Genomic DNA, 45,372 nt, shown 5'->3' with positions numbered 1-45,372 from the left:
GAATCCGTCGCCTACGTCCTGGCCGGACTGCTCGGACTCGACACCACCGACTACATCGCCGGATGGGGAAACGGAGACCTCGAGGTCATCACCGACACCGCCCGCACAGTCCTCGCGACCGTCCACACCCTCGCCGACGCACTCGAACCCGACGCCGAGGACACCGCAGCCGCCTAGACGGCAGCACCCGCAAACACAGTGCGACACCGGGCGGTAGGACCCGGGCGGGAGACCGCTCGGTGTCGCACTGGAAAGTCTACGGAATGAAACCCCACTTGTTCGATCACTGTCTATTTGCTAAAAACCTGAATCGGTGCGCTGCCTTCTTGAGTGCGAGCGCAGCACGGACGTGCATCTTGCGAGTGAAGTGCAGGTTTCTTAAAAACTCATGGATATTTCGATGAATTACGTACCAACCGGTTTGCGATATTTCGAACTTACGCTACGGTCAGTAACTGTTCAGTAATCGTCGGGTAAGTACATCGAAGATGGAGATACTCATGGTCAAGTCGAAAGCATGGGCCGCAACGGCCGTCACGGCCCTTTCCCTCGCAGCCCTCGCCGCCGCGCCTACCGCCAACGCAGAACCTGCCCCGGCGGCCGATCCTTTGCTCGCGTACGCCGAACAGAATCCCCACGACTTCATCGGCATCAATGCTCTGGCTGAACAGCAGCTCGGTCAGAGCATCCAGTTCAGTGTCTCCGGCGTCGACGGACCGGTAGATGCCGCAACGGCAGACCTCCTGAGCAACCAGGCACCGCAGGAAGGGGTCGCCGCCCGTGCAGTCCCCACGGATGCATTCAGCGTTGTCGGATACTGGCTTCCCACCCCGGGACGCACCGCAACGTACATGGGTACGTGGAACTTTCGTGACGACTACGTCAACGGATCTGCACCCGATGACTTCGCCTCCATCATGTTCGACTTCTCCAACCGCTGCCTGACAGCAGTGTCCACGACGTACAACTCGTACTACTACGACGGAGAACGCACCACCGACAGCGCGGCGTACCTCAAAGACGGTGGCGTCGGCGGCGCCCCCATCGTCGGCCTTCGCGATGCGGTGTCAGGCTTCAAACTGAACGTCGACCACGGACACATCAGCTCGACCGTTACCCGCAAACTCGGCTGCGACACCCAGTCGTTCGGAGCGCAGTTCGCGTACGAGCACAACCAGGACGGCGGCAGCGCCGGATCGGTGTCCGCGTCCTTCATCGGTGGACTGTCCATCGGCTACAGCGGCAGCCCGGCGACGATGCAAAAGAGCACGAACCCTACCTACATCAACTTCTGAGCGCGTCGCGCTGGTTAGGCTCGCGTCATGAACAAGTTCACGAGTGCAACCCTGTTGCTCTACTTCGTCGCAGTCCTCGCGCAACTGTTGACGTGGGCGGATCTCAGTGGCGCTGAACGAAGCACGCGCGTTGTCGGATTTCTGCTTGTCGGAGCACTGTTGACGGCAATCCTGAGCTTGGGCAGCTCACGCGACAAGAACTCCCCAGACGACAAGAAGTCCTAGCAGAATCCCGGTCGGTGGGTCAGTGGTGCGTTTCCCGCACCGCTGACCCACCGACCGTTGTTATGTCCGCCCTGCGGGCAGTAGGTGTCGGCGACTGGACGCTGCCGGCGGAAAGGTGACCCCTTCCCGGCGGCCGGCCACCTTCGGTGTCCCCCAAAATGAACTCCGCTGCGCTGCGTCCTGATGAAGAACATCTTTTCGTTCCTTACCGTTTTGCTGGGCGGTGCTGGCTGAATCTTTGTAGGTTCGGAGCTGCCTGGGGACGCCGGGTATGGCTCTTTTTGTTTCTGCTGTGCGCATGGCTGAAGGAGAATGGCCGCCCGGTGTTCTCGACGACTCGACCGCTCATTGAGAGACGCGAACGATATCGCTGTGTAAGGACACGTCGGAGAGGTCGTCCGCCAGGTTTTCAGCCGACTCGAAAGCTCGGCCATGCGAAGTTGGAAAGGTGGTTGAGGAAAAGGAAGGCATACAACGCCTCTCGACTGGCCGATACTGCGATCGAGGCAGCAAACGGGCAGTCGGTACGGGTTGCAGGTCAAGACGTCGCAGCATCGACGGTAGGCAGGCTGGCGCACCAGATCCTGAACCTGAATACCGAACTGAGGGAGTTGGATTCCTCAATCGAGGAACGGTTCCGTCGCCACCGGCACGCGAAGGTGATTGAATCAATGCCCGGCTTCGGGCCACTACTCGGCGCCGAATTCCTCGCGGCCACAGGCGGCGATGTGTCCGCGTTCGGAACCGCCGACAGACTGGCCGGCATCTCCGGTCTGGCGCCGGTGCCGCGAGATTCGGGCCGAGTCAGTGGAAACCTTCACCGGCCGCGCAGATACGACCGCAGACTGTTGCGCACCTTTTACCTGTCGGCGCAGCTCAGTATCCGTCACAACGATCAATCGCAGGTCTTCTACAACCGCAAACGAGCAGAGGGGAAACGCCATACACAGGCAGTTCTTGCGTTGGCGAGACGGAGACTGAATGTGTTGTGGGCGATGCTCCGTGACAATGCGGTCTATCAACCGCGTCCGGCTATCGCCGCAGCATGAAGATCTAGATCTTGAGGTCGGCAGCAGATCTATCTCTGGTGTTTGTTGGCCGCGATCGATCGGATCCAGTTGGTGCTGGATCGTCCGGACCAGTTGGCGAGACGTTCGGTGGGGCCTGCTTCGGTCCGAGGCTCTATGACCATCGAGAAGGGCACTCCCGGCACACGGATGGCAGGGGGCAGGATGTGGTGCTGCATCACGGCTGTTGGTTCAACCAACGCCGGGTCCGCTTCGGCTGGCTGCCCTGTCGCGACCGCGAGGTCCCAGCCGTGGACGAGTGCTTCGTTGGTGTAACCCCAGAGCGCGACTCGGCCTGGGGACTCACCCCACGGTGCGACGACGGGCTTGTCGAGCAGCGCGTCATCTGCCCACGCTTGGTGGGCGCGGGCGGCGAGGCGCGCGAAGGTCTCCGCATCGTGCTCGGGTGCGATCGGTGATACAGAATCAGGGCTTCCCAATTCGGCGATGGCAATGATCCGGCCTACGGTACCGATCAGGTGTGACGAGAGGGTTTTGACGTCGTACTCGTCGCACGGTGTGGGCAGGGTGTGCTGGTCGTCGCGGACATTGCGGAGCAGAGCGGTCACCCAGGTAGTGGCGCCGAGGTAGATAGGGCGGGGGTCGATCTGTTCGGGAGCGCTGACGGTGTTGATGGCGAAATTCCTCTCGTCGTTGCCGCCTGGTCGGCGGCATGGAATCGAGTAAACGCGTCAAACATGACATCTTCTGTCATGTTTGACGGGCAAGATTGTTGAATATGCGCGCCGACCGGCTTCTGGCCATCCTCATGCTCCTGCAGCGCCGTGGACGGCTGACTGCATCGGATCTCGCCGCTGAATTGGAAGTGTCCACACGGACTGTGCTTCGCGACATCGATGCCCTGTCCACGTCCGGAGTGCCCGTCTATACCGATCGCGGTCGAGGTGGCGGAATCAGTTTGATTCCCGGATACCGAACGGACCTCACAGGTCTCACCTTGGAGGAAGCGAAAGCCTTGCTGTCTTCTGGTGCAGGCCGGGTCGATTCGCCGCATTTTGCGAGCGCGATGCGCAAGGTCGCTGCCGCTCTTCCGGAGCCGCACCGCGTGGAAGCACACCGGGCGTCGGCGCGGATACTGGTACGTCCCGACGGATTTGCCTGGCCGAGCCCACCCGAGCCGCATCTGGTCGAGCTGCAGCGGGCCGTCATCGACGGGCGTCGAGTGAACGTGATGTACACCAGTCGAACTGCGTCCGCCGCGGAGCGCACGCTCGACCCGATCGGCCTGGTATGTGCGGGTTCTCAGTGGTATTTGTTGGCGCAGCGTGAGGGCATCGAGCGGACGTACCGCGTGTCCCGTATCGAAGACCTCACCGTACTTGACGAGCCCGCCGTCCGAGCCGACCAGGTCGATCTCGAAGCAGCGTTCTTGTTGCACTGGAACTCATTTCGAAATTCACTTCCGAAGGTCGTCGTCTCGTGCCTGGTCCGTGAGGACGGGTGGGACGCACTGTCCGGCAAGTCGCTCCGGGTTCACCATCGCGAAGACGGTCCCGATGGGTGGTGCCGCGCCGAGTTGGAGTTCGCTGAGGACACCCACGCCGTCCGTGCGTTGTGGGCGGCGGGGCCCGCCGCCGTAGCTGTGGGGCCGCAGCGAATCAGGGACGAACTTGTCGCGCGCGCCACGGAGATGGCAGCCCGCTACAACCTTTGAATACCGAGAATATTTCGTGGCTGACTGCACACTCCTGCGGTCATCAATACAGCTCGGACAGGTTAGAGGGAATCGTCTCCTGCGTCGACGACCGAACGGAACGGCCTGCGGCCGTGCTTGACAAAGCCTATTGAGATTCTCCTTCTGGCCTTCCGATTCTCGTCGGCGGTGACCTGCGCGCAACCCCTGGCGGCGCAAGCGCCGACCGATGGCTCCGAGAAATTTTCGTCACTCGCAAGCTCCCGCCGAAATTTTCTCGGCCCAGGGGTGGCACTCCGGCCCCCTCATGCCGACGCGATTCTCCTTTGCCAGCAGGCGAAAAAAATTGGCGGGGCACCCGGCCCGGTCACTTTTATCAGCGAGGGGAACGACATGCAGCGCATCCGTTTGAACACCGCCACCGAGGTACTCGCCTCCATCCCCACCATGCTCGGATTCATCCCGACCGCATCGGTCATCGTGATCATGCTCAAAGACGAAATCGTCGACGGCCGCACCACCAAGCAGATTGCCCTTGTCGCACGGACCGACGCCGCCGCAGGCGAGGGCACCGAATTCGATCCCGCCCCGTACCTCGAAGCTGCCGCACGCGCCGAGGCCACCGCCACGATCTGCGTTGCCGTCGCCGAAGACGCCGCCGCAGTCATCGCGCTCGACCAGATCGCGATCCTGCGCCAGGGATTCCGTGACGCCGGAATCCACGACATGCTCGCCCTGCACGTCACCGCGCTCGAAGCCGGTGCGTTGTGGACCGACCTCGACACGTACGCGACCGGACTCACCGAAGACCCGAACGCCTCAACGCTGAGCATTCACAACGCCGTCGAACAAGGTCGCACCACCGCAGCCTCACGCGAGGACATCGCCGCCCGCTACGCCGTCACCGTCGAAGCGGACACCGCAACCGCACACGCAGCGCTGCACGCACAGAGAACGGACTTCGTTCGCCACGCCGTCACCGAACTCGCGACACTCATCCGCACACGCGGTAACCCGGACGCCGAGCTGGCCGCACGTGTCGGACTGTGCGCCACCATCAGCCCCACCGCACGCGATGCCCTGCTGTTCACCGCCAACGGAAACGAGCACGCCGCCGCCCATGCGTTCGCGACCATCGCCCGCCAGGTACGCGGCAACGCCCGCATCCAGATTCTCACCGTCGCGGCGTACTGCTCCTACATCAGCGGCGACGGACCCAGTACCGGCATCGCACTCGAGGCCGCCCAAGCCGCAGTGATCGACGGCAACGGCGAACACGACACCCCACTGCGCAACCTGCTCGACTTCGCACTCGAGCACGCAGTCTCGCCCGCAGCAGTCACCACGCAACTGCACGCGATCGCCGCCGACGCAGCGCGATCCTTCGGCGTCGGCGTCGACAACCTCGACAGCTGAAAAACGGCAGCGGCCCCGACTTCGCGAAGGAGTCGGGGCCGCTCCCGTATGCGGTGGCAGTTGTTCGGGCATCGAGCCCTAACAACCGCTGCGCCAGCTCCTCAGAGCGCCACCAGTGCAATGCGGCGCACCGACGATCAATCGAACAAGTGATCCGTGGTTCCCGGCGCGGGAAACGCGAAATCGATCTGAGCACGCGCAACGGGTTCGCCAGTCAGTCCTTCGACAACAGCGGCAAGATCCGCATCGGTGATCACGTTCAGATGCTTCGTCGATTGGTACATCGCCGCCTCGACTGCGGAGCGTTCCACAGGGATGTTCTTGTCACTCACGGCTGGGCCTTTCGTTGCGTGCGTGGAGCTAGTGGAGAAGTCACGAGTTCAGCACCCACTGCACTTCGATGATCAGGTTGGCGAATCCGTGGGCAGCGATCGCCGGCCACAGTGAACGGGTGTACAGGGCGAGGACAGTGAACAGTGCGCCGCCGATGAACGCCGACACCACATTGCCAAAACCGAACTTCAGGTGAGCGAAAGCGAAGAGCACGAGCATGACCGAGGCCACCGACAGAATCAGAACACGATTCGACGGTTTCCAACGCTGGACGGCGAGAACGCCGGACCGATGCAGAATCTCCTCCGGTAGGGCCGCGTGGAGGAAAGCCCCGGTCACTGCGGTGAAGATTCCACCCCGGATCAGAAATTCCTTACGAGCCTCGTTCTCGGCGATGGTGTCCGGATCGGTGACCGGAAACCACGTATCCAGATTCACGCCATATGCGAAGAGTAGATAGTTTCCGATCGCGACGAGAACCGGAATCAGGAGAACCCACAACCCGATCCTTCTCCACGCAGACATCTGCGAGTTCGGTCGCGGCATGACAAAGCCCAACCACCGGATCGACCGCACCCAGGTGACGCGCAGCGAACGGGCCACCGATCGGATGCGCGGCCAACGGCCGCCGGCTTTTGCATTTGCGATCGGCGGGACAAGAGCAAACACCAACCAAAACAGCCACGAGAGAAACGCGTCTTTGAGGTTCTCGCGAGTGGGGTCGTCCACGGCATACGCAGCGTTGTGAATCGCGTAACCCAGTAGCACCGTCGACAAGAACCGAATCTGTGTACGCGCCGGAATCAACCGGTACCACGCGTCCCTCATCAGTTCGTAGCGCGAGCGAACAACAGTGATCGGCGTCGACCCCGAGCGAACAGCCGGCGTGGTCACCGGGCGCCGTCCTAAGCGCTCTTCTGCTCACCGGATTCAGTGGCCGGCGAGGCGGCCGGCGAAGTTTCGATCTTCTTCGCCACCGGCTTCTTCGTCGCCGTCCGCTTGGCTGCTGACTTCCGCGCAGCCGGCACACGCCACTGTTTGATCGACGCTTCGGTGAATCCGACACGGAGCGCTTCACTGATCGCGGCATCGAGGTTGCCGACGTTGGCGGCATCCTTGCGGGCGAACTCCTCACGCGTGTCGAGCAGCTCCTTGTGTGCAGTCGCCACCACACGGATGATCTTCATCTTCTCTTCGGCTTCCGCCTTGATAGCTGCGTCGAGTGCGTCGAAATCTGGTGTGTTCGGTGTCGTGTTCATGCGCTACATCGTAGGAGAAATCTCGCCCGTCCGTGCACCACTGAACGTGCGCTAAGCGCAACTCGCGGAGACTCGTCCCGTTGTCCACGGGTGGGTGTCCGGGGCGGCGTTGTGTGCACACCAGACGCGGAGCGGAGGAATCTGGTGTGTGCCCAATGCCGAGAACCCCGGTGCCCGCCTGTGGGCAACATCAACCACCCGAACTGCGTATCGACGCGCTCCGCGCGGCGCATTTTCTTTTCTCTGAGATTCGACCACAGATCGGGACTGCTCCGATCCTCATATGGATGCCCGAGATTTCCCTCTCCGCTCCGCTGCGTCTCAGGCACCCACAATCGGGACCAGCCCCCAAATGGGGACGAACTCAAGACCGGAGGAACTCGCAGGCTCGTCCTGGCGCTTTTGAGATTTCGGGAACGAGACTCAGACGGAAGTGACCCAGAAATCTGAGCCCCAGCATAGCAAGATAGTAACTTAGGTGCCCTAAGTTGGGTCAGGTCTTGCCGCTGCGCTCTGGACCTGAGACACTGGCGTGTAGCCCCACGTGGTGGGGGCGCTGCGCTGGGCCGAAGGGAGGCACGACGGACATGAGTGAAGACGAGGTCAGTCGACCCCGCCGGTTCCGTCGTGAACGCCGGGAGAATGTGCCGGGCGGTCGGGCTGGCCGGCACGTGGTGAAGGTGACTCCCGAGGAGGAGTCCGAGTTGCTGCGCCGTGCGCAGGAAGCTCGCATCACCGTGGCTCGGCTGATGGTCGAGTCCGCTCTGTCCGAATCCGGTGAAACCGCCACCGATCGGCGCGATCTTGCCGCGGAGCTGTTCTCCGCGTTCCGGTTGTTGTCGGCGATTTCGATCAACATCAACCAAATGGCGAAAGCCACCAACGCGACCGGTGAGATCCCCGCCGAACTGAACGGCGCACTGGTCAGCGTGCGGCGTTTAGCCGACCGGATTCACGGCACCCTCGACGAGATGTCCGCGCCGTGATCGTCAAGATTTCCCGCGGCGCCAAAGTCACCGGCTTGATGTCGTACCTCGCCGGTCCGGGCAAGAGCAACGAGCACACCGACCCCCATCTGGTGGCCGGTGACTACGCGATCATGGCGTGGCACGACGACAACGAACTCAGCGGTGTCGACGCCCTCGCGATCGGCAAGCAGATCGACCAACCCCGCAAAGTGTTCGGCACCGAAATCAAGATCCCGAACTACCTACGCGACGACGCCGGCCAAGACGTCCGCGACAGTCACGGCAAGAAGGTCCGCGACCCGATCGACCCTTACCGCGACGGCAATGTCTGGCACTGCTCACTCTCACTCAAAGCCGACGAAGGCGAGCTTACGGACGAACAGTGGAACAAGATCGCCACCGAGTTCATGGACGAAATGGGTTTCACCGACACCTCCGGTCGCAGCCCCGCCAGATGGGTCGCCGTCCGACACGGAGTGTCCGCGAAAGGCAACGACCACATCCACATCGCCGCCTCCGCCGTGCGCGAAGACGGCACCAAAGTCAACCTCTACCGTGACTGGAAACGAGCCAGCGTCGCGGCCGCACGCATCGAACGCGAACACGGCCTCGCTGTCATCGAGTCCCGTCAAAGCAAGACTGGCGAACGCGGATACCACCGCGCCGAGAATGCCCGCGCAGTACGCAACGGACAGACCGAACTCGACCGCGATCTCCTCGCACGGCGCGTGCGCGCCTGCGCGACATCGTCGAAGTCCGAAGCGGAATTCGTACGCCGGCTTCGCGGGCAAGGATTGATCGTCCGCCCCCGCTTCGCCTCCGGCCGCGATGACGTCGTAGTCGGATACAAGGTCGCCGTCAGACCTGACCGCGATGCAACCGGAGCCGATGCCAAACCGATCTTCTACGGCGGCGGGCACCTGGCTAAAGACTTGACCCTTCCCCGTCTCCGTAAGGAATGGGAAGACACCCCCACAGCCTCATCAGAGGCTGTCGACGAATGGCGCAGCGCACGGCGCGAGCGTCCCGCGGCGCGACCCGGGCGTGAAGCGAAGATGCTCGACCCGAAACTGCTCGAGCGAGCTGGCCGAGACATCGCAGCTTGGAACAAATACCTTGCTTCGATTCCTGTCACCGACCGAGCACAATGGGCACGCGCGGCGGGACGCACGGCCGGGGTTTTCGACGCATGGTCAGTCCGCACCGAAGCCACACCAGGACCCCTTGCTCACGCTGCGAAACAACTCGCTCGATCCTCACAGATCCCTGCACATCAGCACGCACCGAAGAAGGCGGGCGTCGTCTCCGCCGGGGGCGCGGCGCTGATCTTGATGCAAACAAGCCCGCAGCTCGGCAAGGCCGTGTCGTACGCGCTGCTGATGCGCCAACTGATCAAGTCAGTTGAAGCGATCGCCGCCGCACATCGTGCAGCGGGCGACCTGAGCCGGGCGCGGGACCTCGAGATGACCGCCCGCGGGGAACTCGAAGCGATCCATCGTCAGATGCCCCAACCTCGCGCCGAGGTCGAGCAGGTCGAATCCGAGGGCAGCGTCGCAGTGCTCGAACGGCCAGTGTCGGAAGAGAAGACAACAGCGGACCCGGCGTTGTCGCCCGAACAAGCAGGCAGCGATGCCGCAACGCTGGCCGCCGGTGACTTCCCGGTCCCCGCACGCGAAGCAGCAAAGCGCGGCCCGTCTCCAATCCCCTCGCGACTCGATCCTCAACGAGAACAGGCCCGAACGGGAAACCGGGACCACGGCCCCGAGCGCTAGTGCGGAGAGTCAACGGAACGGCCTGCTTCTCAGGAGTGCCCTCAATCGCGGGACGGGACTCGGGTCGGTGCTTTGAAATCGTGTCAATGACGCGGTCAGGCGCGATGAGAAGTTCCGCGAGAAGAGGGAACCGCACGGCGCAGGTTGCCTGTTGAACAGCGCTGATGATCAGTGCTCGCGAGTTCTGTTCGTTTCAGCGAGATACGCGTTTGACGATGGGTCGACACTCCTTCAAACAATGCACACAGAATCCGGACATCAGTCCGGAACGGCCAGACATCGTTGTGCCGTGCATTGTGGGTAAGACCTCCTGGCGAGGACCGGCGGACCTGTATCGTGGGCTCTATGGCGGAGACCAAGCATACGAGCGAGGCTACGGAGACGACTCCGTCGCCCAACGTCACCTATGCAGATTCAGCAAAGGTCGCCATGTTTGCCCGCGAGGAAGCGCAGCGCTGGAGCCAGCTCCTCGATCGCCTCGCGAAGTGACCGAGTACCTCAGCTTTGACTCGGTTGTCGCCATCAATGAGGCACACTGCGGAGCCGGATCCGGTACACGCGACCGCGAAGGACTGGAGGGCGCGATCGGACGCCCGTCCTCTGGATCCTTCAATAGCGAGTTTTTTCCTGACCTGTGGACGAAAGCAGCGGCATATCTGCATGGGCTGAGTAGCACCCAGTACTTTCACGATGGCAATAAACGCACCGCATGGCTCGCAGCGACCGTCTTCCTGCGAATCAACGGAGTGCGCGTCCCACATGTACCGGACGTTGAATCAGAAGCCTTCGTTCTCGCCGTCGCTAAGGACCTGTTCACGACCAGCGACGAACCGGACCGCACCATCGAGATGGCAGCCGAATGGTTCCGCACCCGTTGCGAACCGGCACGCCACGACGAACCCGCTTCGTGGGATCTGGAATCCTCCGAATCGTCGATGGTCATCACCGGCGCCTTCTTTGCCGAATATGCAAGAACCTCCGATGGGAAGCTCGACGTGCTCGGCGGAGTCTGGGACAGGTACTACACCGGCTCACTCCCCCAAACGATTCCCCTATGTCTCGTGCTCATCGCCCAAACCGGGCACGATGACATCGGGCGCCTGCGCCACATCACCATCGATTTGGTACGCCCCGGCGGAGAGCCCGAACCTCTGTTCGCAGTGGACAACCAGATCAACGCTGCCGAAAACCGCTTCTACTACGTCAATGGCCGAGTTTCCATCCGCGACCCAGGAAGGCACGTCTTCCGAATCACGGTCGAAGGAAACACACGGACGGCCAGGACTGTGTCACTGGACTTCCAGCAAACAAGAGTTGGTTCATAAATCCGACCCTGGCGGTAGGAATGACGCTGGCCTTCCGGCGGAAGTCGAGTCTCGCGTTCCAGGTGCGCACGTGGTGGCGCTGCGTTCATCGGGCTGAGATTCGCATCTGTGTTTTCGATACCGCAGCGATGACGACCTCGGGGCGGTAGAACCGCTTTCCCGGACGGGTAGGTGTTTGTCCCTGCCGTCTCGAACCGTGCTCTACTCTGCGAAAGACCAACTACACGGAGGATTGGCGATGACCGGCGTATTCCACCACACACAGGCCGGTGAGGTCGCTGAGACGTGGTCGATGTCCAGCTCGGTGCTGTTGCAAACCGAATCGATCAACATCGAAGTCTTCTCGCGATCGACAGAATTGCGCGGCGAAGTTCTCGAATCCCAACAAAGGCTCAGCGAGCTACACCGGGAACTTATGCGCGCCACCGCGAAGGAAGAACGGGAGCGCGAGAATTACCCCATCCCCGAAGCGGAAAGAATCACACGCTTAGCCCTCCAATACTTCGGCGGTCCAGAAGAAGTCGAGATCGACTCCGCGGTCAACGACTTGTTCCGGCGGGTGGTAGCCGAATTCGCAAAACAAGAAGGCGAACACCGCGATGAACTGGAGAGAAGTCGCCGGCAAACCGAGAGAGCGGGCACCCGCTTCCTCACGGAACTGGAACGGCACGTGAAAACATTCACTCCGGTAGACGAAAAGCGGGGCCCTGTCACATATTTTGCGCTCGACCCAGGGTGGTTGCAGGTACGCGGACGGCTCCCCGGCGCGGATCTGGCCGAACCAGATTCCGACGACGCCTACATCTTTGAACCAGCCGAGGTGATCCGCCGCTTCGTCCAGTCAGCTGTCGCATCATTCGATCTGCCTCCAAAAGAGGCCATCACTTTGGCCGACGAGTTGTACTCAGTACTGGAGAAGATGCCGATCCCGGTGTACGGGTCGGTCCCCGAATCGATTAAACCATTCGGCTCGTTACTGAGTTCAGCCGGATTTGTCGGAGCGATCGGCTACTCCAGTGATCAGAACGTGACATTGATCTGCCTCAGCGCGGGGGCAGCATTCCTCTTCTGGTTCGGACGACCACACGCGACAACCTTGCGCGACGCAACGAACGAATGGTGGAAGAAATGGCTCAACAGCAAACTGCGACTAGATGGGGGCCAAGACACGGATTAGCCGCTTTCGGCGTCTGGCCTTGCAACTTCGTGTGAGTAGGCTCGCTGTGCCGTTTGACCGGGATGAACCGCTACCAACCCTGGGCGACGTTGAAAATTGCGCCAGGTTGCGAGCACCCGAATGACATCAAGACCCACACCGGTGTTGGGTATGGGTCCTGATCGAACGATGTCACGTTGACATAAATCCTCGGTCAACGTCATGGGCACGAGACCAGCCCGGCTATCGGCCGGTGTGTTGGCGTTCTTGGCTGCGGCCTTTGCTGGGGCGCCCTTTCCTGGCGACCGGCGGTTTACCGGTCCCGGTCTGCACCGCTCCTCGGGGATGCTTGGCCTGGTCGAGGTCGGCCGTCATCCGGGCGCCGATCGTTTCCTTGTCCACTCCTCCGGCGTTCATGTCGGCGGCGAGGGCATCGCGCCGTTCAGCCGAGTCGTACTCGGCTTCCGCAGCCGCCCGATGAGCGTCTGCGTCTTCGGCGATTTCAGTTTCGGCCGGCGTACCTTCGGCTTCCGTCGCCGTCTTGTCGAGCCGATCGGCCTCAGCCATCAGCTCCGAGGCCTTCACGTTCTCGCGTTCGGCGAGTTCCTGTTCGGCGGCAGCCGCCCGCTTGGCTTCTTCGGCTGTCTGGAGCAGGTTCTCGATTTCTCGCGGGTCGATCCCGGGGGCGGCCGCATCTATTCCGTATCGTGTCTGGACTTCCTTGCGGATGCGATCTGCGGCGTCGGCCGCGGGCTGCGAGTGGTCCTGCCAGCCGCGGGCCTGCTGCCAGCTGTCGGCGATCTGCGCGTGGGAAGCGTCCTCCCACCAGCGGTCCGTCATCACCGGTCGTAGCTGTGCCTCGATCGCGCTGCGCTCGGCGACGAGCCGCTCACGCAGTTCGCGGGCCGCCTGCACGCTTTTGGCTTCGGCGTCGCGGATCTGCTTCTCACGTGCGCGGCCCATCTGCTCTGCGAGACGGGACGCAGACTGCAAACCGACTCGGAACATTCGCGTGAGTTCTTGATTGACCTCACCGATTTCGTCGTGCTCTGACATCAGTTGTTGCCTTCCTTGTGGGGTGACGCCGCTGTGGGCGCGGATTCAGGGGAGAGACGCATGTCGGGGAACATCGACGACGGTGCGGGTTCGATCGGCAAGGGCACGATCGCGAAGTCGCCGCCGGCATGACCGCTGCGGACCGAGCACGCTTTGAACGTGCCCTCTGGATCGAAAAGTTGCGCCATGTGGTGGTCGGCGTGATCGCGCCACCACACACTCATCCCGGTCGAGGGATCCAGGCGCAGCCGCTCCCATGCTCGCCACAGGGCTTCCAACCGGGAGATAGCTTCGGCGTGTTTCCACCACTGCGTGCACCAGTTCCTTGACGTCCCCTCGATCACCTCACGCCGATAGACAGGGGCGATGCGTTCGCGCACGAACTCCTCCACCGATCCGAACACCAGCTCCGGTTCTGCCGGCTGCTCCGGCTCCGGTTCCGGATCGGCGAGCGAGATCTCGAGCTGCGCCAGCAACCGGGCCGCCGCCGCGGCTTCGAGTCGCGCGTACAGCTCCGGAGTGAGGATTTCCGCCCACTTCGCTTCAGCGATCGCGTCGGCTTCCTTCTGGATGCGTTTGAGAACTGCCTTGCCGACCATCGCCTCGAGGTTCTCGCTCAGCGGCACATCGACATTCGGTTCATCTCCCCCGTTGAGGGGCGTGTACGCGGATGGGGGTGGATAGTCCGCATCTTCCGGCGGCAGATAGTCAGCCTCACCCGGATCGAAATCGTCCTCCGGTGGTGGCTCGAACGGCGCGTTCACAGCGACACCGCCTCACGCGCAGCTCCCGCGTGGTCTGGCTTGAGCCATTCGGACAGGCCTTCTTCTGCTTCCGCCAACGTCGCCGGGGCTGCCGGATCGTGGGCTTCGATTGACGCCCTGATCCGGTCGGCGTGCGGGCCGGCCATCCACGGCGCCGTCCGTACGATCACAGGCCGGTTACCGGAAGAACGTACGATCGCTCGGCCACGCGGCAGTGCTTCGAGTTCGGATTCGGTGAACGTACGAACTTTGGTGCGCTGCTTGGAAGTGGATCGGCCTTGCGAGGAGGCTGTGACCGACCCTGTGATCTCCCAATGGTCACCGATCGCGGTGGACATGTCCCGAAGGAACACCCCGTCATCGACGGCGACACCGCCGCCGTAGACCTTGACGTTCGCCGCCGACCACAGTTTCTTCATCCCGCGTTCGCCCCACACCTCCACACCCTGTGACCAGGACTGCAAGATCGCCATGATGATGATTCCGCGTGAACCGTAGTGGCTGTAGAGGCTAGGCAGTTTGGACCAGCGCACGACGTTGGCTACCTCGTCGAGAGGAGCGACGAGAGGAACAGGCAGACGTCCCTTCGGCGAGGTGGTCGCGATTTCTTCGGCTGCGTCGATCACGGCGACGGTCAACGCCGTCACGAGCGGGCCGGCCGAACCGTTGCCCTCGCGGGAAAGGCTGTAGAGCGTGCCTCCGGAACGAACGAACTCGCGAGGATCGAAATGCGGCCGCGGATCGGACAAACCGTCCGACGTCACCCAGGGATGAATCGTCCTGATCTTGAGCGAGCGGATCATCTTCTTGGCAGTACCGAACACACCGCCGCGTTGTTTGTCGGGTGCGTTGTACTGCCCGGCCAGGCCGTCCGCCTGCAATCCGTACCCATGTTGGCGAAGGATCTTCACCGCTTCCTGGTTCTGCACGTCCGTGACCCACGTATATGCCTGTGTGATCGGGCGGCGATCGAGTGCCGCAGCCAGGAACAGTGCCGCCAACAGATCCTTTCCTTCCGGATCGAAGAACGCGTCCGTCTTCGCTTCGAGTCCGTCGTCACCGGAGGCGAAATGATCGGCCAGGTCGGCGGCCCTGACTTCGTCGGTCACCCACGTGAGCGGATTCCACCACCAGCTCGGTTCCTCATTGGCGACCCTCTGCGGATCGAACACCCAGACTTGCGAACCCATTGCCGCTCGAACGTCGCGGGTCGCGTCGACGACATCGCGCTTGTTCGACGTCGTCAGGACTGCGCCGGGAGCATCGAGAACTGCGGGGATGACGCGACTGGTCGACTTACCGGTGCGAGGACCCCAAATATCGACGTGCAGGTCCTCCCAGCTGCCGCGCAACATCGGGGCCGACCCGAACACCGGCTTGCTCGGCAGCAACAGGTACCCGAGCTGAATGCCGACAACGTCGTCGGGACGGAGCCGCACCTGCAAGGATTCGGCTTTCGCCCGGCACGCCTGTTCCGTCAACGAAACGATGTCGCGACCGCGGCCCATGTACTTGGCCAGCTCGTCGACGCGGGTGCTGTCCCGCTTGCGCAGGATCAACAACCACATGCCCACCGCAACCAACACGATCAACGCCAAGGCGAAGGCAATCGCCACTACGCTCGCGCCGGACTCCCACACGAGATCGCCCTTGATCAGGCCAGCGACCATCGCCATCGGATTGACCGGAACATCCTGCTCGGTGCCGAACTGCATCGCGACGGAGGCGCCGACGACGCCGGCAACCGCGATCCCGGCGCACACACCGAGCACCTCGAACGCCACGTCACCTTGACTGGGATCACGCACAGAACCCTTACTCATGACTGATCTCCGTTACTGTCGACGGCGGCACTGACGGGGGAAGTGAGTATTCGTCGAAACATGGTGGTTACTACCAACTTTCGGATTTACGTGTTGTCCGTCGGTATCTCGACGACGGTGGTCAATGTGACGGCGTAACCGGGCCGCGGCCTGCCCGTCAACGATGTTCCCGTTACTCGAGCGGGGATGACGGTGTGTGAATGGCCTTGTACTGCAACGAATCGGTGTTTTGTTTCGAGGTCGGCGACCAGGTCGTGCATCTTCTGTACGGCGCTTTGCAATGCAGCGGACGGCTCACCGACTTCGGTGGCGGTGCTGTAGAGGAAGATATGTGTCATCTACAGGCCTCTGTTCGCGGCGATCAGTCCACGGTTCACTTCGCGTAGTGCTTCGAGTTCGACGCGGAGGGAATGTATTTCGGAATCCGGGGCGCACGGTTGCGGTTTCACGGCGTCCGCGCCTTCCCGCTGCCGTAGCCATGCCCGCACGGTGGAGGTGTGGATACCGGTATCGGCGGAGACACGCTCGATGGTCGCCCACAGAGACGGATACTGAGGGCGCAGCTTGTCGACCAAAATTACTGTGGCACTGCGCACCTCTGCTCCATAGCGGTTGCCGCGGGTGCTGCGTTTGCCGCTCATGCCGCATTGTCCTTCGCTGTCTGTGCCGCGTATCCGGCGTCGGTGGCGTCGACGAACCGACTGTCGGTGTCGTGCCACTGGTATTTCAGTTCCGTGGGGGTCAGGACGGTCTCGAAACGGTGCCCCGGAATGCGTTCGGTGCCCTGTTTGAGCAGGAAAAACCCTCGGCCTGGGGGTGGTCCTGGCTTTTCGAGTTGGGCGTCGTAGCCGGCTGGGGACGACAGCGCGGAGACCCATGCCTTGTCTGCGCGGGTGAACGGAATGATGGAGTCGAGTTTGTCCATCTCGTCCGAGGTCAGGGCTCCCACGATCAACGCTCCGGCGCGTTCGATGAAGCCCTTGGCTTTCATGATGTCGAAGTCCATCTCGAGCGATTCGAGGTCCTTGACGGTGTGGGTGATCATCACCAGCGCCGTTCCGACGGTGCGGGTCAGGCGGGTGAGGGCGTCGACGCGGCTGACCATTCCGGGGCCGGCGAGGACTCGCCAGAATTCGTCGAGCACCGCCAGGAAGAGCAACCGGTCGCGAAGTCCGCAATCGGCGAGGACGTGTGCGGCTTCGATGGCGCCGAATCCGTCCTCCCAGCATGCGGCCATCACCGCAGCTTCGAGCTTGGTGTCACCGTGGCTGAGCGCTGAAATGTCCACGCACACACCGGTCGGTCGATCCTCGCCGGTGAAGTCGATCGGGGTGGTCGTCTGCTGGGAGAACACCTCACCGAGATCGCCGTCGAGCAGCGCGGACAATGTCTCGAGGAGGGATTCGACCTTGGCGAGGTACTTGTCCTTGTCGCGGGTGTACGCCTTGCGCATCAACTCTTCCGGCGGGTTCTCGATCAACGTGAGCAGATCCGAGATCAGCGGCGGGTTGTCGTATCCGAAACGGGGGTCCTTTTCGAGTAGGCGCAGCGCCGCGGTGATGATGTTGCGTTCGGCCTGTGTCAGCGCTGTTCCTCGCTCGATTTCGCACAGTGACTGCATCACTCGCTTGCGGCGTTGGTGAACCTGTTTGATCACTTTCTTCTGCAAGTCGGGGAAGTCCGCGAGCAGCGGAATCACCGACCCGAGAGCTCCGATCGCGAGCGGGTTGAGGTACCCCTCGCCGTGTCCCAGGCGCACGATCTTGCCGCGATCGCCGCAGATGATTTCGATTTCCTTGGTGAAGTCGGGTTTGGTGTCGGCGAACACGAACGGGATGTGACCTTGGGCGATGCCGCCGCTGACGAGTTTGCGGCCCACCGTGGACTTGCCGTTACTGGGGAGGGCGAGCATGAACACGCTGGGGGTGTTCTGTCGGCGTGAACGGTAGGTGGCGGTGATCGGGTCGTAGTGGAACGAGATGCCGTCGGGATCTTTCCCGAGTGGGGTTCCGACCATTGGATAGGTGCTGCCTACGACCCACGGGGAGAGCCCACATGCCTGTACGCTGGTGCCGCGGAACTCCGGCGGCTTGGGTACGACGCCCATCTTGCCGCCGCCGTGGCCGGCGAAACCGCGGTCGGTGAGTTTGGGGGCGCGGCGCCATTTCGGTTCGGTTCGGGAAGGGTCGCGTGCGAGTTCGGCGGCTTTCGCTGCTGCCTTCTCGTCTGCGATGCGTTGTTTTTCCTCTGCCTGGCGGCGTTTGCGTGCCGCTGCCATCGGATCGCGTAGGGAAGCATTCTGCTTCTTGCGTCCGGGTTCGTACGTGCCGGTCAGGTCTGCGATCCGGCGGCGCAACATCAAACTCATCGTTTTCTCCTGTCGGTGGTGGTCGGCCGGTTCAGGCCTGCAAGGTTTTCGCCGTCGTTGCGTGGTCTTGGAGATAGACCCCGACTCCGACGCCCGAGAGAAATGCCGCTGCCTGGTATCGCCATGCGGGCCGTACTTTCGTCGAGCACCCGGCGACCAGGGATTCGATCGTGTCGGCCTGAATGTCGAGCTGGGCTTCGGTACTTGCCGACGCGGTGACGATCAGCGAGACCGCTGTCGCGCCGGCACCGTTGCCGACCTCGACGCGAGTACGGTCTGCTGCCTTGACCTTGAGGTCTGCGCGGACCGACCCGATACCGCGTTGGGCATTGCGTTCACCGACTGCGTAGACGTAGCCGCTCTCGACTGCGTTCACGGCGTCGGCCGGGGACATCGGCCGGTGAATCAGTGTCACGCGCTTGCGCGGGACGTCGCCGTGACCTTCGAGAAGTGCTTTGAGAATCCGTTCGTTGCGGGCACCGGACGGGGGTGCGTTCATCACCCAGGTCCGCGAGGCCGCGCCTTCGTGGAAGTAGGTGTTTTTGGTTTCCTCGGCCGTCATCGGGCCGGCATCGAGCCAGTCGACGTACATCTCTCCGCTGCGCAGTGACGATTCCACCTCGGCTTCGACAACCGGGCGGGGATCGTATGCGCGGCGCACGACTGCGGAGATTTCGTGATCGGACATCGGGACAGCGGTCACGCGGAATGTGCCGAGGTTCGCGCAGATCGACGGAAGACGTTCTGCTAGATCGGCAATCATCGCCATCGGATCCTTGCGTTTGGCTTCCGTGTTCGCGGTGAAGGTGAGCGCCATGTGGGTGTGCAACTGGATTCCGTGACGTACGCCGGTGCCCGATTCGCGGACCACCGCTTGTGCGAGTTCAGAGGTGCCGGGTTTGCACAGTCGCGTGATTTCCGCGTCTTGCCGCGCGCCTGTCTCTGGGAGGGTTTCGATGATGGTGGCGATCGCTTCGATGTCCGGCGTCTGTCCGCTGAGGTTGATGAACTCACCCCAGTTGGCGACGTCGAGGTCGACCTGACCCTGTTCGACACCCTTGTATCCGGGCACAGAGCAACGCAGCCTGATCGTGTACTGATGCAGTTTCGGTAGATGACTCATTCCGAATCGTCGGCCCAGTTTGTCGATTCCCCACCACATTTCGATCGGAGCGCCGATTCCCGGGACTCGGGTTCGGCCTCCGGGCGCGTTCGAGAGAGAACCAGCGCGCAGGATGTGCTGGCCGCGCCGACGCTGCTTGCTCCACCCGGTGAGTTCAGTGGCGAATTCGTACCCTGACTTACCGCCGATGCGTGCAGCGAGCGGCGCCCAGGTCAGCACCACTACGCCGAGGATCACCGCTCCGGAGATGAAGAACCCGGCGAGCAGTGCAACGATGCCGGCCACGATGCCCGAGGCGAAGACGTAGAACATTTTCTTCGACACACCGAACAGGTACGTCGAGGGGGCTTCGTGAAGACCGCCGTAGGTGTTGGGGCGGGCCGGTGCTTCGGTGCTCATAGCTGCTCCTCGAGGATGGAATCAATGAGGTCAAACGGTGCGGTGCGGTGTGCGCTCATCCGGACCGCCCACCTTGTGGCTCGTCCGGAACGTCCGCTTCCCCACTTGCTCCGGAGGCGCTGTCGCCGATCGTCGATGCGACGGCGCCCATAGCGCTGCCGATCCGGTCGGAGACTTCCTGCCCGACGGCGACGGCCGCACCGACCGGACCAGCGGCCGCGGCCGCGCCGGAAGCTGCGCCGCCGGATGCTGCTCCGGACGGGCCGCTCGCGGTCGCTGCTCCGGACGGACCGCTCGCTGCGGCTTCTGTGCCGCCGCCCGAGGGCGCCGGTGAACTCGATCCCGATGAGGGGGTGCTGGAGCCGGTCGGTTCCGTACTCGGGCCGCCTTGAACGCTCGACGACGAGGAGGACCCGGAATCCTGTTCAGCCGAGGAGGACATCGACTTGATCATCGAAGCGCCCATACTCGCGCCGGTGGCGGCGAGCATTCCGCCCAGCACCGCGCCGCCGTTGCCGCCGGCCATCGAACCCATCGCAGGAACGATCAGTCTCGCCAACGCCGGCATCGTCAGGCACGAGAGTGTCAGCAGGATCATTCCGGCGAAGACACCTTGCGCGTCGGTAGCACCGGCGGCCGAGAGGAAAGCGATCCCGTACACGCTGGAGGCGACGAACGGGAACAGTGCGAACACCACCGCCCAATTTCGTAGCTTGGTCCAGGCCTGCATTCCGGCGCTGCCGATTCCTGATGCGGCGGCCGCGATCGGTGCCCATCCGAGGACGAGGCGCAGCATCGCGATCTGCATCATGATGAACACCGCTTGCACGGCGGTTCCGACGATGCCCAAGATCGCGAAGACGAAGATCAAGCCAGGACCCAGGAGAGGGCCGACTTCGGCGACGGCGAGGAGTTTGTTCGCCGCTTCGTCGATGTTCTCTCCGACCATCGCTTGAACCAGCCACACACCCGCTGCTCGGGAGAGTTCGTCACCGGCGAGGATGAGCGGAACCAGAGTCCAGGACGCGAACACTGTGCGGGTCAACATCATTGCCGTTTCTTCGGCATGTTGCTGTGCCAGACGTGATTTGGCCCAGGCGAGTTTGAGGGCGGAGATCCCGACCGAGATCATGAACGCCGCTATCTGGAAGATTCGTAAGAATTGGTGCACTTGCCAGACGGTGTTCTCGGTGTCACTGTTTCCGACGGCGCCGGTGACCGAGTTGGTCATCCACCACGTCAGCATGAAGGTGATGCCCTTTTTCCAGCCGTCGAGGAACACTTCGGCGGCTTTGCCGACGCCCGATTTCCACATCCCGTCGGCGAACTCGCCGGCCGCGTCCTGTGGATTGGCCACAGCGGTGCCCAAGTCGCAGAACCGTTCGAGGAACCCACCGACGACCGGTACGGAATCACCGACGTCGCGGCAACCGGCATACATGTCGTCGTCGGCCGGCGGTTGCGTGGTGTCCGACGTGCCCGGATCATCTGCCGGGGGCTGGGCATGCCCGAGTGCGACCGGCCCGAAGACCAGTACGGCCAGGAGCAGAGCCGCGATCGCAGCCAGACGCTTCACCATTGGGTCCACCCCGTCAGCGAAGTGATCGTCTGCGGCGGAAGCTGGGTGGAAGGGCGACGGATCTTCCAATCGCCGTCCTGCCAGACGACCTCGAAGCGAGTGGTGAACCAGGAGCCCGGAGTCTTGTCGCGGGCCGCGACCTCCACGACTGCGAACGAGTTGTCAGCGCTCCAACCGGAAATCTTGAATGCCGCCGGGATGTACTGAGGGGGCAGCTGGCTCCAGTCGATCCACTTCTTCGGCGCCCACGACGCCTTGTTCCCCCGTGTCGAGGGTTCGATCTGGTTGTCGAAGACCTCATCGAGTGATTCCTGGTCGATGACCGTCCGCATGCTGATCTGCCAGGCAGCGAGCGCAGCGCCCTGAGGGGTGCGAGCGAAACCCGTGGCCAATGGGCCATCTACTCGAGTGGGACCGTCGGAGGTCGAGAACGGCAGGATGAACGGACCGACTTGCTGCCACATCAACCCCTCCGGAGCGGGGACCGGGTCACCTTCCTTGAACGAGGGGCGATCTGCCGGCGACTGCGGCAACGCCTGACCACGCGGGTTGACGGGGTTGGCGATCACGCGGCCGAACAGATCCGCAGACGGAACGCCGAATGCAATGCCGCTGTCGGGTTTTGCGGGTGCCGTCGCGGGCGGCTGGGTGGCAGTGGGGGCGCCGGCGCCGGCGGAATCGTCGTCGCGGGTGACGGCGATGAACACGGCCACGGCCACGACCACCGCGAGAAGCGCGCAGAACACGGCAGCGGCAATCCCGGTCGTGCGGCTGGTCGCCAACCACTCGCCGGTGCGGCGAAGGCGCGATCCTTCTGCGGTCTCGCGGGGTTCGGTGCGGTTACTCACGGGTGGCTCCTGAAAAGTCGGGGGAAGATCAGTCGGCGTAGGAGAAGGCGGTGTATCCGTCGAGCGAGGTCAACGGCACTGGATCGGTGGGCGCAGCTTCGGAGGTCTCGGGCTGCGGATCAGGGAGAGTGATCTTCCAATCGCCGTTTTGCCAGATCAGCGAGGTCGGCGACGCAGACAGCGCAGCGTCCGGCATCCGTGTGGCCAGCCACACCACGGCTTGGTCTGGGCTGTAGTCCTCGATGCGGAATCCGGCGAACTGGGCTGTCTGAGCAGGATCGGCTTCGGTGGTGATGGAGGTCATCACCCGCGCCACGGCGTACGCGTCGCGGCCCCGGCCAGGGGCGGTCAGCAGTTGTGCGGTCTGCGCCCAGGTCTCGTCCGGTGCGAGTGCGAGACGGCTCTGGCCCTGAATGGCGGCCATCACCACCCCTTGGGGTGTTCGGCTGTATCCGAACGGGATCTTCGCCGAAACGCTCGTCGGTCCGTCGACAGCGGAGACAGGGACAGCGACACCGCGGTAGCTCTCCCACTGCACCTGCTGCGGCGCTGCGCTGGTGTCGACCGCCGCGCCGGTGCCGGTTCCGGGGTCCTCCTGCGACGATCCGCACGCGGTGGCCACCGACAGCGCGAGAGCTGCGGCGACGAGGGCGCCGACGAGGCGGTAACGGTGAATTGCCATGATTTCCTTCTTTTTTCGCAAAGTGAGTAGTGGAATCGAGACGGGCTAGATGAGGAGCCATCCCGCCCACGTGATTGCGGAGGCGGTGACGATGGCGCCGATGGCGATCGAGATCAACCGCCGGATTCCGGGGCCGGTGACTTCGCCGTCGTCGAAGCGGTGCGCGACTTCGACACCGGCGCGCATCGCGGCGACGATCAGACCGGCTGCGACGAACCACAGGAACACCCCGAGCATCTGCCCGAGCGGGACCAGGACGTCTTCGCCGGGCATCTTGATGCCGCCGCCTGCGGCCAGTATCGAAGTACTCACTCCATGAACCAGGTGACGTACGAGGCGGCGGAGGACGTGATGATCGCGCCGACGGCGACACCGACCACCATCATCTTTTCGCCGCGTCCAGCGGTGCCGTCGGCGAACGACTGGGCGAACTTGACGCCGGCCATCATTCCCAGTCCGATCAGGAAAGCTGTTGCCGCCCACAGGCCGACGCCGAGCAGGACCTGAAACTTGTCGCCTGACGGCGGAGTGGTCATCTGAACGTCGATCACGTCCCCGCCCTGTCCAGGCGAGGGGAAGGGCGCGGGCTGCTGAGCAAGGATGTAGGTGTTGATGGTGTGGAGTGCGTTCATGAGAAAGTGCCTTTCGAGTTATGTTGCGGAAGAACTGATTTCCTTCACCCGAGCTGCTGCTGCGACTCGGATCTGGTCGTGGAGAGCGATCACCGGGGCGACGGGGTATCTCGTCGGGTCACGCGCCGCTTTCTTGTCGGCCGGCAACGTCGAGGACGGAGACCACTCGGGAAGTTCGCGAGGAGGCATGACCCGCCAGGGCTCGAGCCACGGCACGTCCCAGCAGTGACCGGCCAGCGAGCGCGCCAGCGACTCGACGACGGCCAGACGGTTCCGGACCGGCTTGGACAGTGGGCGATCACTGTCGGCGACGGACACGACGCCGAGGATGTGTGTTCCTTCCGGCGTGCCACCGGCGGCGTGTTGCAGAAGCAGTGAATGAGCACGCTCTACGCCGTGCATCGTCGTGCGAAAAACGAGCACCACCAGCGGTGAGTCCGCGCCCGGTAGGTCACCGATGTATCCGGGCCAGCCGCGCCGGCAGTCCCCCGCGTACGCGAGGGAACGCGTCAGCGAGGAGACTCCGGCACCTCCGGTAGCTCCGAGAAACCAGACAAGCGGCCGGGCCGGGGTCAGAGCCTCACGTTCGATCGGGCCTTCCCAGATCGGAGCGGATTCATCGGTCCCGGGCATCACAGCCCCCGCGATGCGTGGACCGCTCGGCATCGGAGCACCGCGACGCGGAACATCGGCATATGCGCTGGTCATCGGACCATCACCGCGCTCACGCGCCACACACCGAGCTTGGTGGCGGTCATGTACGCCGCGAACGGAACCCGATCAATCTCCCGGCCGCCGGCATCGACGGCGGTCACCGTCACGGCCACGACTCGCGAGACCTTCGCAGGCTTGTCCTCGGGGTGATTGTCGGCAGTCACCGTCGCCGTGGCCGTGGCTACCGCGCTGCGCTCACGCCAGGACTCCCATTGGCGACCGGTGATCGGTGCCAAAGCAATGAAGGACGACGCGTTGTCGGTGTAGTACCGCTCGTCGAGCAACGGTGCTGCCCGGTTCGCTGCGTCGATCTGGTTGGTGTCCGCCCCGGGGGTGTACGAGAACAGAGCTTGCGCGGCCGCGACCATCACGGCTTCCGGATCGCTTTGATCGACCGAGGAAAACGGTTCCGGCAGAGTGGGATCGGCGGGAACAGTCAATGATTGAGTGGGGCCGCCCTCATCCATCGGGTGGTCGTGGTCATCGCTGCGGCCGCATCCGACAAGTGCGAGAACAGCGAAGGTCATGGCTGCGAACGCGGTCAACCTCATCGGTCTGCGGTCAGTCCGGTTTGTCATCGTGCCTCCTGCGGTTGCGGTTGTGATGCGCCGAAGCGGCGGACGTGCATTTGTTCTCCCGACATCCCCGACAGCGGAGCGATGGTGACGGTCTGGCCTTCGGTCGGAGCGTGAAGCAACATCTCTTCGCCGTTCTCGAGGCCGTAGTAGATGCCGACGTGGTGCGTGTTCGAGGCGGGGCCGAAGAAGATCAGGTCGCCGGGTTGTTTCTGGTCGATGGGGACTTCTGCGCCGCGTGAGTCGTAGAGCTGTCCGGGATCTGCGGTCGACCCGGTGAAGTGCGGCAGGCTGATTCGTCCGCCGGATGCCTGGTAGACCGCGTACAGCGTCAGACCTGAGCAGTCGAATCCGCCGCCGGTGGGGCCGTTCGTGTCGCCACCGCCCCAGACGTACGGGGTACCGATCCAGCGCGAGGCAGCCAGGATGATGGCTCGTCCGAACTCGCTGGCCGGACCCTCGCCGCCGCCGCTACCGGGTGCGGGCTGCTGATCGTTGCAGGCAGCGCTTCCGCCGTCGGCGACGGCGATGGCTCCACCAGCGGCGATGGATGCGAGGTCGGCTTCGGACATGTTCGCCCCGGCGCCCTTGAACTTGGCCGCCAACGTGGTGGCGATGGGCTCGTCGTCGGCGTACGCGTCCGGGTACAGCGATCCTTGAACGTTCTGTGCTGCGACGGTGATCGGTAGCGATTCCCACCCGCTCTGCTTGGCCAGCGCTTCGTAGAATTTGCGTGATGCAGTGGCAGAGTTCATCAGTTCTTCGAGCGTTCCCCACCACGGGTACTGCTGCTGGAACTGATTGACGGAGCCGTGATCTCGTCCGACAGCATCGTGTGGGAAGTCCAGGGATCGGCTCACGTCTTTCTGCTCGGGTTTGAGGCGAGGATCGGTGCCGTCGTTGGCGTACATACGGAAACCGGATTCCTGGCTTGCGGTTGCGAGCGCGACGACGACACCGCGATCTGGAATGCCCATGACTTCACCGACCGCGACGATCTGCTTCGCGATCGCCAACTGTCGGCCGTCCAAACCTCCGAACCCGGAACCTTCATCACCCGCATCGCCCGAGCCCGGGGAAGTCGGTGCGGGCGCAGCGGGAGCCTCGCCGGGCTCGGCGGCCTTGTCGATCCACGGTTGCGGATCCACCGCGGTACCGGCGCCGTCGGGTAGACGACCCCCGTCCCACACCTCGAAATGAAGGTGCGGCCCGGTCGAGCCGCCGGCATTGCCGATCGCCCCGATCTGCTGACCGCCGCGGACCTGCTCTCCGGCGCGGACCATCACACCGTCGTCGAACATGTGCCCGTAGACGCTGCTGTATACGTGGCCCTCGATTTCGTGATCGACGATGATCCAGTTCCCGAAGCCGTCAGCGGGACCGGCTTCACGAACGCGGCCGTCGGTGAACGCGTAGATCGGGGTACCGACAGGACCCGCACGGTCGAGTCCCTTGTGTTCGGTGCCCCATCGCGGACCGAACGGAGAGGTGTCCGTTGTTTCGGACGACTTGGTGGGCTTGACCAGCGAACCGGCAGCGGCGACCTGGCCGCCCCCGTTTTCGACGGGAGCGCACTCTTCGTCCTCGGAAACGAGAACGACCACCACGGCCATGATCATCAGAAGGAACGCGACGGCTGCGGCACCGACAACGACGATGGCACCGCCGACGCCTCCGCTGCTGCTGTCATCTGACACGAGATGGTCCCTTCGGTTGGAGTGGGACGTCAGTGCGTCCCGGGGTTTGCTGGGCGGCGGCGCAGCAGAGGAGTTCCGTGCGCCGCCGACCGATCACTGCGCGGGCGGTGCGGCGGCAGGCGCCTGGGTGGGAGTCGGGATCTGGGCAGGCGCGAACGCGCCGCCCGGCCCGACGATTTCGGGAGAAACCGCCGAGGTCGTGGCGAACACCGAGCTGGTCAGCGGCGTCGACGACGAGGGGGCCGCAGAGGGCGTCCCGCTCGGACGAGTCGTCGGCGAGGCTGTTTTCGTGGTGCTCGCCCCGGCCGACGTGGATCCGGACGAGAGTTCTTTCGCGAGGGTGGAGAACCACTCGACGGTGAACTTCGCCGGGGTCTGTCCCTGTCCTCCCACGGGAATCGAGTCGTAGGTGCCGTGGTTGCGGGCCGTGTCCCAGTACTTGACCTGCGTTGCCATCTTCAGCAGGTCCTTGTTGTCGGAAATGCCGCGCTGGACTTCGTTGTAGATGTACTTCTGGATTTGGGTGCCGGTGGACGGCGGGAACAAACTCATTGCCGCGTCCCCGACTTTCGCTGCCAAGATGCCCAGTGCAGCAGGGGGATTGGCCATGCCGACGGTGGCGAGGGTGCCGATCGTGTCCAGTGTGAGGACTTTCTTCGCGACCGCGATGCCCGCTTGCAATCCCATGACACCGGTTTTGATGACTGCCCGGATGACATCGGCGTCCGCGTCCGGAGTGGCGGAGCGCGGATCGGAATTCGTGGACAGGCGCCCGAGGATGGTCTTTCCGGACGACTGCACGGTGAACCGGCCGCCCGAGAAGTTGATGTCGTCGTTGACGACGTCGGCGGCGGTACGAATTGTCGCCCCACCCAATGCGCCCGCGAGGTCGACCAGAGTTTTCTGCGGATCCTGCTGCTCGAGGTGCAGCTGCCCAGCGATATTGGTGACCGTGCGGGCCAGCGTCGCATCTTGTGGTGTCGCGCATGCGAGGTCGCCGTCGGTGCAGAACGAAGCGACACGGCCGGCAACAGAGCCGTACCCGGACGAGGCGGCGTAGTTCGGGGCTATGCCGCCGCCGTCAGCAGGGGTCGGGGTGGTCACCGTCAGATCCGACAAGGCAGAGGTGGCAACGCCCTTGGGCGGTGTCGGTGAACTCTGCCCGGACGAGCCGCCGGGGAAGGTACTGGCACCTTGCGGGCGATTCGGGGACGAGAACAATGCACCGGCGGCGAGTTTGTCCGCTGTGATCGGGCCTTTGCCGCTGCCGATATTGCGGATGACGGTGTCCGCTATCTGCGCGCCTTGCGAATATCCGGTCACCGCGATCATCGACGAGGGGCACCGATCGGCGTAATCGGAGATCGCTTGGCTGGTCTTGTCGACCCCCTCGGTCATCGACTGCTCGTACGTCGCTCCCCGCCAACCGAAGTCGGCGGCGTACGGGACGAGCATCCGTGAGACCTCACCGGCAGCGGACTGGAGCAAGGGCACCATCACCGACATGCCGAGGAAGCCGCTGTCGATGGTGGGGTCGGCATTCGGCGCGGACTGGTTGGTCCCCTGAACACCGAAGACTCCCAAAGCGGTGCAGGGCATCGGTGCGGAGTCGCCTGAGGTGGGTGTGGCGTTCGCCAGACTGGTTCCTGCCAGTGCGAGGACGACCGTGGCCGTCACCGCTGTGGTGATCCCTCTCGCATATCTCATGCGGATTTCCCTTCGGATGTGTTTGTTCACTGCGTCGGCGCGGCTGCACCGAGGTTTCGTACGTCGGCGGCGAGAGCGGTGAAGTCCTGCTCGACACCGCTGCCCATCGCCGAGGTCACGATCGGTCCTCCTGCGGCCAACGACCGGTCGTGACCGATCAGGCGCACCGCTCCGATCCGGCCCGCCATATGGGCACTGAGGTGATCGGCCACCGGCGTCGAACCGGGACGGACCTCGACGACGGCCACGACGACCGATGCCAACGTGTGTGCGCCGAGGGTGCTCTCGATCCATTCCAGGACGGTGGGAAGACGGTTCACGGAGTCGCCGCGACTGGACACCACCAGGACGATCACGACCGACGCATCGGCCAGGAGCGGAGCGAGATGCTGTGCACGCAAGGGGTTTCCGGCGTCGTAGATCGGAAAATGACCGGACGCGGTCAGGAGTGAGTGAACGGACTCGAGTGCCGCAGCGTCGCCGCTCAGTTCCCCGAGCGTGCGGCGACCCCACAGCACCCCGTGCTCGGAGACCCATTGGCCGGGGTTCAGCTCGCGCCCGCAGCCACGCTCGGACAGGTCACCGCCGGCGGGGGTCGTATCCACGGCGGCAGCAGTGACGAGTTCGGTGTGCAATGCACTCGCCAGGCCGACCGCTGTCGTGGTGGCTCCGACTCCACCGGCAACCCCGGCGATCAGCACAGCAGAAGGCGGTGCCAGCGGAATCAGTGCACCTTCTGGCTCGGGCACTTCATCGACCGGGGCTTCTGCCTCGGACCCGGGCACGAGCGGCGGTGCGGTGTCGTCGACCGGTGCCGACGGCTTCTCATCGGATTCGTTGTCTTCTGTCGGCTCGCCGCCCAGCCAGTCCCCTGCCCACGTCACGGCGTGCCTACGCTCTCGTTGATGGCCGCAATCAGCGTCTTTCCGTCACGCACGGTCGTGCTGATGGTTTGCGCGTATCGCACGATCGCGCCGTCCGCGGCTTTTTGGACCATCTCTACGGCGAAGACACCCGGCTGACCGGACGGGCGGATCAGAACGCAATGCTCGGTGCCGACCGGGACGCCGTCGTCGATGCCGGCTTGCAAGGTCGCCAGTTGGGTGGCCGCAGCTTCCGGAGTGGCGAAGCCTCGCGCTTTGTCCGCATTGCGATCGACGTAGAAGGCGTGCTGAAATCCGAGGATCGCATCAGGGCCAGATCCGGTACCGCCAGGGCCATTCCCGCTGATGACGTCACCCTTGACGCTGCTCGGGCACCAGGACGACGCGGCCTGCGCCCCGGCGACAGACGTCCCCGCCGCTGGCGGGGCCGTAGTGGTTCCAGGTACTTCGAGGGAGGCTGGAGCGTCCGGTTCGTCGGAACCGGAGGCCAGCGCGATTGCGGTACCGCCGACGAGGACAGCCAGCACGGCCGCAGCGGCTCCCCCGACAGCGGCTTTCGTGCGGCGGCTCCGCCCACGCGCCCGGTCGGATCCAGGGAGAGGTTCGGGGATACCGATCCGCTCCCCCGCATCCGGGGTGGTCGGTGTCGGTTCCGGATCGGTGGCCGGCAGCTCCCATTCCGATGCCCAATCCGGTTGTGTATTCAGGTCACTGACAGCGAGAGTGACGACCGGGAGCGTGCGGACAACACCGACGGGCTCACCTGCCATCGGATCGGTCGCCGGTCCGGTCTCGTCCTCATCTGCGAGTTCGAATGTGGGAGTGAGGTGTTGGGTGGGCCGGCTCACCGCAGCGACAACGGTCTCGTCTGCCGCAGGAGCGTTGCCGGTGGAAACCGGTTCGCTCTCAACAGTTTCGGCATGGCCTGGTAGGGAGTCGGGTTCTGATTCCTCATCGGGGTTTTCGGACTCGGGCTCGAAATGTACGTCGGTGTCTGGGGTTTGCTCTCCCGTGTCCACTTCGTCGGCGAACTCGGTCGGGTCCAACGGTGGAAACCAGTTCTGACCTGACATGTCGATATTTCCTCTCGTGCAAAGAAAAAGAACTTCGACTAACACCGCCGGGGCCGAAGCCCCGACCCCGGCGGCGGTAGTGATTACGCGGGATTCACTCCGGCGGCAGCAGCGCCGAGGGCCTGGCCGATCAGATCGGCGGTAGGTCCGAAGGCGTAATTCGCTTCGACGGCCGCGTTGTCGAGTGCGGCGATGACCTGATCGCCACCGGGCTGAGCGAGGACACCTTCACGTGCAGTAGTGAGCTGCGCGTTGACGTTCTCCGTGATCTGCGGAACGGACGCCACAGCATCGGTGACAACCTGCGCGACCTGCGGGGCCTGCGCCGCCAGCGCATCACTGGTCTGCGAGGTGATCGCAGGTGCGTCCGGCTCAGGAAGATTCGGCACGTCGATGTGGCGAGGCTCGGCATCGGTGTCACCGGCCCCGATTGCTCCCGCCGTCAGACCGCCCACCACAGCGCCGCCCACGGCACTGGGAATCCCGAGAAGCAAGCCACCTGCACCGGCACCGATCGCCGTGCCGACAACGCCTGTCGTCGCTTCCGGCAGTGGCGGCGGAAGCGGAACCAGACCGCCCATACCGGCCCCGATCAAACCGCCCACTGTGCCGCCACCCAATGCACCCACTGTGAACCCTGCGGTTCCGGCAGCCAAGGCACCTGCTGCGGCTCCGCCGAAGGTTGCAGCCGAGACACGCTGTGAACGATCGACGTCGACGCCGACACTGGACCAGAATGTCGCGAACTGTGAAACACCGACAGATGCAGTGTTATTGGTGCGTTCGAGATACTCGTCGGACATCCAATTGGGCTTCGGCCCGACATAATCACCCAGCTGCAACATCTGGGGCGGCGCTTCGATCGGAGCGATGATCTCGACTTCGGTCGGGAGATGGAGTGTCCCCACTTTGATCGGGTCACCGTAATACGCCGGCGCAACGTAATTCCCGCTGCTATCGCCTGCATTGTTCGGGGACGACTGCTGCGTCGACGGCGAAGGCTTCCACTGAATGTTGTCGTACTCAGCCGGAGGCGGAGTCCAGTACGAACGATCGGACGTCGGCGCAGGAACCTCAGGGGCAGTAGTAATACCCGGCTGCTCCGACGCAGGCGGAGGCGTCGTAATGCCCGGCTGCGACGGAGCGGTAATGCCCGGCTGGGTCGGCGCTGCGATCGCAACTCCGGCATTGACGAAGGCGGCTCCGACCATCGCCGCCAACGTCACGGCTGCGACCGCACCCGTCGACGGTGACCGATGACGACCACCGGACCGTGGTTTCTTGAACTGCTTCATGACATCCCTTCAAACGTGTTGTGGTTCAACAACTAACGGAACATTGGACGTGCTTGGCCGCAGAAAATGCGAGAGTTACGCGGCCTTCGATCCCGACGCAACAGCGCCGGGAAGTTCGACGGAGCGTGAAAAATGCGCCATAACAAGGGAGCCCGCAGGAATCAATGAATGTCCGACCGGGCAGAGTCGTGCGCCGACCACGAGGGCGGGTACACATGTGTGACCGATGGCCCGGCCTGCGCACGACACAGGTTCGATAACGCGATATGAGGCAACGACGAAGTATTCAGCCGAGGTCGGACGATCGGAAATGCCGGCGGGAATTAAACCGCGGGGATCAGATTCAATGGAAAGGCTGGAGATCTTTTCCATGGTTGCCTCCGGATGGTTGCGTATTCAACGACGCCACCTAGACTCGAAGACCTGTGAAGTCATCCAGCTGGGTGATGCCGCAGTGGGACCCCGGGGAGTGTTCGGACGCCAATCAGAGTCACGCCCTGGGGTTTTCTTTGTCAGCTACTTCGTTCAGTAACCACATGAATCACATGTTTTTTCATTCCCCAGCATAGCGCGTTATACCCGCGCAGCCAATGGGCGCATGGTGCCCGCTATGAAACTCCGCGCGTTGTGACTTCCGGTTACTAGGTTGGAAGAATGAACAACCGTGGACGAAGGCAAAGCGTGAGCAGGCGAATCCTGCGTAACTTCGTCCCTGACGCTCTCAAGAAGCGCAGGGAATCGCTGGGAATGTCCCGACCGGACCTTGCGCGATTCGCCGATGTCAGCGTGACTGCTATCGCGGACTGGGAGAAGGGGCGCCGAACTCCTGGGATCGACACGCTCGTGCAAGTTGCAAAGGCGCTGAAATGTGAAATTACGGACCTTGTCGATGTGCCGGACGGCGTTCGCAGTCTCGCTGATCTCCGGATACTTGCAGGCCTCACTCAGCCGCAGCTCGGGCGCGTCACCAACATCAGTACGACAGCGATCGGGGCGCTGGAGCGGGCGGAAGTGCGTCTGACCGACGAGCGTGCTGCTGTTCTGGCTGAAGCACTTGGGGTGGACGCTGAGGCCGTGAGGGCTGGCTACGACAAGGCGCGCAACCGCGGAATCGGGGAGAGTCCATGATTTCGTCTGCGGGTCCATGCTCGGTCCTTGTGGGGATGTGGCGTCTTGGTAACGCAAGTTCTCATCGTTTCGATAACTATCGTATGGTTCGGCAGTACGATAGCACTGGAACCCGACAGGTGTGTGCTCGAAATGTCGTGATCCCGAAAAACGGTGAGGAGTCGGTGCGCAATGGAGCAGCCTGCTGAAGATTCCAGCGTGTTCGCTGAGCGGCTCGAGCAGCTCTTCGCCGGTGTGCCAAATGCAGACGGCAAGCGTTACACCTTGGGGCAACTGGCCCGCCGCTCTACCGAGATGGGATACCCCATCAGTGAGACCTACCTATCCCACCTTCGAACAGGTCGGGCGAAGTCCCCTAGTTTGAAGACGGCAGCAGGTATAGCCGCAGCCTTCGGAGTGGATGTCCGCTATTTCCTCGACGAGGAAACTGCCACACGAACCAAGGCCGAACTCGACTACGCGCGACTGCGGGCGGATACGAATGTCCATGCTGTCGCCTTCCGGCTGGCGGGGTTGGACAGCGGCGATCTTGAGGTCGTCAACGACCTGATCCGCTCCTTTCGTAAGCGGCGTGGTCTACCGCTCGATCCACCTGACCTGCCGGAAGAGTAGCTAGCAAATTACGCTGGCCCTATGAAGCCAGTTGCATACCCCGCGCTCATCGAAGTGCCACCGGAGGACGCAGCGTTCCGGCACCTCCGCCTTGTGCACCGCACGCGAAAATTCCTGCGTGGCCTCGACGTCCAAGCTGTCGACCCCTATAAGCAAGCGCCACTGCTTCTTTCGGGAATTTCAGAGCTCATCGGATCCCCTATTGACCTTGAGGCTCGTTCGCTGTCGCCGCGTGGACCGTTTGCGGCCACGCTCCTCGATGACCAGGGAATCGTGATCTATTTCGAACAAGCCGCGACCCTCGTGCATCAGGTACACAACGTCGCACACGAGCTGGGTCACCTGGTCTGTGGCTCTCTGATGGAGAACCCCGACGCGGAACTCTTCGACGCACATCGGAGAGGGGACTACACCAACGTCATCGAGCATGATGCAGAAGTCGTAGCGTCCCTCGTCATGAGCTGGGCAAACCTCGCATACGCGATAGCTCCAGTTGCACAGAGCAGTGCACGGGGGCGTCACCTGGCGGCGGCATTGCAGGACAGGATTCAGTCGATATGATCTGGTTTCTCATAATCGCACGTACGTTGGTCATTTTCGGGGTGGCTCTATGGCGTGCATGGGCATTGTGGCGACGGCCTAGTAAGTCGTCTGAATGGATGGTCGTATGGGCAATCGTACTGCTCGGAATTTCGGCTCTTCTGGAGATCGCGTCTAAAGTTGATGTGATAAATGGCGGACTGCACACCTATCTGTTCGCCTGGTTGCAGTCGATGTTCCTCATGCTCGCTATCCTCAGCACTGCTCTGTACTTCATTTACTATTGGGGGAATCCAAAGGCGCGGCATGCCTATGCAGCTGTAGCCGTAACGACCTTTCTGGTATCCGTCCTCGGTGGCCTGTACTTCACATGGGTAGTGCCAGCAGGGACGGAAGTATTCGAATTCGACTCCCCCGGCGTCGTCGGATTCTATTTCTCCTCCAAGATCTTCTTTCCAATCGGGTTCCTCGTTATTTCGATGCTCTCGTTCCGCGCAGCCAAGATATCCAAAGGGGCGCTATCGCGGGGCCTGAAAGTGCTGTCGATTGGATCATTTGTCCTCGTAGCAGCCGAACTTATTCTGACGCTGCAACTTGTTTACCTGGCCAAAGACGGATACATGCCGCACAGTTTGAGGGTGCTCGGTCGTGCCGGGATGTCGCTGGGGATACTGCTATTTATCCTGGGTATCTGCATTCCTGCGATATCACAGCGCAAGGCTCAGTTGGCGTTACGAAGAAAATACAAAAAGGATATTTCGGCGATGACCGCCCTCTGGGACGACTTGTCCCAAAAGTTCCCTAGGCATGAGTTGAAAAAGCGTTCAGGCCCCCTGGCGTCGATACTTCCAAGACGAACTTCTTTGATGATTCGTCACTATAGAATGTTCATAGAGATCAGGGACGGATTGATCCGTCTGAGTTCTAGTATCGTTCCCGAGGACTACGCCGCAGTCGGCGCAGCCGCGAACGCTAGAGAAATTCGTAAACTTCTGGAAAGCCCTGACGAGTTAGAGATCATCGTCCCGGTTCACCTGATTGTTGCCCCGGATGGTGATTCCTTCGATGAAGATGTGAAATCCATTGTCGAATTCTCCCTGCTCTATTCCGCAGCCGAAGGAAAAGCATGAACCAGATAGTAATCGTAGGTGCCGGAATCGCGGGACTAACTCTGGCCACAGCACTCAGACAGAGAAATATCGAAGTGCTTGTCTTGGAGAGACGGACCGACCTGAGTTCGCAGGGAGGGGCGTACCTGACAATCTCGGGACAGGCGATCGACCAGCTGATCTCGATTGGAGTCAGCGAAGAACTTCGTCACGTCGGCGTAGCCGTCAAGAAAATCGTTCGAGCGGGATCAGGAAAGTCATCCGGCGCACCACTGCCTGTCTCGGATTTAGGCACTGAGTTCAGACACCTGTGGAGAGCCGACCTGATCGACTACCTGGCGCAATCAGCGACCGAGGCCGGCGCCGAGATTGAAACGGGTGTGGACGTTGTCTCGGTCGTATCCAATGGGGACCGCGCAACAGTGTCCACCGCGGGGCGAGATGTTCAGGCTCAATTCGTTTTCGGCTGTGACGGTGTCGGCTCGGCGGTGCGCTCGAGCAACCCCTTGACCGGACCTGACGCTACTTATCAGGGGCAGACAGTGATCTACGCCCACATTCCAACCGCTGACGCAAGCGAAGAAGCAGGCGTTCTGTCCTTTTTGAAGGAGAACTTCGACGGAGGCCTTGGCGACGACACCTTGGGATATCTGAACGGTGACGGTGGTCAAGGGCTCTTCTGGTTCGCGAGGCTAGCCGCCGAGGAGCCACTCCCGAAGAGCGAATGCGGGCGGCAGTCCATCGAGAACTGGTCAGACGTTCTTACTCAGAGACTCGGTTTCGCAGAACTCACGCCATCACTGCTGGAGCGCACGAACGAAGTGTTCGTAGCGAATGCGACAGCCCACGACAACATGCCTAGCTGGAGAAGTGGGCGGACGATGGTTATCGGGGACGCAGCACACGCAGCCTCCCCTGCATCTGGAAGCGGCGCCACGGAGGCGATCGGTGATGCGCTGGCTGTAGCAACCGCCCTCGCTGCTGGTCTGGAACATGGAAGCTCGCTGGAGGGCTCTCTGGACGAAGCCGCGCAGGTGCGCACAGCCGCCTTGGCTAATCGCAGAAGATAGAGAACGCTCGCCCGCCGATCCTCAGATCGTGCAGCTAAAATCTACGATGATAGATTTTGTTGATACGTCTACGGCGTGTCGAACCCTCAGCGGGGCGCGAGTGCTGCACCATCGTAACTGTCCCAGAAAACGAAGTGTCTGGCGGAAGGAAGATTGCGATGGGTCGCAGAAGCAAGGGCGAGCGCGGTGAGTACAAAGCACGCGTCCCGGCCCGCGTTGACGTCGAGGCGCTCGCTGCCGCACGCGGTTGTTCCTCAGTGAGCGTCTACATATCCGATCTCATTTGCTTGGACGCCGGACGGCCTGAACTCGCCGAAGAACTTCGCCAGGGGGTGCTGCCACTCTCTGCCTAAAAGCGCCCGTGATCAGGCACAACCAACGTCTGATTCACCGACCGCCACATCCTCTGTGGCACCGCTGACCAGCTGAGAAATAGAAGAACCCCCGGCGGGTAGGCCGAGGGTCCGTCGAAGTTGTGTGAGATTCGAGTTACCAGCTCGATTCTCAGCGGTGCTGCTATATCCCCGAAGGGACTGTCTTGCGTGACAGGTCTCAGGGTACATCGCGCTCTGATGAAGTTTCAATAATTGACTCGCGTGTCTCAGCGATGGAGCACACGCCCGCACCCATACAGCGCCCGTATTGCGGTAGCAGCCCTACGCGGCGCCGGTACGGAACAGCGCGGACACCGCGCAGAATGCAGGGGCACCTGTATGGGCACCAATGCCATGCCCTGACCCCGATGCTGCTCAAAACGCTCGGCAGGGATGCTGCATGCCGACGTTATTGCAAGGTCGCACTCGAACTAGAGGACGGCACATACGGCGGCATCGCTCGATGGCGAGGCGCCCAACATTGGGTCGAGATCGTCGTGCGTTGCGCCTTCACCGCTGAATACACACGGATTCGACCGGCACTAGTCCGGTCGTCTGGCGGGGGAATCAGCCTCAAGTCCTTGCTCGCCGTGGCGACCGTTATGGCGGAAGCCGCCGATTTCGATACCGGCCGCAACTCACGCATGACCGTAGAGACCATCGCCGAACGCATCAAGGGCGGCGAACGCACAGTCCAGCGAGCTCGACAAGCCCTCAAACTGCTGCGCGTGGCCACAGAGGTTCTCCGCGGCCGACTCCGCACCAAGGACGAGCGATATGCCTCATGGAGATTCAACGACAAGGCACGCGGCTGGGCCTCCGTATGGGCATTGCACCCAAGGAAGCCTGTGGATAAAACCCGCATTGTGGTCGCCGGATCCATACAAATGGCACCCCACCCCCGCAGGGGTCACTTCCTAAGCTTCACCTCTCGTAGAGAGGTTCTTAATACAAAACGATCTGTGGATAAACGAGCCGCTTCGCGGCGCAAGGAGTCCAAGGCGGAGGTCGAGAAGGCCGAAGCGACCAGGAAAGGCCTGTTACTCGCATCCAAATGGCTCAGCAACCCACGAACTCCGGTCTGGGCGCGACGGCACACCCCCCGAGGATGGGCACCCGCACTGACCGAACCAGCCGTACACGGTTGGACGGCCGGGGATCTCAACGACGCGATCAACACCTGGAGCAAGGCCACACGGATGGCACCAAACCCGAAGCACCCCATCGCGTTCATCCGTTGGCTCATGAAGCAGCAGGATCTCGCCTTCCCGCCACACGTTCTCGCTCAGATAGCCGCTGACCAGGAAAAAGCCGAGCGTGAACGCCAGGCAGCAGCGTTCGAGGCGGAACGCAACCGCTACGCATCAGCCGCGTCCGAGGATTCCCCCGGCCGCCAAGCTGCCCGTTTCGTCGCCCGCCGAGCCGCCGACAGCTCCCGCATCCGAAAGACCCAGGCATCCGCGCGCGAGAATGAAACCTCGCCCGTGTGGATCACCCATCTGTCGGATCGAGGTAAGCGATGAACGGTAAACGCCCGTCCCCGAAGCAGCCGACCATCAAGCGCCGGCCGCTCTCCCCCTGCCAGACAGTCCCCCAGATCCACGAACGGTTGCGCACCGGCGCAAAGACGATCGTCATCGACCATCTCAACGACGAACCTCTAGAACTCACCGACGCCGAGCTCGTCGACGGCATCACGATCCGTATCGTCGGCGTCTCACGGGTCATGATCACCCGACTGACACCCGAAACGAAGCGCAGCACCCAAATCGTGGCCACTGACGCCGCACGATCCCAACTCTTCGGAAACACGACCCTTTTCGCCTACGGGAACGCCCATACCGACGCATTCGACACCACACGCGTCCGCGCAACCAACCGCGCCACAAGCAACCTCGTCGACGACTCCTTCGGCGAAGTCGGAGAAGACACCACCACCTATGCCTACGACAACGCGACCGTGCACTCCTACGACCAAGCCGCAGTGCACGCAACAGACAGTGTTTCTCTCGTTCACCACAGCTCGACGCCGGCCGAGGTTGAACACGGCGTGACAGTCTTCGGCCCAGCACGAAACAACATCCGACTCCGACCGAAGAAAGCATGAGCCGAGGATTGATCATTTGCATCTGACGCCGGCCGTCCGGAGTAATGAGAGTGCTCTGTGGGGCAGGACGCAAAGCCTGACTGACGTGGCTTGTAGCGCATGCAAAAACTGGCCAGCGTGATCCGAAGGTGAGGCTCAAGACCGGCGCCCAACCACAACCCCTTCACTCCCCTATCCACTTTGAAGGCTGAGCTGGACGTGCACCCACCGTGCGATGCCACGGCTCGCCTTCGCGGCCTGCAATTTTGCGCGATTGCGGCGGTCCGAATCGGAAATTGCGCCGAACCGAGCGCAAAATACCAGCATTACTGCCAATAGCAGTGATGGCGTTGCGTGCGGTTGAGCGTCCAACGGGCTGAATGGCAGGTATGACAGTAATGCCAGTATTCCTGGTTCGGCTGGCTTTCCTGAGTGGGCTCCGCCCTCCATTTCTGGCTCTCGATTGCACTAATGCCGTTAATGCTGCTATTAGCAACACGCAGTTCTCAGAGGTTTTCGGGAAGTTGCGTAGTTGTGCCAGCAATAACAGTATTACTGGCATTGGTCGCGTCACGTTGCGGTTGGCGACCGAGAATGCCAGTGATTCCCAATAATGCTGGCATTACTGATATTGCTTGCATTAGTGGCTATCACGTGGAATGCTGGCAATACCGTCAAACGCGCCAATGCTGTCGAAGGAGAGCGATGCAGACCGACTTTCGCGAAACACGTAAAAGGGTGATCGCTGTCATCAACGGCAAGGGCGGCGTCTTGAAGACGACCCTGACAGCCAACGTCGGCGGAGAATTGGCCGCCTCCGGTCAGAAGGTCCTGCTCGTCGACCTCGACCCTCAGGGAAACCTCGCCGAAGACCTCGGGTACACCAGTGAAACCGGGGATGATCAGGGGAGATCGCTTGCCAGCGCAATCGCTTTCGGCGGCGACGCAAAACCCATCGAAGATGTCCGTGCAAATCTCGACGTCCTCCCCGGGGGAGTGCACCTCGAACAGGCGACAGCAGCACTAGCCGCTATGGCGTCCAAAGATCCAGATGGCGCAAAACTTGCCCTTGCACGGGTCCTTGCTCCAATGGCGGCCACCTACGACATGGTCCTCATCGATTGCCCGCCCGGCGACGAAACCCTGCAGACAGCAGCGTTAGCCGCCGCAAAATGGGCATTCGTGCCCGTCAAATCCGATGCATCCAGTCGAAAAGGAATGGCAGCCGTTGCGCTCCGTATCGACGCCGTCGCCGCAATCAACCCCGACCTGGACCTACTGGGCGTCGTTCTCGTAGCCGTCGGTACATCAGCGAAGACCGTGCTCAAACAAGCAAGGTCCGCGATCGCAGAGGCGTTCGGCAACGACGACGTCGTTTTTACAGCCACCGTTCGTCACTCCGAGGCGACCGCCCAAGCAACACGGGAGCGGGGCATGCTCGCAGCCGAACTCGATGCAGTCGTCCGAAGCGGTCCGAAATGGTACGACGTCATCAAAGGCAACGCCGAGCCTCAGGCTCTCGCGCCGAAATCGTCCAAATCCGTTGCAGACGACCTCTTTGCAGTCGCGCAAGAAGTTGTCACCCGCGTTGCAACAGCGGAAAGAGAGGAAGCACGGGTATGAATGAGCGGCCCGACCGAAAGCTCGCGGCGCTACCTCCGCGAAACGTGACTGGTGACTTGTCTCGAATGCAGAGATCCAACCGCACCCCCGCACAAGCCCCTCCGCTTCCACAGCCCACGCCTTCAGTTGTGGAAAAGCCTAAGCCCAAACGTATTACGGTTTACGTCGACCAAGAGGTATTCAGTCGCGCCCGAGGTGCTTACCGAAACACAAGCCACCTTGAGGACGACAAATCCTGGTCGCAATTCGTGGAGAAAGCGCTGGCGGCAGAGGCAGAACGCCGGGAGACCGTGCACAACAGCGGCAACCAATACGAAGCAGAAACCGGCGCACTTCCCAGCGGGCGCCCCATCTCAGACGACTGACCTACACAACGAAGGAGCCCCGCCGGATGCAACCGGCGAGGCTCCAGACCGGGAAACCACTTGAAGGAAGAAACCCGATCATGACCGACTTTAGCCTCCGGGCTGCCCGTATTCAGCTAGGCGCATTGCTCGCAGCCCTCGCACTCGCGATCGTCATCGCACTCGGTATCACCACCGGCGCATTCGTACTTTCCTTCGCCGTGCAACGAGACCTCGCGCGGCAAGCACTGATCCCAGAACACCTGACCTGGATTTTCCCGGCGATCGTCGATAGCGCGATCCTCGGCGCCACAATCGCCATCGTCATCATCAGCAAGCTCAACATGAACAAGCGCGACAGAGGCTTCTACATCGCACTCGCCGTCAGTGTCGTCGTGATCAGCATCCTCGGAAACGCGTACCACGCCTATCATGCAGCGATCGCCGCACGGGAGCTTATCGGTGGCGGGGGAGACCTCGGCTTCATTCCGCTCGCACCGGCTATTGCAGCGGCTATTGCGATCATTCCTCCGGCCCTGGTCTTGGCATTCACGCACGGAATCACGATTCTGGTGAAAGCAGTCGGAATGGCCTACGCCGCTTACCGCGCGATCGTCGAAAAGACCACCGACAGTGAGGATGTAAAGAGTGTCATGCCTGACCTCGCCGCCGGCGGGGAACCGATCCGCGACGTTCACGCCTTCAACAAGATCGACCGCGATGTTGCAGAGCCTGTGGAAGCGAGACGAAACGATGACGCCTCATCGGTGGATGCGCAGGCTCACCAGCATGACGTTATTGCGGACTTTGCGGAGCCGTTTTTCGTCGACGAAATGACGGATGAGGGTCTCAACGACATTGATGCCCAAGGCACCGTTACGGCATTCGGTCGCGGCCGAAATGCCGAAGAAACGCAGACCGACACCGATGCCGGCATAGACGATCTCATGGCCTTCATTGCCGGGGCGGATCTTGCGCCGAACGTGAAGGACACGGCAGTCCGCAAGCTCACGAACCCGAACCTCACGTGGGAGATGATCGCTCAGGAGTCGAAGCCGCCTGTCGCAACGTCGACCGCATGGCGCCGGTACGAGAAGTTCGATACCGCGGCTCGTGCAGCAGGATTCGAGAGTCCGCCGCTACCAGACCTGCGCGCCGCCGAGAATCCGATGCGCAGCGAGCTCACCACCGTTTGATCCACACCAATAAATGGGTGGCCCCGACAGTGCGCTAACACCGTCAGGGCCGATGACCACAGATTGGACCTGTGACCATGAACGATCATAACGACCGCTCCGAAGGCATCGGCCACGGCCAGACCGGCCGCCCACCTCGGCAGCGGAGAGCAGAAATCACCCGCGAGGGGATCCTTGAGGCGTCCGCAACCCTGTTCAGCAGGACGGGTTTCGCGGGTACCAGCGCCGACGACATCGTCACGCTCTCCCCAGTCACCAAGGGCGCGATGTACTTTCACTTCTCGAAGAAAGAATCCATCGCGAGCGAGATACTCCGCCGATGGTCCGACGCAGTGTCCGAGACAGTCGAGAAAGCTGCGGCGACAGGACAACCCGCCGACCGGCAAATACTGATGATCTATCGCGAACTCGCCTTTCGCGCCCAAAATGAGCCGATCATCCGCGCCGGCGTCGTCCTGTCCGTCGATCGGTCTCTCAAGGATGCCCGTGTTACCTACGAAGCGTGGACCGAAGCCCTCACGCCGATCGTCGTCGATGCTATCCGCTGCGGCGCCCTCGACTGCGCGGAAAGTATGTCCAGGCTCGCCGACACACTCTGCGCCGGATTCGTCGGCGCTGTACAGGTTGCAGCTAGTCTCGATGAGAACCACACCATCACCAGACGAGTCGATGATCTGCTGCTGATGTGGCGCGGAACCGACCCGGCCGCCGCTCGCATGGTCGAAGGAGCATCCCTGTGAACAGCCCCAACGAACCGGCACTCACCCCGGAAAGCCCGGAAAGCACTGCCACCATGAGAACCAGCCCCCGCATCGGCCGCGCTCCCGGCAGCAAGAACTCGGCGCCCCAGGCCCGCGCAGTGCGAACACGAGAAGCGATCATCGCCGTCGCAGCCCGTCATTTCGACACCGACGGATACGGCCAGACCAGCATGAACACCATCACGCGCACCGGCAAATTCGCCAAAGGCGCTATGTACTACCACTTCCCATCCAAAGACGCGATCGCAGAACACCTCATCTCAGACTGGAAGCGCACCGTCAACGAATCCATCAGCAAAGCGCTGGCGACCGGTTCGAGCACCACGGCAGGGGAGAAGCTGACAGCGATCTTCACATCCCTCGCACACCAGATCGCCGAGAACACCAACCTGCGCGCCGGAATGAAACTCACCCTCGAACCCGCCATCGACAACGGCTCAGCCTTCGCACACTGGGTCGACGCCATCAGCGACATCATCGAAAACTTCATCACCGACGGAGAACTCGCCGACACCCCCACCACACACCGACTCGCATGGAACCTATGCGCCGGCACCATCGGAGCAGTCACCGCATCAGCAACGCTGCGAGAAGACATCGATCTCCCAACCCGCATCGCAGACGCGGTAACAGCACAGCTGCGCAATGCACTCACACCCGCCTGACCCAAACTACGGGTACCGACCTCAACAAAAAGCCGCGAAATTGCCTGAGGGACAACTAGACCGACAACATCTGCACCATTGACTTAGCGGCCGGATCCCACCTTCGAGCTCAGTTCTCGACCCGAGGGGTCCGGTCGCTGGCTTCCCGCTCGATCCGCGCAAGCTGAATATTCGTATACAACGACGAACGCTTCAAACCCGTGTTCTTACACAGAGTTTCGATCTTGAACTGACCCGTCTCATAAATTTGCAGTAGGTACGCACGCTCCTCGGGCGAAAGCTTGTGCGGCCTACCTTTCATCTTCCCAGCAGCCGTCGCGGCGGCAACAGCATCACGAGTGCGCGAACGAATCAGATCCGACTCGAACTCAGCCATCAACGCAAGAATGCCAATGAACATCTTCCCCATCGGATCAGCCGGGTCATACACCTGACCATCAATCGACAGCGACACACCCTTCTCCGCGATCCGCTCTACCGTCTCATGCAAATCCTTCGCCGAGCGAGACAGCCGATCGAGCTTCGTCACACAAAACACGTCGCCGGCGCGAGCCGCGTTGATCGCATTATCCAAACCCGGCCGACGAGCCTGCCGGCCACTGACACCATGATCGACGTAGACCATGTCACGATCCACACCGGCCTTCACCAGAAGATCCACCTGAACCGCCGTGTCCTGCCGGACCGTACTGCACCGCGCATACCCGATTTTCACGCCACCCCCACTGCCGAACACGAATTGTCCACTAGAGCCTATGCCATAACGGACAGATCCAACGGACACCCAAATTGGACGTTTTGGTACGAAATTTCGCCACGTCAGTCGCGCCCAGACGGCCGTTCTTCACCGTCCGGTATGACGAGGGTCAAAACGCACACCCAAAGCCGCAGGAGGCCGATCAGCGCCCAAATCGCAATTTTCGGCCTGTTCGCGGTCTGTGGCAGCAGCTCGCATACACCTCGACCGAACAGCCCACGATCAAGGCGACCAGACTCACCAGGCGAAACCCCGCCGAAGGGCATCGGTTCTTCGCGCCGGCCGAAGCGCGATGCCACCGAATGGAGCTTCGAGATACTCAGCGACCCCCACAAGATTCGGTCAAATGGGTTCGGATCCGCGTTTCCTCCTGCAGCAACACCAGACAAGATGCGAATCAGGCGCACCCGGGAGTGACTCAATTGCACAGCATTCGTAGGGTTTGACGGACTGGGGAACGCACAGCGATCTTCCGCAGCGAACCTTCGTATGGATGCAAACGGACCGCGAACGACTCATGCGACTGATTGCAGACCGCAGGACCAGTCTCAAACAGTCTCCACAACGATCTTTCGCCGCCAAACAGACTGCGCAACGCCTTGCGCAGCTGAATACAGACACGAACACGGTTCGCACACAGCTTTCGTAGCGATCTTTCACCACTCAAATGACGTACGGAACGACTTGTACAGCTGTTTTCCAGTCGCGAACGGCTCGCATAGACTTGGAATCGCGATCGGCTAGCGGTACAAATAACAGCACAAGAGATACGAATAAGTTTAAATAACATCAGCAGTCTGATACTCTAGGTCCTACAACGTAAGAACCCCCCAGTCCGGGAAGACTGAGGGGAACGTACGTAAAACTAAATAGAGACCAGCTGATCAAACAGCTGATCGAGCGCAAATCGGGCGAAGACGCTTGCGAGGCACTTCCCGATTTCACGCCAGATGTTCTTATCTTGGCGCTTTGCGATCATCGATCTCTCCTTTCTTCAGTTGTGTCGCAAAAGACAGGCCGTCACCCTAGGGTGAACGGCCTAGTCGTCTGCTAGGAGATACTGTAACAGACGGTCGGACTTTCCGTCGCATAACACGAGAATCGTGCGTCAACTCGATCCCGTGGCGCAGCACACCGTCACCCCAGCTTGTAAAAGCGCTGTTCAGGGCTATTTCAAGATTGTGGGATCTTCACCCCTGCATCTCCGCACGGCAACGACCTCCTCAATCATCCATGCCCGGCCTCATCGTCGACTGTCGGTTAGCCGACGGAAGTTCGGATCCGCGACAGCCGACACCCGAACCGTGTCCGACCTCTCGAGTACGATCAGACTGCGACGGGCATCAGGTCGCCACTCTGGCCGGACCGAAGCGAAAGCCGAAGTCCTGACCTGCAACAACCCTTGCAGATCGGTCACA

Annotated in this window: 46 protein-coding genes and 1 pseudogene; 23 read left to right on the top strand and 24 right to left on the bottom strand. The window is 62.1% G+C overall.

The window, feature by feature from the left end:
* Nucleotides 1–500 precede the first annotated feature (500 nt).
* From QMA15_RS29600 to QMA15_RS29590, 3 genes and pseudogenes are all read left to right on the top strand, one after another.
* A complete protein-coding gene (locus QMA15_RS29600) occupies nucleotides 501–1,295 on the top strand; it encodes a hypothetical protein (protein WP_290288045.1) in 795 nt (264 codons plus the stop codon).
* A 27-nt stretch (nucleotides 1,296–1,322) separates the two neighbouring features.
* Entirely contained in the window at nucleotides 1,323–1,520 is a 198-nt protein-coding gene (locus tag QMA15_RS29595; RefSeq protein ID WP_290288043.1) for a hypothetical protein, read from the top strand.
* Nucleotides 1,521–1,948: 428 nt separating this feature from the next.
* Nucleotides 1,949–2,569 (top strand): annotated as a pseudogene (locus tag QMA15_RS29590) (transposase); the annotation flags it as partial.
* Nucleotides 2,570–2,598: 29 nt separating this feature from the next.
* Here the strand turns inward: QMA15_RS29590 and QMA15_RS29585 are convergent.
* The gene (locus QMA15_RS29585; RefSeq protein ID WP_257216716.1) at nucleotides 2,599–3,156 is read right to left on the bottom strand and encodes a TIGR03086 family metal-binding protein; all 558 of its coding nucleotides are present in this window, start codon (nucleotides 3,154–3,156) and stop codon (nucleotides 2,599–2,601) included.
* A gap of 170 nt (nucleotides 3,157–3,326) precedes the next feature.
* On the opposite strand from QMA15_RS29585, the gene QMA15_RS29580 reads away from it, so the two are divergent.
* Together QMA15_RS29580 and QMA15_RS29575 are read left to right on the top strand one after the other, a co-directional pair.
* Nucleotides 3,327–4,262 (top strand): WYL domain-containing protein, encoded by a 936-nt coding sequence (locus tag QMA15_RS29580; protein ID WP_116057522.1) that lies wholly within the window; start codon nucleotides 3,327–3,329, stop codon nucleotides 4,260–4,262.
* Between the two features lie 372 nt (nucleotides 4,263–4,634).
* Nucleotides 4,635–5,657, top strand: a complete 1,023-nt coding sequence (locus QMA15_RS29575) for a DUF4192 family protein (RefSeq protein WP_290288032.1) — start codon at nucleotides 4,635–4,637, stop codon at nucleotides 5,655–5,657.
* 137 nt (nucleotides 5,658–5,794) lie between these two features.
* On the opposite strand, the gene QMA15_RS29570 is transcribed toward QMA15_RS29575, so the two are convergent.
* From QMA15_RS29570 to QMA15_RS29560, 3 genes are read right to left on the bottom strand one after another with little or no spacing between them, the layout of a single operon-like run.
* A complete protein-coding gene (locus QMA15_RS29570) occupies nucleotides 5,795–5,989 on the bottom strand; it encodes a hypothetical protein (protein ID WP_290288029.1) in 195 nt (64 codons plus the stop codon).
* Nucleotides 5,990–6,029: 40 nt separating this feature from the next.
* The gene (locus QMA15_RS29565) at nucleotides 6,030–6,884 is read right to left on the bottom strand and encodes a CPBP family intramembrane glutamic endopeptidase (protein ID WP_290288026.1); all 855 of its coding nucleotides are present in this window, start codon (nucleotides 6,882–6,884) and stop codon (nucleotides 6,030–6,032) included.
* Nucleotides 6,885–6,895: 11 nt separating this feature from the next.
* The gene (locus tag QMA15_RS29560; protein ID WP_054801595.1) at nucleotides 6,896–7,249 is read right to left on the bottom strand and encodes a hypothetical protein; all 354 of its coding nucleotides are present in this window, start codon (nucleotides 7,247–7,249) and stop codon (nucleotides 6,896–6,898) included.
* A 587-nt stretch (nucleotides 7,250–7,836) separates the two neighbouring features.
* Here QMA15_RS29560 and mobC point away from each other — a divergent pair.
* The 5 genes from mobC to QMA15_RS29535 all read left to right on the top strand — a co-directional run bounded on the left by mobC (nucleotide 7,837) and on the right by QMA15_RS29535 (nucleotide 12,491).
* Nucleotides 7,837–8,235 (top strand): plasmid mobilization relaxosome protein MobC, encoded by a 399-nt coding sequence (mobC, locus tag QMA15_RS29555; protein ID WP_290288019.1) that lies wholly within the window; start codon nucleotides 7,837–7,839, stop codon nucleotides 8,233–8,235.
* On the top strand, nucleotides 8,232–9,989 hold the full coding sequence (locus QMA15_RS29550; RefSeq protein WP_290288016.1) for a relaxase/mobilization nuclease domain-containing protein: 1,758 nt from the start codon (nucleotides 8,232–8,234) through the stop codon (nucleotides 9,987–9,989). Before mobC ends, QMA15_RS29550 begins: the two co-directional genes overlap by 4 nt.
* Nucleotides 9,990–10,334: 345 nt before the next feature.
* Nucleotides 10,335–10,478, top strand: a complete 144-nt coding sequence (locus QMA15_RS29545) for a hypothetical protein (RefSeq protein ID WP_290288014.1) — start codon at nucleotides 10,335–10,337, stop codon at nucleotides 10,476–10,478.
* Entirely contained in the window at nucleotides 10,475–11,314 is an 840-nt protein-coding gene (locus QMA15_RS29540) for a Fic family protein (protein ID WP_290288010.1), read from the top strand. The genes QMA15_RS29545 and QMA15_RS29540 overlap by 4 nt, the downstream gene beginning before the upstream one ends.
* Before the next feature lie 292 nt (nucleotides 11,315–11,606).
* Nucleotides 11,607–12,491, top strand: coding sequence for a hypothetical protein (locus QMA15_RS29535; RefSeq protein ID WP_290288008.1), 885 nt, complete (start codon nucleotides 11,607–11,609; stop codon nucleotides 12,489–12,491).
* A gap of 222 nt (nucleotides 12,492–12,713) precedes the next feature.
* Here QMA15_RS29535 and QMA15_RS29530 read toward each other — a convergent pair whose 3' ends face one another.
* From QMA15_RS29530 to QMA15_RS29440, 19 genes are all read right to left on the bottom strand, one after another.
* Entirely contained in the window at nucleotides 12,714–13,526 is an 813-nt protein-coding gene (locus tag QMA15_RS29530; protein ID WP_290288006.1) for a hypothetical protein, read from the bottom strand.
* A complete protein-coding gene (locus QMA15_RS29525) occupies nucleotides 13,526–14,290 on the bottom strand; it encodes a DUF4913 domain-containing protein (RefSeq protein ID WP_290288005.1) in 765 nt (254 codons plus the stop codon). The genes QMA15_RS29530 and QMA15_RS29525 overlap by 1 nt, the downstream gene beginning before the upstream one ends.
* On the bottom strand, nucleotides 14,287–16,113 hold the full coding sequence (locus QMA15_RS29520) for a type IV secretory system conjugative DNA transfer family protein (RefSeq protein WP_290288002.1): 1,827 nt from the start codon (nucleotides 16,111–16,113) through the stop codon (nucleotides 14,287–14,289). Before QMA15_RS29520 ends, QMA15_RS29525 begins: the two co-directional genes overlap by 4 nt.
* A gap of 86 nt (nucleotides 16,114–16,199) precedes the next feature.
* Nucleotides 16,200–16,451, bottom strand: a complete 252-nt coding sequence (locus tag QMA15_RS29515) for a hypothetical protein (RefSeq protein ID WP_290287998.1) — start codon at nucleotides 16,449–16,451, stop codon at nucleotides 16,200–16,202.
* A complete protein-coding gene (locus tag QMA15_RS29510; protein WP_020971508.1) occupies nucleotides 16,452–16,754 on the bottom strand; it encodes a hypothetical protein in 303 nt (100 codons plus the stop codon). It lies immediately after the preceding gene.
* On the bottom strand, nucleotides 16,751–18,481 hold the full coding sequence (locus QMA15_RS29505; RefSeq protein ID WP_019750039.1) for a hypothetical protein: 1,731 nt from the start codon (nucleotides 18,479–18,481) through the stop codon (nucleotides 16,751–16,753). The genes QMA15_RS29510 and QMA15_RS29505 overlap by 4 nt, the downstream gene beginning before the upstream one ends.
* Nucleotides 18,482–18,512: 31 nt before the next feature.
* The gene (locus tag QMA15_RS29500) at nucleotides 18,513–20,003 is read right to left on the bottom strand and encodes an SCO6880 family protein (RefSeq protein ID WP_019750040.1); all 1,491 of its coding nucleotides are present in this window, start codon (nucleotides 20,001–20,003) and stop codon (nucleotides 18,513–18,515) included.
* Nucleotides 20,004–20,058: 55 nt separating this feature from the next.
* Nucleotides 20,059–21,582, bottom strand: coding sequence for a hypothetical protein (locus QMA15_RS29495; RefSeq protein WP_290287990.1), 1,524 nt, complete (start codon nucleotides 21,580–21,582; stop codon nucleotides 20,059–20,061).
* Nucleotides 21,576–22,430, bottom strand: a complete 855-nt coding sequence (locus QMA15_RS29490; protein ID WP_290287987.1) for a hypothetical protein — start codon at nucleotides 22,428–22,430, stop codon at nucleotides 21,576–21,578. Before QMA15_RS29490 ends, QMA15_RS29495 begins: the two co-directional genes overlap by 7 nt.
* Before the next feature lie 28 nt (nucleotides 22,431–22,458).
* The gene (locus QMA15_RS29485) at nucleotides 22,459–23,112 is read right to left on the bottom strand and encodes a hypothetical protein (RefSeq protein ID WP_290287984.1); all 654 of its coding nucleotides are present in this window, start codon (nucleotides 23,110–23,112) and stop codon (nucleotides 22,459–22,461) included.
* Between the two features lie 45 nt (nucleotides 23,113–23,157).
* Nucleotides 23,158–23,424: a hypothetical protein gene (locus QMA15_RS29480; RefSeq protein ID WP_019750044.1), complete on the bottom strand. Its 267-nt coding sequence runs from the start codon at nucleotides 23,422–23,424 to the stop codon at nucleotides 23,158–23,160.
* Nucleotides 23,421–23,744 carry a hypothetical protein gene (locus QMA15_RS29475; protein ID WP_065353072.1) on the bottom strand — a complete coding sequence of 108 codons (324 nt, stop codon included), beginning with the start codon at nucleotides 23,742–23,744 and terminating at the stop codon, nucleotides 23,421–23,423. Before QMA15_RS29475 ends, QMA15_RS29480 begins: the two co-directional genes overlap by 4 nt.
* Nucleotides 23,745–23,762: 18 nt before the next feature.
* On the bottom strand, nucleotides 23,763–24,452 hold the full coding sequence (locus tag QMA15_RS29470) for a hypothetical protein (RefSeq protein ID WP_290287975.1): 690 nt from the start codon (nucleotides 24,450–24,452) through the stop codon (nucleotides 23,763–23,765).
* Nucleotides 24,449–25,036 carry a hypothetical protein gene (locus QMA15_RS29465; protein ID WP_290287973.1) on the bottom strand — a complete coding sequence of 196 codons (588 nt, stop codon included), beginning with the start codon at nucleotides 25,034–25,036 and terminating at the stop codon, nucleotides 24,449–24,451. Before QMA15_RS29465 ends, QMA15_RS29470 begins: the two co-directional genes overlap by 4 nt.
* Nucleotides 25,033–26,730 (bottom strand): peptidoglycan DD-metalloendopeptidase family protein, encoded by a 1,698-nt coding sequence (locus QMA15_RS29460; RefSeq protein WP_290287970.1) that lies wholly within the window; start codon nucleotides 26,728–26,730, stop codon nucleotides 25,033–25,035. Before QMA15_RS29460 ends, QMA15_RS29465 begins: the two co-directional genes overlap by 4 nt.
* Before the next feature lie 93 nt (nucleotides 26,731–26,823).
* Nucleotides 26,824–28,437, bottom strand: a complete 1,614-nt coding sequence (locus QMA15_RS29455; protein ID WP_290287966.1) for a cutinase family protein — start codon at nucleotides 28,435–28,437, stop codon at nucleotides 26,824–26,826.
* 26 nt (nucleotides 28,438–28,463) lie between these two features.
* Nucleotides 28,464–29,321 carry a hypothetical protein gene (locus QMA15_RS29450; RefSeq protein WP_290287963.1) on the bottom strand — a complete coding sequence of 286 codons (858 nt, stop codon included), beginning with the start codon at nucleotides 29,319–29,321 and terminating at the stop codon, nucleotides 28,464–28,466.
* Nucleotides 29,318–30,394, bottom strand: coding sequence for a hypothetical protein (locus QMA15_RS29445; protein ID WP_290287960.1), 1,077 nt, complete (start codon nucleotides 30,392–30,394; stop codon nucleotides 29,318–29,320). Before QMA15_RS29445 ends, QMA15_RS29450 begins: the two co-directional genes overlap by 4 nt.
* Nucleotides 30,395–30,477: 83 nt before the next feature.
* Nucleotides 30,478–31,689 (bottom strand): insoluble domain protein, encoded by a 1,212-nt coding sequence (locus QMA15_RS29440; protein WP_290287958.1) that lies wholly within the window; start codon nucleotides 31,687–31,689, stop codon nucleotides 30,478–30,480.
* A gap of 681 nt (nucleotides 31,690–32,370) precedes the next feature.
* Between QMA15_RS29440 and QMA15_RS29435 the strand changes: the two genes are divergently transcribed.
* The 13 genes from QMA15_RS29435 (at nucleotide 32,371) to QMA15_RS29380 (ending at nucleotide 43,197) form a co-directional block, all read left to right on the top strand.
* On the top strand, nucleotides 32,371–32,817 hold the full coding sequence (locus QMA15_RS29435) for a helix-turn-helix transcriptional regulator (protein WP_099698589.1): 447 nt from the start codon (nucleotides 32,371–32,373) through the stop codon (nucleotides 32,815–32,817).
* A 171-nt stretch (nucleotides 32,818–32,988) separates the two neighbouring features.
* Nucleotides 32,989–33,429, top strand: coding sequence for a helix-turn-helix domain-containing protein (locus QMA15_RS29430; RefSeq protein ID WP_290287950.1), 441 nt, complete (start codon nucleotides 32,989–32,991; stop codon nucleotides 33,427–33,429).
* Nucleotides 33,430–33,450: 21 nt separating this feature from the next.
* Nucleotides 33,451–33,990, top strand: coding sequence for a hypothetical protein (locus QMA15_RS29425; protein WP_290287949.1), 540 nt, complete (start codon nucleotides 33,451–33,453; stop codon nucleotides 33,988–33,990).
* A complete protein-coding gene (locus QMA15_RS29420; RefSeq protein ID WP_356702761.1) occupies nucleotides 33,987–35,099 on the top strand; it encodes an MAB_1171c family putative transporter in 1,113 nt (370 codons plus the stop codon). The genes QMA15_RS29425 and QMA15_RS29420 overlap by 4 nt, the downstream gene beginning before the upstream one ends.
* Nucleotides 35,096–36,148, top strand: coding sequence for an NAD(P)/FAD-dependent oxidoreductase (locus QMA15_RS29415; protein ID WP_290287944.1), 1,053 nt, complete (start codon nucleotides 35,096–35,098; stop codon nucleotides 36,146–36,148). The genes QMA15_RS29420 and QMA15_RS29415 overlap by 4 nt, the downstream gene beginning before the upstream one ends.
* Nucleotides 36,149–36,306: 158 nt before the next feature.
* Nucleotides 36,307–36,501, top strand: a complete 195-nt coding sequence (locus QMA15_RS29410; RefSeq protein ID WP_113684333.1) for a toxin-antitoxin system — start codon at nucleotides 36,307–36,309, stop codon at nucleotides 36,499–36,501.
* A gap of 983 nt (nucleotides 36,502–37,484) precedes the next feature.
* Nucleotides 37,485–38,045, top strand: a complete 561-nt coding sequence (locus QMA15_RS29405; protein ID WP_290287937.1) for a hypothetical protein — start codon at nucleotides 37,485–37,487, stop codon at nucleotides 38,043–38,045.
* Nucleotides 38,042–38,629, top strand: coding sequence for a hypothetical protein (locus tag QMA15_RS29400; protein WP_290287934.1), 588 nt, complete (start codon nucleotides 38,042–38,044; stop codon nucleotides 38,627–38,629). Before QMA15_RS29405 ends, QMA15_RS29400 begins: the two co-directional genes overlap by 4 nt.
* Nucleotides 38,630–39,313: 684 nt before the next feature.
* Nucleotides 39,314–40,231 carry a ParA family protein gene (locus QMA15_RS29395; protein ID WP_290287932.1) on the top strand — a complete coding sequence of 306 codons (918 nt, stop codon included), beginning with the start codon at nucleotides 39,314–39,316 and terminating at the stop codon, nucleotides 40,229–40,231.
* A complete protein-coding gene (locus QMA15_RS32875; protein WP_356702756.1) occupies nucleotides 40,228–40,596 on the top strand; it encodes a hypothetical protein in 369 nt (122 codons plus the stop codon). Before QMA15_RS29395 ends, QMA15_RS32875 begins: the two co-directional genes overlap by 4 nt.
* A gap of 80 nt (nucleotides 40,597–40,676) precedes the next feature.
* Nucleotides 40,677–41,771 (top strand): DUF2637 domain-containing protein, encoded by a 1,095-nt coding sequence (locus QMA15_RS29390; RefSeq protein ID WP_290287928.1) that lies wholly within the window; start codon nucleotides 40,677–40,679, stop codon nucleotides 41,769–41,771.
* A gap of 77 nt (nucleotides 41,772–41,848) precedes the next feature.
* On the top strand, nucleotides 41,849–42,511 hold the full coding sequence (locus QMA15_RS29385; protein WP_290287927.1) for a TetR family transcriptional regulator: 663 nt from the start codon (nucleotides 41,849–41,851) through the stop codon (nucleotides 42,509–42,511).
* Nucleotides 42,508–43,197: a TetR/AcrR family transcriptional regulator gene (locus tag QMA15_RS29380; RefSeq protein ID WP_290287925.1), complete on the top strand. Its 690-nt coding sequence runs from the start codon at nucleotides 42,508–42,510 to the stop codon at nucleotides 43,195–43,197. The genes QMA15_RS29385 and QMA15_RS29380 overlap by 4 nt, the downstream gene beginning before the upstream one ends.
* A 109-nt stretch (nucleotides 43,198–43,306) precedes the next feature.
* On the opposite strand, the gene QMA15_RS29375 is transcribed toward QMA15_RS29380, so the two are convergent.
* Nucleotides 43,307–43,912, bottom strand: coding sequence for a recombinase family protein (locus tag QMA15_RS29375; protein ID WP_020971567.1), 606 nt, complete (start codon nucleotides 43,910–43,912; stop codon nucleotides 43,307–43,309).
* Nucleotides 43,913–45,372: the final 1,460 nt, after the last annotated feature.

Source organism: Rhodococcus sp. APC 3903 (assembly GCF_030407755.1).
GTDB lineage: Bacteria > Actinomycetota > Actinomycetes > Mycobacteriales > Mycobacteriaceae > Rhodococcus_F > Rhodococcus_F erythropolis.
The sequence above is the reverse complement of the archived record's forward strand: the minus strand, read 5'-3'. Positions and strand labels throughout refer to the sequence as shown.

What these genes read in the sequence shown, in the direction of transcription:
- QMA15_RS29485 (WP_290287984.1), bottom strand. Translation starts at nt 23,112, where the DNA reads ATGGCAATTCACCGTTACCGCCTCGTCGGCGCCCTCGTCGCCGCAGCT.
- QMA15_RS29600 (WP_290288045.1), top strand. Translation starts at nt 501, where the DNA reads ATGGTCAAGTCGAAAGCATGGGCCGCAACGGCCGTCACGGCCCTTTCC.
- QMA15_RS29415 (WP_290287944.1), top strand. Translation starts at nt 35,096, where the DNA reads ATGAACCAGATAGTAATCGTAGGTGCCGGAATCGCGGGACTAACTCTG.
- QMA15_RS29395 (WP_290287932.1), top strand. Translation starts at nt 39,314, where the DNA reads ATGCAGACCGACTTTCGCGAAACACGTAAAAGGGTGATCGCTGTCATC.
- QMA15_RS29400 (WP_290287934.1), top strand. Translation starts at nt 38,042, where the DNA reads ATGAACGGTAAACGCCCGTCCCCGAAGCAGCCGACCATCAAGCGCCGG.
- QMA15_RS29465 (WP_290287973.1), bottom strand. Translation starts at nt 25,036, where the DNA reads ATGACAAACCGGACTGACCGCAGACCGATGAGGTTGACCGCGTTCGCA.
- QMA15_RS29390 (WP_290287928.1), top strand. Translation starts at nt 40,677, where the DNA reads ATGACCGACTTTAGCCTCCGGGCTGCCCGTATTCAGCTAGGCGCATTG.
- QMA15_RS29560 (WP_054801595.1), bottom strand. Translation starts at nt 7,249, where the DNA reads ATGAACACGACACCGAACACACCAGATTTCGACGCACTCGACGCAGCT.
- QMA15_RS29425 (WP_290287949.1), top strand. Translation starts at nt 33,451, where the DNA reads ATGAAGCCAGTTGCATACCCCGCGCTCATCGAAGTGCCACCGGAGGAC.
- QMA15_RS29545 (WP_290288014.1), top strand. Translation starts at nt 10,335, where the DNA reads ATGGCGGAGACCAAGCATACGAGCGAGGCTACGGAGACGACTCCGTCG.
- QMA15_RS29535 (WP_290288008.1), top strand. Translation starts at nt 11,607, where the DNA reads ATGTCCAGCTCGGTGCTGTTGCAAACCGAATCGATCAACATCGAAGTC.
- QMA15_RS29595 (WP_290288043.1), top strand. Translation starts at nt 1,323, where the DNA reads ATGAACAAGTTCACGAGTGCAACCCTGTTGCTCTACTTCGTCGCAGTC.
- QMA15_RS29575 (WP_290288032.1), top strand. Translation starts at nt 4,635, where the DNA reads ATGCAGCGCATCCGTTTGAACACCGCCACCGAGGTACTCGCCTCCATC.
- QMA15_RS29515 (WP_290287998.1), bottom strand. Translation starts at nt 16,451, where the DNA reads ATGACACATATCTTCCTCTACAGCACCGCCACCGAAGTCGGTGAGCCG.
- mobC (WP_290288019.1), top strand. Translation starts at nt 7,837, where the DNA reads ATGAGTGAAGACGAGGTCAGTCGACCCCGCCGGTTCCGTCGTGAACGC.
- QMA15_RS29580 (WP_116057522.1), top strand. Translation starts at nt 3,327, where the DNA reads ATGCGCGCCGACCGGCTTCTGGCCATCCTCATGCTCCTGCAGCGCCGT.
- QMA15_RS29520 (WP_290288002.1), bottom strand. Translation starts at nt 16,113, where the DNA reads ATGAGTAAGGGTTCTGTGCGTGATCCCAGTCAAGGTGACGTGGCGTTC.
- QMA15_RS29410 (WP_113684333.1), top strand. Translation starts at nt 36,307, where the DNA reads ATGGGTCGCAGAAGCAAGGGCGAGCGCGGTGAGTACAAAGCACGCGTC.
- QMA15_RS29470 (WP_290287975.1), bottom strand. Translation starts at nt 24,452, where the DNA reads ATGACCAGCGCATATGCCGATGTTCCGCGTCGCGGTGCTCCGATGCCG.
- QMA15_RS29530 (WP_290288006.1), bottom strand. Translation starts at nt 13,526, where the DNA reads ATGTCAGAGCACGACGAAATCGGTGAGGTCAATCAAGAACTCACGCGA.
- QMA15_RS29495 (WP_290287990.1), bottom strand. Translation starts at nt 21,582, where the DNA reads ATGGTGAAGCGTCTGGCTGCGATCGCGGCTCTGCTCCTGGCCGTACTG.
- QMA15_RS29475 (WP_065353072.1), bottom strand. Translation starts at nt 23,744, where the DNA reads ATGAACGCACTCCACACCATCAACACCTACATCCTTGCTCAGCAGCCC.
- QMA15_RS29445 (WP_290287960.1), bottom strand. Translation starts at nt 30,394, where the DNA reads ATGTCAGGTCAGAACTGGTTTCCACCGTTGGACCCGACCGAGTTCGCC.
- QMA15_RS29500 (WP_019750040.1), bottom strand. Translation starts at nt 20,003, where the DNA reads ATGAGCACCGAAGCACCGGCCCGCCCCAACACCTACGGCGGTCTTCAC.
- QMA15_RS29420 (WP_356702761.1), top strand. Translation starts at nt 33,987, where the DNA reads ATGATCTGGTTTCTCATAATCGCACGTACGTTGGTCATTTTCGGGGTG.
- QMA15_RS29440 (WP_290287958.1), bottom strand. Translation starts at nt 31,689, where the DNA reads ATGAAGCAGTTCAAGAAACCACGGTCCGGTGGTCGTCATCGGTCACCG.
- QMA15_RS29510 (WP_020971508.1), bottom strand. Translation starts at nt 16,754, where the DNA reads ATGAGCGGCAAACGCAGCACCCGCGGCAACCGCTATGGAGCAGAGGTG.
- QMA15_RS32875 (WP_356702756.1), top strand. Translation starts at nt 40,228, where the DNA reads ATGAATGAGCGGCCCGACCGAAAGCTCGCGGCGCTACCTCCGCGAAAC.
- QMA15_RS29455 (WP_290287966.1), bottom strand. Translation starts at nt 28,437, where the DNA reads ATGAGATATGCGAGAGGGATCACCACAGCGGTGACGGCCACGGTCGTC.
- QMA15_RS29385 (WP_290287927.1), top strand. Translation starts at nt 41,849, where the DNA reads ATGAACGATCATAACGACCGCTCCGAAGGCATCGGCCACGGCCAGACC.
- QMA15_RS29430 (WP_290287950.1), top strand. Translation starts at nt 32,989, where the DNA reads ATGGAGCAGCCTGCTGAAGATTCCAGCGTGTTCGCTGAGCGGCTCGAG.
- QMA15_RS29505 (WP_019750039.1), bottom strand. Translation starts at nt 18,481, where the DNA reads ATGAGTTTGATGTTGCGCCGCCGGATCGCAGACCTGACCGGCACGTAC.